The sequence below is a fragment of the Marinobacter changyiensis genome (genome assembly GCF_009193265.1).
Taxonomy (GTDB): Bacteria; Pseudomonadota; Gammaproteobacteria; order Pseudomonadales; family Oleiphilaceae; genus Marinobacter; species Marinobacter changyiensis.
In genome coordinates this window covers 344,095-401,138 of record NZ_VZZZ01000006.1, presented here as the reverse complement: position 1 = coordinate 401,138, position 57,044 = coordinate 344,095, and the positions used below count along the sequence as shown (strand labels likewise).

Below are 57,044 nucleotides of genomic sequence, written 5' to 3'. Positions count from 1 at the left end.
CATAAACGCTGCACTCACAAGGTTGCTTCGTGATTGAATTTGATCAGGTTCAGAAATCCTTCCAGGTCGGAGGCCGGGCGATCCCCGCATTACATCCGACCAGTATGGCCATCGAGGCCGGTGAAGTTTTCGGTATTGTCGGCCATTCCGGGGCGGGCAAATCGACGCTGGTCCGTTTGATCAATCTGTTGGAACGCCCCACCGGGGGGCGGGTGCTGATTGATGGCGAGGATGTGACCGGCTACGATGCCAACGAACTTCGGGCATTCCGTCGCAAGGTCGGTATGATCTTCCAGCACTTTAACCTGCTGTCTTCCAAGACCGTGTCGGACAACATCGCATTCCCCATGCGGCTGGCCGGAATTTACTCTCGCAGTGAGATCAGCACGCGGGTGGAAGAGCTGCTGGTGCGGGTAGGCCTGGCAGACCAGGCCCGCAAGTACCCCTCGCAATTATCCGGCGGTCAGAAGCAACGGGTCGGTATTGCCCGCGCCCTTGCCTGTCGCCCGACCATTCTGCTCTGTGACGAGGCCACCAGTGCTCTGGACCCCCAGACCACCCAATCGGTGTTGCGTCTTCTGGGGGATATTAACCGCGAGCTGGGTCTGACCATTGTATTGATTACCCACGAGATGGATGTGGTCCGTCGGGTCTGCGACCGGGTCGCGGTGATGGATGCCGGCAAGGTGGTGGAAATCGGCCCGGTAACCGATGTGTTCCTGCATCCGCAACACCCCACCACGCGGGAGTTCGTGCTGGAGAGTGAGCACATCGACCAGAAAGAGCTGCAGCAGGATCTCGGCCGCGCCCAGGGCCGGATCTTGCGGTTGACCTTTCGCGGTGAAGCGACCTATAAACCTTTGCTGGGCCAGGTTGCCCGTGAGTCGGGTGTCGATTTCAGCATCCTGTCCGGGCGAATTGACCACATCAAAGAGACGCCCTATGGCCAGCTCACCCTGTCATTGGTCGGGGGAGACCTGGATCTCGCCATGCAAACCCTGGAAGCGGCGGATGTTCACGTGGAGGTGGTGCGCTGATGGAACAAATGCTGACCAACGTAGACTGGACTGAAATCGGCTGGGCAAGCTGGGACACCCTGATTATGGTGGGCGTGTCCTTGTTATTCAGCGTGTTGATCGGGTTGCCGGTCGGGGTGTTGCTGTTCCTGACCGGCAAACGCCAGTTGCTGGAGCAGCCGGTGGCTTACGCGGTGCTGTCGTTTGTGGTGAATATCCTGCGGTCGGTCCCGTTTATCATTCTGCTGATCGTGATGATTCCGGTGACGGTGATGATTATCGGTACCTCGTTGGGCGTCGCCGGTGCGATACCGCCTCTGGTGGCCGGTGGCGCACCATTTTTTGCCCGACTCGTGGAGACCTCATTGCGTGAGGTGGACCGGGGGATTATCGAGGCAACCCAGGCCATGGGCGCTTCGGTGCGCCAGGTCATCACCGGTGCCCTGCTGCCGGAGGCGCTGCCCGGCATCATTGCGGGCATAACCGTAACGGCCATCACGCTGGTTTCTTACGCGGCCATGTCCGGGGTTGTCGGCGGGGGCGGTCTCGGCGACTTGGCCATTCGCTTCGGTTATCAACGATTCCAGACCGACGTGATGGTGATTACAGTAGCGCTTCTGGTAATTTTTGTTCAGCTGCTGCAGATGGCAGGTGACCGCCTGGTGCTTTATTTCAGCCGGCGCTGACCGGCACAATCTGACTACCACGCTCCAACATAACTTTTTTAAACACAACGACGAGGTTTGCTATGAAATCGACAAGACTTCTGGCCGCGCTGGCATTGTTTGCCGCGTTTTCTGTTCAGGCCGCTGACAAGCTCAGTATTGCCGCGACAGCGGTTCCCCACGCCGAGATTCTGGAATTCATCAAGCCTGACCTCAAAGAGCAGGGTGTGGACCTGGAGATCAAGGTGTTCACCGATTACGTGCAGCCAAATGTGCAGGTGAGCCAGTTCGGAATGGACGCCAACTTCTTTCAGCATCAGCCGTACCTGACCGAGTTCAATGACGGCCGCGGTACCAGCCTGGTGAGCGTGGTGGGTGTGCACGTTGAGCCATTCGGGGCCTACTCCAGCAAGATCGAATCGCTGGATGACCTGAAGGATGGTGACACTGTTGCAATCCCTAACGATCCGACCAATGGCGGCCGTGCGTTATTGCTGCTGCAAAAAGCCGGGTTGATCAAACTGAAAGACAGCAGCAAGATCACGGCGACACCGCGGGATATCGCCGAGAATCCGAAAAACCTGGAATTTTACGAACTTGAAGCCGCTACCCTGCCGCGCATTCTCGACCAGGTCGAGCTGGCCATGATCAATACCAACTACGCGTTGGAAGCAGGCCTGAACCCGAACGAAGATGCCCTGATCATCGAAGGATCCGATTCACCGTACGTGAACATTCTGGTTTCCCGTGAAGACAACAAGGATTCTGAGGCGATGCAAAAGCTGGCAGCTGCGTTAACGTCTGACGCGGTCAGGGGCTATATCGAGGAAAACTACAAAGGCGCCGTTGTACCGGCGTTCTGAATAGGCAGGTCTGCGTTCTGAACAAGCAGGCAATAAAAAACCGGTCAATTTTCATTGGCCGGTTTTTTTATCAGGCGGGAAAGCTAAGGCTTATTCGCCACCCCAGTTCACTTTCGGATCGGGGGTCATGCGAAGGTACGGTTTCACTGCCTTGTAGCCTTTCGGGAACCGTTGTTTGATTTCATCCTCGTCCTGCAGGGATGGCACAATCACGACATCATCACCCCGTTCCCAGTTGCCCGGTGTGGCCACTTTGTGGTGCTCGGTCAGTTGCAGGGAGTCGATAACCCGCAGGATCTCGTTGAAGTTACGCCCGGTACTGGCCGGATAGGTGATCATCAGCCGAACCTTTTTGTTCGGATCAATCACAAACAGTGAGCGCACGGTCAGACTGTCGTCGGCATTCGGGTGGATCATGTCGTAGAGTTCGGACACCGAGCGGTCCTGGTCTGCAATAATCGGGAAGTTGACGACGCAGTCCTGTGTCTCGTTGATGTCCTTGATCCACTCGTGGTGGGAATCCACGGGATCCACACTCAGGGCAATGGCTTTGACATCGCGCTTGGCAAATTCGTCTTTCAGTTTTGCGGTCAGACCCAGCTCCGTGGTGCAAACCGGGGTGAAGTCGGCCGGATGAGAGAACAGAACCCCCCAGCTATCGCCCAGCCATTCATGGAACCTGATTTTGCCTTCACTGGAATCCTGTTCGAAATCCGGTGCGGTATCGCCTAGACGTAGACTCATATTCGATCCTCCTCTTCGGGAAAGGCTAACCATTGATTAGCCAGCATTGTTTTCAGCAATTCAATCTGACTAAAGAATTAAATAGTGCCCGGTGGGCCAAAAACCAAGGGCTTTACCGGCTTTTAATACAACATTTTGCGCTAAGTTTATGTCGCTCTGTGGCCCGGCCGCTGGAAAAATGACCCCTTAAGAGTGATTGGAAACCCGGTTAAATCCGTTAAGCTGGAAAAACAGTCAACAGTTATGGCAGATAATGAGCAAGATATCGAGCGTACCGCTGGAGCAGTGTATAGAGGCTAACGGTCTTTCCTTATGTGTCGAGAGCCGGGGCAATCCGGAAGGCGAGCCGGTGATCTTTGTGATGGGGCTCGCTGCTCAGCTGACCCTGTGGCCGGAGGCGCTGCTGGAGGCCTATGTGGCCGCCGGTTACCAGGTAATCCGGTTTGATAACCGGGACATAGGTTTGTCGACCCATTTGAAGGACCGCCTTACCGGGCATCCTGTGTCGGTGATGGCGCGCCATCGGTTCGGGCTTGAGGTAGCCGCACCTTACTCGCTACGGGATATGGCGGCTGATGTGGTTGGCCTGATGGACGCCATGGGACTTGCCAGGGCACATCTTGTGGGGGTGTCTATGGGGGGCATGATCAGCCAGATCGTGGCGGCTCAATGGCCAGAGCGGGTGCGCAGTCTGACCCTGATAATGACGTCCACCAACAGCCCCCGGTTACCGTTACCGCAACCGAAGCTGATCTGGAAACTGGCTGGGGTTGGTGTCAAAGGCCATGACGAAACCGCTGTAGTGGCCCGCTCGCTGGAATTCTGGAGAGCTATTCAAAGCCCCGGTTTTCCGCCCCGTGAAGACGATGTAAGAGCGCGGATTACACGGGATTTTCGTCGCAGCTATCACCCGGCCGGCATTCTCCGGCAGACCCGCGCCATAATGGCAGCTGGTAGCCTGTCTTCCATGACCCGCCGCATTCGCGTGCCGACGCTGATTATCCATGGCAAAGCCGACCCTCTGGTGCGGCCGGTGGCGGCAGAGCAGCTGAAATATCTCTTACCTCATGCCCGCCTGGAAATGGTTGAGGGTATGGGGCACGATTTGCCGGAACCCCTGCTGCAGGATTTTGCGGGCATGAGTCTGGAGGTTATCAGTAACGGTTAAGTCAGGCTCAAATCAGCATTGCGGGTTTTGTATTTCCAGTTTCCGTCCCCATTGCCTATTGTTATAGAGAGTGTTGTCTGACAGGAGGAGGTTAACCATGCGCTCGATCAAGGTCGGTGATGTGATGTGGAACCATATAGAGCCGATTCGCTGTGGCACACCCTTGACCAGGGTGGTGAAGGCTCTTCTGGAAAATCATGTAACGGGTTTGCCGGTGGTTGACGCCCAGCGGCAGGTTCTGGGGTTTGTGTCGGAGCAGGATTGTATCCATGCCTTGCTGGTGAGTAATTACCATTGTGAGGGCGAACCGGTTGTTGACGATGTGATGTTCAACGAGCCGATAACGATCAGCGCGGACATGGCGCTGGTGGATGTGGCACAGAATCTGGGCCATGGCAAACCAAAGGTTTACCCGGTGACTGACCATGGTCGTCTGATTGGCATTGTGACCCGTAGCGCTATTCTTGCGGAATTGGCCCGCGTCGGTTGTGGTATTACCCTGCCGAAGTTTGCCAGAGCCGAATAGCAACCCGCGACCGAACCACAACTTTTGGGGTTTTTATGGAATTACTATCCACCAACATAAGCTTTAACGGCGAGCACCGCCGTTACCGTCACTCCTCGTCTGTGCTGGGTTGTGATATGGAATTTGCGGTCTATCTGCCACCGCAAGCGGTTGCTGCTGACTCGGGTAAAATGCCGGGGAAAGTACCGGTGTTGTACTGGTTGTCCGGGTTGACCTGCAATGACCAGAATTTCATGCAGAAGGCCGGGGCTCATCGCCGCGCAGCCGAGCTCGGGATGGCAATTGTGTGCCCGGATACCAGCCCGAGGGGTACCGACCTGCCCGGAGAGCACGATAGCTACGACTTCGGCAGCGGCGCCGGGTTTTATATCAACGCCACCCAGGAGCCCTGGGCAAAGCATTACCGCATGTACGATTATGTCGTCAGCGAGTTGCCAGCGTTGGTGGAACAGGCATTACCGGTATCGGACCAGCGGGTGATCAGCGGTCACTCCATGGGTGGTCATGGTGCGCTGGTGTGTGCACTGAAAAATCCGGGCCGTTATCGCTCGGTGTCGGCGTTTGCTCCGATATGTAATCCGACGGCATGTCCCTGGGGTGAAAAGGCATTCTCGGGTTATCTCGGGGCTAACCGGGAGGAGTGGGCGGAATGGGATGCGACGTTGCTGATCCCGGATGCTCCGGAGCGACTGAAGCTGTTGATTGATCAAGGCACGGCGGATGAATTCTTGCCGGAGCAGCTCAATCCGGAAGCGTTGGCTGATGCCTGTGAGCGGGTCCACCACCCGATCCGGTTGCGGATGCACCGGGGTTATGATCACAGCTACTTTTTTATTGCCTCGTTTATTGATGATCATCTGGATCATCACGCAGAAGCGTTGGGTTTGCTTTAGCGCTCAACCTTCACAGGTCAGCGCCTCGAAGTCCCGCCGCAGCTCTGCCAGTTCGGTGGTCAGGTGGCTGCGCTGTTGGGGCTTTGACTGAGTGACCAGATTACTCATCAGGCTGGCGAGAGCGGGACGGCTCTGGGTAATCATGGCCTCATAGCGCTCGCCGCGAACTTCGGCACTGTCACGGATCAGCCGTTCCATGGCAGAACCGAATGTTTCGCTTTGACGCTCCTGTAATACGGCTAGCAGTGCCTGCTGCCATCGTGCCCGGCCTTCAAGCCAGATGTCGGTCTGGTCACCCCGGGCCCGGTTCCAGGCTGCAATGGTGGCCTTCTGCTCTTCGTTCAGGGAGCCCAGCCAACGCTCTGCGCGCTCGAGAATTCGCTGTTCCCGCTGCTGCAGCGCGACAGCCGGGTCAGGATCAAGAAACTCTGCTTCCTTTTCAGCCTGATTGGCGGCCATGTTGCGGGATAATTCATCAATCTGCTCGTCGGACAGCGTCGCGAGCAGTGCCGTGGCGATGGGGACGGCCTCGACCAGCATGCGGTCCAGCGCCAGCAACAGTTCGGATTGTCTGCGGGCTACATCCTGAGCCTCAAGGGGCGGGTTGCTGATATCCGCTTCCAGGCTACCCAGCCAGTCGGCGTAACGGGGTAACTCGGCGCTGCAATGCCACTGCCGATAGGTATCAATCGACTGGCTGAGCTCGGCCTTCTGGCTGTCGGTCAGGGTTATAAAGTCTTCCACCCACCAGACGATGCCCCAGTCCGCATAGCGATACGCCATGCGGGTCGAGCTGCAGGCCGACGTCAGCAAAGCCAAGACAGTTATCAGGATAATGGTGACATGACTGCGGCGCACTGAGACTCTCCTTCGAGACTGGCAGGATTACGGGTGCTGTTATTCCGGCTTGCAAACGTCACAGGCGTAGCGCTTATCATAGCGGTGGTCCGCCCAACGCTCGTAAACCGTGGTCGCAATGGAGAACAGGCCTGGCCACAACAACGGCCGAAACAGGAAGCCGTAACGGGTGTGAGACCAGGCGCGAACAGTCGCCCGAAGCCCGACGATCCAGGTGCCGTCCTTGCCTCGCAGATGCAGACGGCGCAATAACAGTTCACGGCTCGGCAAGGCGGCTGCAAGTTCCACGTGTTCATGGATATCAGCAAAGCCCAGACCGCCATCCTGCAGTCGTCTGAGGGTAGTAATCTCACGACTGCAAAGGGGGCACCGACCATCGTAAAACAGAGTATCCACAATACCGCTCCAGGAACCAGGGTACGGTAATTACGTAGCGCAATCGCTTCCGGCTCAGTGGGTGGGGCGCTCAAGTGCTGGTAGCGGCAATCTCAGAAAACGAAAGGAAGTTGCCCTCAGTTGAACTCCCAGAGCAGACCGAAATCCATCGAGGGCAAAACATCCACGTCTTCCACCATACGGATGCTGAACTCCAGCAAGCTGCAGTCACGCTTGAAGGCACCCTCGTAGAGTCCCCTTTTCGGGCCGATGATGGCTTGAGCTGTGGGCCCGGAGTGGCGGGCAGGCCGGTGAGTGACGACGGCCACCTCCGTGTTGGCGAGCCGTACCAGGCAGCCCGGGGGATAAGATGTGAGGGCGTTAAGCAAGGCTGAAGTGATCCGGGGCCGGGGACTGCCCATAGCTGCGCTACGAATAGCCTTCATGGCCTCGGTGACCGTCAGCCGGTCACGATAGGCGCGCCGGGTGATCATGGCAGTATAACGCTCTGCGAGGGCAAGAATCTGGGCCTCCGGCAACGTGTTCTCGCTGGTCAAGCCAACCGGATAGCCGGTGCCATCGTGATGTTCATGGTGTTGCTCGATGATGGTCAGTAGCTGTCGGTTCCTGATTCCGGCTTCCCGCAGCGCTTTTGCGCTCAGTAACGGATGCTTGTGGATCACTTGGCGCTGCTGGTCGGTCAGGCGTCGGGCGGAGCGGTTGAGTTTATCGAGAAACGGTAGCAGCGCCAGATTCGCTGTCAGGGCAGCACCCAGCAGCACCAGCACCCGTTTTTCTTCAAGACCCATGGCCCGGGCGATGAAATGGCAGATAATGGCGTAGAACAGGGTTTGTTCATAGGCCGTCGGTTCGACAGCGTATAGATGGACCAGAGCCAGGCTTGGGTCCGGGGCGCTGAGACACATTTCGTCAATCAGTCGTGCCAGGGCTGTCAGCCGTTGGGGCGCGTCGCTTTCCCGGTCAGAAATGGCCGTGAGGGTGGTTTCCAGTGCCTGCAACAGGCCGGGGTATTCGTCAAAAGGGTTGTAGACCCGGGTTTCCTCGACCTGTTCCGGTTCGGCCACCACGGGTTTGCGCGGGTAAAACATGGCTCGCTCGAACAATTGCTCAAGCTGGGATTCGCTATGGATTACATGGCCCTGGCGCAACAGCACATTGCCTGTAACGTCGTATACGGTCCATGGCAGAGGCTTGCCAACAACCAGCGCTCCGGGAGCAACTCGGACAAGATCAGACACGCTTATGAATTCACCTGTGTTCGTTAATACCATACCCTGGAGCACGGAATGTGGTCGGAACTTTCCTGGTCAATACGCAAAAGTTTAAATCATAAAGGTTTTGATGTCTTTAATGCGGTGCTTAAACAGCGGGCAGCGAAGGTATGACAATTGTCATCTTTGGTAATATTTAGGCACCCGCTACCGGTTTGATTGAAAATTTGCTCTATTATGGTTGTCACGCACCAGGCCGGTGCCTGTATTTCTCTGCCGCTCGGTTGGATCCTTTCCGGCCAGGCAATTGCCATGATCGTGCCCTGGTTCGACCAATATGCTTTACCGATTGCGTAATAATTTCAGGCTGTCGATTATTACCATGCTGGGCGTGTGTGCCATTATCGGCATCACACCGTTTGCTATTTTCCGGTTCGCGCAGGGTGATACCGTGGCGGGCACGGTGGATACGGTCATCATGCTCGGCATCGCCACCAGTATGGTGTACGCCTGGATTACGGGTGATACCCGCCGCAGCGGGTTCTGCATAGCTGTTGTCGCCTGCGCCGGTGGTGCGACGATCGCGTTTCTGCTGGGCACCATCGGTCTGTTCTGGCTTTATCCGCCATTTATTACCAGCTTCTTCCTGACCTCGCCGCGTCTGGCGGTCATCATAAATCTGGTCACCCTGCTGATTTTGATGGTGTTCAATATTGGCTTTCAGTCCCATGAGTACATGCTGTCGTTTGTCACCACGGCCATTGTCGTCAGTTCCTGCGCCTATATTTTCGCGTTGCGCAATGAGACCCAGCGCTTGCGCCTGGAACAACTGGCCTTGCTGGATCCGCTGACGGGCATCAAAAACCGTCGGGCGATGGAGCAGGAACTCAATGCCGCAGTGGCATTCCACCAGCGCAGTGGCTTGTCCTATGCGCTTGTGATACTGGATCTTGATCACTTCAAACGAGTGAACGACGACCACGGCCATGCGGTCGGCGACGAAGTGTTGCTCGATTGTGCGCAGATTATCCTGAAACATACCCGCAAGACGGACCAGTTGTTCCGGTTCGGTGGGGAGGAGTTTGTGGTGCTTTTGCCGGGTGTGGGCGACTACGGCATGCGGACGGTGATGCGCAATATTCATCAGATCCTGCGCCGGGACCTGAAAAGCCCTGGTGGGCCAGTCACTGCCTCCTATGGCGTCGCGTTACTGCAGGATGACGATACTCGTGATACCTGGTTTGAACGAGCCGATGAGGCGCTTTATCAGGCCAAGGGCAATGGCCGTGATCAGGTGGTGGTTGCCGGGGAGTCGGGTTCTTCGGTCTGATCAGGCTGGTTTGGGCGCGTAGCCGAATAGCCGGATGCCGAGTAAAATGCTGGCCGACGCCAGTCCGCCCGTGAGCCCGATCCAGAAGCCCGCAGCGCCCATGGCTGGCACGATCATGTCGGTGAACGTGAGTGCGTAGCCCAGCGGTAACCCCAGGCCCCAGAACGAAAACAGCATGATGATCATGGGTACCCGGGTGTCCTTGTAGCCGCGCAAAGCGCTGATGCAGGTTACCTGGATCACATCGGCAATCTGGAACAGAGCCGCAAATACCAATAGCGAGATGCTCACGTCCTGCACCGCCGGGTCGTTGGTGTAAAGCTGCGCAATGGGCGAGGCCAGCAGGAACAGCAACAGCGCAAACACTAGCGCCACCGAAGCCGCCAGAATCAGAGAACTGCGGGAGAGCAGGCGGGCGGTATCGGGCGCGCGCGCACCGATCAGAAAACTGACCCGCAAGGTAAGCGCCATGCCGATGCTCAGAGGTACCATGAACAACAACGACACCACATTCAGCGCGATCTGGTGACCGGCCACAATCACCGGCCCCAGTGGTGCCAGGAACAGCGCAATCACTGAGAACATGCTGGCTTCCACGAAAATAGTGAAGCCAATGGGTACTCCGAGCTTGAGGATAAGGCTGATTTCCTGCCAGTGGGGTTTGACCCAGTCTGTGATCAGGTTGTAATGCCGATAGGTTCTGCTGCGGCTCAGATAGACCAGCAGCGCCACCATCGCGACCCCGTTTGAGATTGACGTGGCCCAGCCGCATCCGATGCCCCCCATGGCGGGCAAGCCGAATTTACCGTAGATGAAGATATAGTTCAGGGGCAGGTTGATCAGGGTGCCCAGTACCGAAAACGCCATGATCACCTTGGTATGTCCCAGCCCGTCCGTCAGGCCCCGCAATGCCGCCATCAGCAACATCGCCGGTATACCCCAGGCAAAGGCGCTGAGATAGCCCTGGGTGACAAATGCTGTATGACTATCCATGCGCAGAGTGTCAAGCACAGGTCGCACATTAACGAGTAACAGGATCATCAGCACCGATGCCCCGGCCGCAATGTAAATGCCCTGCCAGGTGTCGGGCATGATACGGCTGAACAGACCACCGCCCCGATGGCCGGAAATGATCGGTTGCAATGCGCTCAGCGTTCCCATGAACAGGAGAAACAACGGCATCCACAGACTGCTGCCGATACCCACAGCAGCAAGGTCCTCGGCGCTGGCGTGGCCGGCCATCACGGTATCGATAACGCCGTTGGCCATCTGGGCGATCTGTGCAATCAGAATCGGCCCGCCCAGCAAGGCCAGGGTTTTCCATTCTGTCAGTGTGCGCTGGATCAGCGGCTGGCGAATTTCGGGAATGGGCTGGTGCAATTCTTCCACGGGTAGAGCCTGCATCGGAGGTGTATGTCTGGGTGCGGATAATACCCTAGTTACATAATACAACTGAATGTCGGGTGGTTATTGGACTACTCTTGACGCCGCGCCTGAACAGCGGTGGCGTACTCACTATGGCGTCTCCCAATACCCTGAAACGAACTCCAGAATGTTATTCATCGATGGCTGTAGCCAAAGGGCCTTCGGTTCGCCGTGTCAAAGCTTTAACCTGCAGTGTTTTCTTGGAGTAATTAATGCGTAAAAACCTTCCAGTGACCCAGCGCGAAGTTTCCATGCGCAAGGGTGGCCGACTGATTACCACCACCAACCAGAAAGGTATGATCACCTACTGCAACGATGAGTTTGCGGAGATTGCCGGGTTCAGCCGCGAGGAGCTTATAGGCCAGGCCCATAACATCATTCGGCATCCGGACATGCCGCCGGTGGTTTTCAAGGGTATGTGGGACACCATCAGTGCCGGCAAGCCCTGGATGGGTGTGGTCAAAAATCGCTGCAAGAACGGCGACCATTACTGGGTCAGTGCCTACGTCACCCCGGTAAAGGAAAACGGAACGGTAGTGGGTTACGAGTCTGTTCGCACGGCGCCGACCCGCGAACAAACAGCCCGGGCAGAAACGCTCTACAGCAAGCTCTCAAGTGATAAAGGCACCGCTGGCAGCGGCACTATCGTGGCAGGTATTAAAACCGGCTGGCCTGCGGTGTTGTCGCTTGTGCTAAGTATGGTAGCTCTGAGTTTCGGTGCCACCCTGGCCGGTTTCGGGCTGGTAATTCTTGGCCATTTACTGGGCTTTGGCCTGGTATTCGGGGGTGTTGGCCAGCGGCTGCGCAATGTGATCAACCTGCGCCCCGATGCCTTCAAGGACGCGACGGCGGCCCGTACCTACACCAATGAGCGAGGGCTCTATGCCCAGCTGGCGATGGTACTGGTGAGTGAGGAAGCGCGGCTGAGAACAGCTCTGGCGCGTATCGAAGACCGGGCTGAAGTGATGTCCACGACCTCCGCTGAAAGCCACAAGATGATCAGTGAGGGCGCCAGCTATATTGACCGGCAGCGTGCAGAAACCGATCAGACTGCTTCGGCGATCACCGAAATGACGGCCTCCATTCAGGAAGTGTCCGAAAGTGTAAATCAGAACGCCCGGGAGGCCGAAGAGGCCAACCAGCACGCCGCTGCGGGTGCTGGTCTGAGTGCGGATGCGCTCAGATCCATTGAGCAATTGGTGGAGCGGGTCAGCAGCATCGGTACGCAAATTGAAAAACTGGGCGAATCCACGGAAAGTATCGGTGAGGCAACGCGTCTGATTTCCGATATCGCGGATCAGACCAATCTGCTGGCTCTGAATGCGGCAATCGAAGCTGCCCGGGCCGGCGAACAGGGCCGCGGCTTTGCGGTGGTAGCGGATGAAGTCCGCTCGCTGGCCGCCAGAACCCGGGATTCCACCCTGCGGATTCACAGCGTTATTGAAGATTTCCGTAAACAGGTAGACGCCGCTGTTACGTCTACTCGTGAGGGCGCGGCAGTGGCCGGCGCCGGGCTGGATAAAGTACGTTCCGCTGAGCGGTCACTGAATGAAATTGTCGAATCCATCGGCCGGATTACGGACCGCTTCATCCAGATGTCGGCGGCTGTTGAGCAGCAGAGCCATGTCTCCGACGAAATCAACCGTCAGGTTGTCAGCATCGCCAGCCTTGCGGATACCAGTACTGAAAAGGCGAACAATGCCCGCAGACTGAGCGATGAAGTCAGCTCCGTTTCCGGTGGCCTGCATGAACTGGTGTCACGTTTCATAAGCCGTTAAAACTCCGCCGCTTCCGGGCCATCCGTGGGCGGCGTATTGCCCCACTCGTCTACCTGCTCTGCACTACTTTCATCGGTAATCCCGAGATCATTTCGTGATCTTTCCGCGATAAATTCTTTAGTAGTGCGTTAAGTCTCCGTAAGCCTGGGCGTTCATGATTATCAACAGAGTCCGGGGCACCTGCCTCGGGCCGATAACGAACGCCGGGAGAGATTTATGAAAACACTGACTCGAATGTTCCTTGCCGCTGTGATCACGTCCGCTGCTATGAGTGCTGGCCTGGCGCATGCTGACGACATGAAAGATGACAGTATGAAGTACGGGGATATGAAGAAAGATGGCATGATGAAAGACGATGGTAAGGTAGATGAAGACATGAAAAAAGACGACAGGATGCACGAGGACATGAAGGAAGACGGCCACATGGAAAAAGACGGCATGAAAGATGACATGTCAGATGATGGTATGAAAAAAGACACTATGATGAAAGATAGTATGGATGAATCGTAGCTAGGGGATTTATGACGCGGACCGTATTGATTGTTGAGGATAACCCCGGTATTGCCCAGCTGGTGCGCATGCATGTGGAAGATCTGGGCTGTAAAACCGTGGTCTGCGACCGGGGTGATACCGGCCTGTCACGGTTTCGGGAAGGGGGTATTGATCTGGTGGTGCTGGATCTGATGCTCCCGGGACTGGATGGCCTGGCTGTGTGTCGGGAAATCCGCGCTCAGCCAGGTTACATTCCGGTACTGATGCTGACCGCCAAAAGCTCGGAACTGGATCGGGTATTGGGCCTGGAGATGGGCGCCGATGACTATCTGACCAAACCGTTCAGCGTTGCGGAACTTTCAGCGCGGGTGAAGGCATTGTTCCGGCGGGTGGATGCGATGACATCACGACCGGCCCCGGATACCCCGGATCAGGCAATCCTGTGTGAGGGTCTGGCGATTGACCCGGTACGTCGCCGGGTTCACTTCCACGATGTTGAAATAGATCTGACCGCCCGGGAGTTTGACCTGCTGTGGCACTTTGCCAGGCACCCGGGCCGGGTCTTCAGCCGCATGCAGTTGCTGGACACCGTCTGGGGCTACAATCACGACGGCTACGAGCACACTGTAAACACCCACATTAACCGCTTGCGTGGCAAGATCGAGCAGGACCCAGCCCACCCCCGGTTTATCCAGACGGTGTGGGGCGTCGGCTACCGCTTCCGGGACTGAATCCATGATCAGAACCCTTTATACCCGGCTGGCCCTGGGACTTTTTGTGCTGCTGGTGGCCGTTGGTCTGCTGTACTCCGTGATCAGTCTGTATTCCCTGCGAGAGTATAACGCCTCACTGAACCAGGAACTGAACCGTGACCTCGCCAGAAACCTGGTGCAGGACCGCAATCTGATCAACGAAGGCCGGCTTGATGAAGCCGCCCTGAAGGAGTTGTTCTCCCTCTACATGGCGATCAACCCCAGCATCGAGATTTACCTGCTCGACCGTGAGGGTCGTATCCTGTCCTACTCCGCTGATCCGGAAAAAATCAAGCGTAACCAGGTGTCGCTGGCACCGATCCAGCGGCTGCTGTCGGACATGACTGCCTATCCGGTGTTGGGGGATGACCCCCGCAGTCATGACCGGCAAAAGGTGTTTTCCGTCACGCCCATTCCCTCGGCAGACGAGCCGGAGGGCTATCTGTATGTGGTGTTGCGGGGCGAGGAATACGATATGGCCGAGACCATGGCCAGAAGCGGACATTTTATTGAAATGAGCGCCTGGGCGGTCGTGATCAGCCTCGCTTTCGGTATGGTCGCGGGTCTGGCGGTGTTCCGGCTGCTGACCCGACGGTTAACCCGGTTAACCAGTCTGGTGGAGCAGTTCGAGCATACCGGCATGAGTCGCCAGCCCCCGAAAACCTGGCAGCAGCAGCGGCCGAAGGTGCAGGACGAAGTGGATTATCTCGGGGTCACCTTTGACCACATGGCTCAGCGCATCGCCAGCCAGATCGAAGAACTCCAGGACAAGGACGCACTGCGGCGCCGGTTGGTGGCCCAGGTATCCCATGATCTGCGAACACCTCTGGCCTCCATGCAGGGCTATGTGGAGAGCCTGCGCATGAAACGGAACATACTTTCCGAGGCCGAACAGGAACGCTTCCTCGATATCGCCCTGGAAGAAGGCCGTCGCCTCAGCCGCCTGGTGGATGAGCTATTCGAGCTGGCGGCTCTGGAGGCCCGGGAGAAACAGCCGCAACCGGAGCCTTTCGCAGCCGCCGAGCTGATTTACGACGCCTCCCATAAACACGTGCCGGAGGCGGCGCGGAAAAATGTTGTACTCGAGGTCTCCGGCTCACCGTCATTACCCCTGGTGTACGGCGACCTGGGGATGACAGAGCGCGTGCTGGACAACCTGATCAGCAACGCCATCTCCTACAGCCCGACGGGTGAGTCGGTTGAGCTGACGCTGGAAGTAGAAGGGGACTGGCTCACAGTGAGCGTCAGCGACGCAGGTCCGGGCATTCCCGAGCAGGACATGCCGCACATATTCGAGGCTTTCTATCGCGGTGATGTCCGCAACACCAACGGGCACGCCGGGCTGGGGCTGGCCATTGCACGACGCATCATGGAAATGCAGGGCGGAGTGATCAGCGTATTCAACAATCCGTTGCGCGGCGCCACGTTCGTAATCCGCCTGCCCGTGCACCAGGAAAATTGATCTGCCTCCGACTGATCCCAAAGGCGTTATAAACTCGTAACAACTCGCAGATTAACGTGTGAACTTTTGCCAGCACACTGGGAACTGTCCGTACACCCTGATTGTCTCTTCAATCGGGGAGTCGTATTTCGCAAACGAGGTGATGAACATGAATCGTCAAATATTTTACGCAGCATTGGTGCTGATTGTCGGGCTTATTGGCTTCAAGGCCAGTGCGACCGGCGATGTGGCTCCCCAGGATTCCCGGTACGCACCGGCGGATCCTTCCCTTTCGGTGGCCACTTTTGCCGGTGGCTGCTTCTGGTGTGTCGAGGCTGGCTTTGAAAAGATTCCCGGTGTGGTGGAGGCGGTCTCGGGCTACAGCGGTGGCGATGAGAAAAATCCGACTTATCAGCAGGTCTCTGGTGGTATGACCGGGCACACGGAAGCGGTGCAGGTTTATTATGACTCCGACGTCATTACTTATGAGGGCTTGTTGCAGGGGCTTTGGCGCATGATGAACCCGACTGACGTCAACGGCCAGTTCGTGGACCGTGGCAAGCAGTATCGGCCGGGTATTTTCTATCACAACGCCGAGCAGAAACGCCTTGCGGAGAAGTCTATCCAGGCATTGGAGGAAAGCGGCCGTTATGACAACCCGGTGTTGATTGAAGTAACGCCGTTCAAGTCATTCTACGTTGCCGAGGAATACCATCAGGATTACTACAAGAAAAACCCGATACGGTACAAGGTGTACACCTTCAATTCCGGCCGTTACCAGTTTATTGACGACGTCTGGGGTGAAGATCGGGAAATCGACTACGCCGATTACCGCCCCAAAGCTGATGCTGGCAAAGCGATGGCTGAGCCTGCAGCCGCTGACCAGCAGGCATATCAGAAGCCAAGCGACGAAGAACTCCGTAAGCGGCTGACCGATATCCAGTACAAGGTCACCCAGGAAGACGCCACCGAGCGCCCGTTCGATAATGAGTATTGGGATGAAAAGCGTCCCGGTATCTATGTGGATGTGGTGTCCGGAGAGCCTTTGTTTCTGTCTACCGACAAATACAGATCGGGTACCGGATGGCCGAGCTTCATCCGGCCCATCAGTCCCGAAGTCGTGGTTGAGAAAGCCGACCGCTCCTGGTTCGGAGTTCGTACCGAGATCCGCAGCGCGCTGGCGGATTCGCACTTAGGCCATGTTTTTACCGACGGCCCGGAGCCGACAGGGTTGCGTTACTGCATGAATTCGGCCGCGCTGAAATTCATTCCGAAATCTGACATGGCCGATGCTGGCTATGGCCAGTACGTTGATCAGGTTAAAGAGCCTATCAGTTAATCAAGGGCGGTAAACCCCACATGGCAGGCGCCTTGCGGGGTTTACCGGCTTCAGAAGAACAGCTCTGGCAGGTAGGTGGCGATCTGGGGGAAGATCATGATCAATGCCAGGCCGATGATTTCCACAATGACGAACGGGATGATCGACATGTAGATGTCCTTCATGGTGATACTCGGCGGCACCACCCCTTTCAGGTAGAACAGGTTGAAACCGAACGGCGGTGTCATGTAGCCGATTTCCATGTTGATGACAAACAGGATGCCGAACCAGATCGGGTCAAACCCGAGGGATTCCACAATCGGCATGAACACCGGCAGGGTGATCAGCATGATGCCGACCGGGTCCAGCACCATGGCCAGCAGGAAGGTGATCAGCATCATCGAGAGAATGATGCCCCAGGGGCCACCGGGGATCATCTGCACAAAGCCTTCGATCAGCTGCTGGGCACCCATACTTTGGTAGGCGGCGCTGAACGCGTGAGCCGCGAACAGAATCCACATGATCATGCCGGTCAGCTTGAAGGTGCGGATTGCCGCGTCGTTGATCAGCGCCCAGCTGAATTTTCGATACACCAGCGCTGAAATCAGGGATCCCAGCACACCCACAGCAGCGGCTTCGGTTGGGGTGGTAAGACCGCCGATAATGGAACCCAGCACCATCACCACAATCAGAATGGGCAGGATTACGGCCCGCAGGGCCCGGAATTTTTCCGGCCACGAGGCGCGCTCCTCTATTGGCAGGGCCGGTGCCAGATGGGGCTGGAAGTAACAGCGGATGATGATGTACGCAATGGTGAGAACCATCAGCAGAATGCCTGGCAGTACCCCGGCGGCGAACATCTGGCCGACGGATACACCGGTGATCAGGGCGTACAGGATCATGAGGATGCTGGGCGGAATCAGGATGCCCCAGCCACCGCCGGTGTTGATGCAGCCCAGGGCCATATTCTTATCGTACCCCCGTTCCAGCATGGAGGGCAGCGCGATGGTACCCATGGCAACGACGGCCGCGCCGCTGATGCCGCACATGGCGGCGAAGATTGCACAGATAAACAGCGTGCCGATGGCCAGGCCGCCACGGACGCCGCCCCACCACATGTACATCATGCGGTAGAGGTCATTGGCGACGCCGGTTCGCTCCAGAATCATCGCCATAAAGACGAACAGGGGTATGGCCACCAGCGTAAAACTGCCCATGGTGCCCCAGATCTGGGACGCTACCATGTAGAAGGAGTCAAAACCCCAGGTGAAATACAGGAATACAACGGACACGCCGCCAAGCACAAACGCCAGCGGCAGGCCAAGAATCAGGAAGAATAACAGGGACCCGAAAAACAGTAACGTCAGGATTTCTATACTCACAGCGGATCTCCTGCAGATTGTCCGGCGTCGGGGTTGTAATAGCTCAGGTTGAACGCGATGGCGATGTCCTGCAGCAGTTTGACCAAACCTTGCAGTACCAGCAGGCCGGCGCCCAGGGGAATGGTGGCTTTTATCGGCCAGATCGGCGGATTCCAGGCCGAGTAGGTAGTCTCGAGATTACCAATGGATTCCTGTGCCATATCAATGCCGAAATACAGCAACGCAAGGGTGAAAATGAAGAATACGATAGAGGTCACAATATCCAGTCCGGCCTGGGTACGTCGGCCGAAGTGGGAGTAAAGCAGGTCAACATTGACGTGGCCCCGGTGCGCCAGGATGTAACCACCAGAAAGAATCGCATAGACACCGAACAGCATCTGGGTGAGCTCATTGGTCCATACGGTGGGAGCATTCAGCAAATAGCGGAAGCCGACTTCCAGCAGCAAAAGCACAAACATGACAGCGACGAGCCAGGCGACCCATCGCCCGATAAAGTTGTTCAGACGGGTGACGCCGTTCATGAATGCGGTGAGCGCATGCATGGCAACCTCCGGTTAATAAACTGTGGCAGACAAAAAACCGGGCCGCCTCTGGCGAGGCGTACCCGGCGTATTGGGGTGCTGGCTTACAGGTATCCGAGATCCGTCAGGTAGCTCTTCAGCATGTCCAGGGCTTTCTGGGCATTTTCGCTGCGCTTGCCTTCTTCATCCCACATGCTCTGTGCGGTTTTAACCAGGCGCTCCTGGACATCATCGGGCAAGGTGTTGATCTGGACACCATCTTCGGCAATCGCCTTGGCCAGGGTAATGCGCTCTTTGTACAGGTACTCGTTAGTGCGCACCCAGAACTGCTCATCCAGCGCCTGCTTGACGATCAGCTGCATATCTTCCGGCAGCTTATCCAGCGCTTTCTGGCTGACGATAATGGCGTCAGTGCCCGCGATGTTCAGGCCCGGCTGCACGTGGTACTTGGCCACTTCATAGAGACCCATGCTGGAAGCGCCCTGGGCTGCGCCCCAGTGCGCGCCATCCACAACACCGGAGTCCAGCGCGGTATAGAGTTCACCGCCGGGAATATAGGATGCGGCCGCACCGGCCTCTGTCAGGAACTTCTGCAGCGTGCCGGATGAGCGAATCTTCAGGCGGGTAAAGTCTTCCCAGCTATTGATCGGGTTCTTGACCACCATCTCGGTCGGGTAGACCTTGTCGGTCGCCCAATACACGCCATGCTCCGCGGCTTCGTCCCGCAGCATCTGCTCGAAACCGAGGTTCTGGTGGAAATAGGCCGCTTCCCAGACATTCCGGAACGCAAACGGCAGGCCGGAGGCAATACCCGCCAGGCTTATCTTGTCCTGGGCGTAGGCCGGGGAGATGGTGCCCATCTCGAGAATGCCACGGCTGACGGCGTTAAACGTTTCCTGAGGCTTGAACAGGGCGCCGGATTCGTAAAGCGTAAGCTTGAGTCTGCCATCGGTACGCTCCTCAAGTATGTTTTTCAGGCGTACAAGGCTGTCCTCATAGGAGCTGCTGGAACCGGGCCAGTGGGACTGCACCTTCCAGGTGAAGGACTCCTGTGCCACAGCCGGGCTGGCAACCAGTGCGGCTGAAACACCGAGCGTAATGGCGGACGCGTAAACGGCGAGTTTTTTGCGATAGTGAGTAAGCATTTTCATTAAGTTACCTCTTGTTGTTGTCTCTGTTGGAGCTGGTGTGTTGTTGCCGGTTTTCTCTTTAGTGTTTCGCACTGCGGTATTATGGACTGCAAGGCGAATCAAGATTTTCTGAATTTATCACATGATTGGTCTTTTGCAATAGCTTAGTAGACGTCTACTGTTTCAGGTAGTCGGCCCGTAGTTCCCGTTTCAATACCTTGCCAATGGTGTTGCGGGGCAAATCGTCCCGGAATTCAACCGCTGACAGTCGCTGGGCTTTGCCAAGACGAAGGTTGGCCCATGCCAGAATATCGGCAGCCGACGCCCCGGCACCGGGGGTTTTCACCACCAGGCCCAGTGGCGTTTCGCCCCAGTAGTCGCTGGGAATGCCGATCACGGCGGCATCGCTGACTTCAGGATGTGCCAACAGAATCTTTTCCAGGTCTACCGCGTAAATGTTGAACCCACCGGAAATAATCATGTCCTTGCGACGATCGAGAATATAAAGGAAGCCGTCTTCGTCGAGCCGTCCCATGTCACCGCTTTTATAGAACACCTCGCCGTCGGGGCTGGTCCACAGCATTTCACGGGTTTGCTCATCGCGATTGCAATAGCCCCGCATCATGGCACCGGCACGGCCGGCAATCTCGCCAATCTCCCCGACCGGCAAGGCCTGGCCCTGTTCATCGAGAATGCGCACTTCCGCGCCTTCGGTGGGCTTGCCCACGGACTCCCATTTGTCAGGGTGGCGGGCGCAATCGAGACTGGTGGAAATGCCGCCTTCGGTCAGGCCATACACTTCCAGAAGATTGCCCGGCCAGCGCTCCAGGGCCTCGCGAATCACCCTGGCCCGCAACGGGGCGCTGGTGGACAGCTTGAGCCGGAAGGCAGACAGATCAAAGCGGTCAAATTCCGGCTCCGCCAGTATGCGCTGGTACTGCACCGGTACCAGCATGGCGTGGGTGACTTTGCGGGCCTCGGCCAGTTCCAGAAATTGATGGGCATTGAATTTCGCCATCAGCACCAGGGTGCCACCGTTAAACAGGGTGGGCAGCATCGACACCAGTGTGGTGTTGGAGTACAGCGGCGTGGAAACCAGGTTGATGGCGTCACCATCCAGCCCGTTACTGGTCATCCGGCGGATTTGCCGGGACCGGAACCGGTAATCGTGGAGTATGCCCTTGGGGGTGCCGGTAGTGCCTGAGCTGTAAATGATGTTGAAGGCGTCATCCAGACCGACCTCTGCGGGGTTCGGCTCCGGGGATGCGTCCTGCAGCCAGTCATCCAGGCTGATGCCGCTGTCATCGGGGCGAAAGTCCAGGCCGATGCGATTATCCGGGGGAATGTGGTCGAGACGATCGCGGACCTCGCCGTAAAGCCCGGCATTGCGGCGGGAAACAAACAGGAAACGGGTGTCACAGTCATTGATCATCAGCGCCAGGGACTCCCCGCTGGCCATGCCGGACAGTGGCACCATACAACCGCCTGCGATGAGGGTGCCAAGATAGAGGGCAACGAAATCGGCGCTGTTTTCTGACAGTCCGGCGACGGTGTCTCCGGTGGTCAGGCCCTGGGCCCGCAATTGGTTGGCAATGGCGTTGGCCCGGGCGAGAAATCCAGCCCAGGTGATTTCCTGGTCGCTGTCTATGAGGGCGATTTTATCAGGCTGGGTGCGGGCATACTCCTGTACCTTCCAGCCAATGGCGTCGAGCGTTTCTGTCTTGTTTATCGGAGCGTAGACAGGCATCTTCCGCACATAATCTTTCATTTCGTAGCCTTTGATGATTGTTGTGTTCTGACTAGTGAAATTAATTTCCGAATATATTGACTCAAAACCGAGAGGCATGACAAATTAAATAGAGGATGAGAAACACGCCAAGTATAAGAAAGGATCATTCCATGATGCGTTTTAGCGAACGGGTAGCCCTGGTTACCGGTGCTGGCAGCGGCATTGGTCAGGCCACCGCAGTACGGCTCTCCCGTGAAGGGGCTGATCTGGTGCTGGTTGACCAGTCGGAAGTCGGGCTGGCAGAAACCCGGGGTATGCTGTCGGAAGACTCCCGGGTGTTGAGTCGTGTGATGGATGTGTCAGACGAGGCTCAGGTCAAGAAACTGATAGGGGACACCATCAAAACCTTTGGCCGTATTGATGTGCTCTGCAACAACGCCGGTATCGCTGGCCACCATCCACCAATTACCGAGCAGGACGAGGCCGAGTGGCAACGTATTCTGGACGTTAACCTGATAGGTCCCATGCTGTTTATCAAACACACTGCGCCCCACATGCAGGCCCGCCGTCAGGGCGCCATCGTCAATACCGCCTCGGTGGCGGGTATCCGCTCTGGTGCCGGTGGCAACGCGTACAGTGCCTCCAAAGCCGGTGTCATCAATCTCACCATGACAGCAGCCTGTGACCTGGGCGGTGACAACATTCGGGTAAACGCGGTGTGTCCGGGCTTGGTAGAAACCGGCATGACCCAGCCGGTTTTCAACTATGCCCGCACCCATGAAAAAGCCCACAAGCTGGGTTCCCGCTGCGAACTGCGACGCTACGGCGTGCCGGCAGAGATTGCAGCCGCTATTCTGTTTCTCGCCAGTGACGATGCCAGCTACATTACCGGGCAGGCGTTGCCGGTCGACGGCGGCAATACCGCATCACTGAACCTGCCGGGGATGAAGGTTTAATGACCGAAACAAAGAGCCATTCTGCCATTACGGCAGCCGAGGAGCTGGGGGGCTTCCACCAGTTGCTCGGTTACCGACATGTATCCTGGGATGAGAATCACGCGGTTATCGAGCTGACACTGCAGCCCAAGCACATCAATCTGGGGGGTGTGATTCATGGCGGGGTGCTGACCTCGCTGCTGGATATTGTGCTGGCCAACGCGGGCACGTATTGCCCCTACCCGGGCCGCATGCGAAAAGCCATCACCCTGTCACTGACCACCACGTTCACCGGGCAATGCTCCAGCGGCACCATTCGGGTGACGGGCGAGCGCCGTGCTGGCGGGCAGAGGATTTTCAACAGTACCGGTGAGGCCCGGGATGAAGCCGGAAATCTGCTGGCCATCGCCGAGGGCACCTTCCGGCTCAGAACCGGCAGCGAAAAGCCCGAGGGCGTGCCAATCTGACCGGCTGGCTCGGATCAGACAGCTCTGATCGGATAGCCCAGAACAATCACAAGTTACACAGAACAAACACAAGAGGCACCAACCATGTTTGAACTTTCAGACAAAGCCAAACAGTTGCAACAGCAGCTCATCGAGTTTATGGATGCGCACGTGTATCCCAACGAACACCTGCACCATGAGCAGATTGCGACGGCTGAAAACCGCTGGGCACCGACAGCCATTCTGGAAGAGCTGAAAGCCAAAGCCAAATCGGCAGGACTGTGGAACCTGTTCCTGCCTGAAAGCGAGTTTGGCGCCGGGCTGAGCAATTTTGAATATGCCCATCTGTGCGAAATCATGGGTCGCTCCCATATGGCGCCGGAAGTCTTCAACTGCTCGGCACCGGATACCGGCAACATGGAAGTGCTTGCCCGTTACGGCACGCCGGAGCATCAGGAGCAATGGCTCAAACCATTGCTGAATGGCGAGATCCGGTCCTGCTTTGCGATGACCGAACCGGATGTTGCCTCCTCCGATGCCACCAACATTGCCTGCGAGATTCGTCGTGACGGTGACGAGTATGTGATCAATGGCCGCAAATGGTGGTCGTCCGGTGCCATGACCACCACCTGCAAGATTGCCATTGTGATGGGCAAGACCGACCCCTCGGCCGCCCGCCATGCCCAGCAATCCATGATTCTGGTGCCGTTTGACTCGCCGGGCGTGACGATCGTGCGGCCGTTGACGGTGTTTGGCTACGATCACGCGCCCCACGGCCACGCCGAAGTTGTCTACGACAACGTGCGGGTGCCGGCGTCAAATATCCTGTTGGGTGAAGGCCGCGGCTTCGAGATTGCCCAGGGACGCCTTGGCCCTGGCCGTATTCACCACTGCATGCGCACCATCGGGGTGGCCGAGCGCGCCCTGGAAGCCATGTGCCAGCGGGTCAACGAGCGCGAAGCCTTTGGCAAGCAGCTGGTGCGGTTTGATTCCATCCGCAAGGACATTGCCCGCTCCCGCCTGGAGATCGAACAGACCCGCCTGCTGACCCTGAAAGCGGCCCACATGATGGACACGGTCGGCAACAAGGTGGCGCGCCAGGAAATTGCCATGATCAAGGTTGCGGCCCCCAATATGGCACTGGCGGTGCTGGACCGTGCGATTCAGGCCCACGGCGCCATGGGTGTTTGCCAGGATACTTTCCTCGCAGCCTCCTGGGCGCACATCCGCACCCTCCGTCTCGCGGACGGCCCGGATGAGGTGCATCTGGACAGTATCGCGAAAATCGAACTGCGGGATTACCCTAAAGCCCAGCCGGCCAGCCACTGAAACGGAGCCTGAACCATGACCAACCCCTTATTTGATATGACCGGCAAGGTCGCGCTCATTACCGGCTCCACCAAAGGCATCGGCCGCTCCATCGCTGAAGAAATGGCCCGTTGCGGCGCCCGGGTAGTAATTTCCAGCCGCAAGGCCGAGGTCTGTGACCAGGTGGCCGGAGAGTTGAAAGATCAGGGCTTCGAGGCCATTGCCATTCCCTGTCACGTGGGCAAGAAAGACGACTTGCAGAATCTGGTGGATAAAACCCTCGCCGCCTGGGGCCAAATTGACGTGCTGGTCTGCAACGCAGCCACCAACCCGGTCTACGGGCCTACCCAGGAGATGACCGATGAGGCCTGGGACAAGATCATGAATACCAACGTCAAAGGCTCCTTCTGGCTCACCCAGATGGTGCTGCCGGGCATGGCAGAGCGGGGCGATGGAGCGGTGGTCATGCTGTCCAGCATTGCCGGGCTGCGGGGTAATACCGTAATTGGCACCTACGGTGTGTCCAAGGCAGCGGAAGCCGCGCTCGCCCGCAACCTGGCGGTGGAGTGGGGGCCGAAAGGTATCCGGGTTAATGCCATTGCTCCGGGTCTGATCAAGACGGACTTCGCGAAAGCCTTACTGGAAGACCCGGTGCGGGTAAAACGCGCGGAAGAGAAAACACCTCTGCGCCGCATTGGCGATCCGGTTGATATCGCCGGCCTGGCGGTGTTCCTGTCAACCCCTGCCAGCGCCTATATTACCGGCCAGGTTATTGTGGCAGACGGGGGCGAGACCGCCTGTTAAACGGGCTGGCATCGAGAATCATATGGTTGAGGGCACGATGACGGACAGCAAGAAAACAACGGATCCCGAGTTGGTTGACGTGTTGCCAGCGCACCGATTTGATGAGGCCAAACTATTGACCTGGTTGCAGGCTAACATGCCGGACATTGGCGACCGGCTTGAGATCAGACAGTTTCAGGGCGGGCAATCCAACCCGACCTATCTGCTGGAAGCCGACAGCGGTCGTTATGTGCTGCGCAAGAAACCGCCGGGCAAAGTGCTGCCCTCGGCCCACATGGTCGAGCGCGAGTACAAGGTGATACGGGCACTGTCCGAACACACCGACGTGCCGGTGCCCCGGACCCGGGTGCTGTGTGAAGACAGTGGCATCATCGGCACGCCGTTTTATGTGATGGACTTTATGCCGGGCAGAGTGGTCAGTCATCCGGCCCTGAGGGATATCGACTTTTCCGAGCGCACCCCGGTGCACCAGGCTGCCATGGACACTCTGGCGGCCCTGCACAGTGTGGACGTCAACGCCATCGGGCTGGGAGATTTCGGTCGTCCGGACGGCTACGTGGCGCGGCAGGTGGCGCGCTGGAGCAAACAGTATCAAGCCTCCCGGACGGGAGAAATGCCCGCCATGGACAAGCTCATGGCCTGGCTGCCGGAAAACCTGCCAGGCCATGACGAATGCGCCATTGCCCACGGTGATTACCGGCTGGGCAACCTGATGCTGGCTCAGGACAAGCCGGAAATCGTTGCCATTCTGGACTGGGAGCTCTCCACCCTGGGCCACCCCATTGCAGATCTTGCCTACTACTGCCTGCCTTACCATCTGCCCAGGGACCTGGTCGGCATGCGTGGTCTGGTGGGGGAGGACCTGACAGCGCTGGGCATTCCTGATGAACAGGCCACCATTGAGCGCTACTGTCAGCAGTCCGGCCGGTCTGGTATCAATGACTGGCACGTGTTCCTCGCGTTCTCGCTGTTCCGGCTGGCGGCGATTCTCCAGGGCGTCTATGCCCGGGCATTGCAGGGTAATGCCAGCAACGCCAACGCCCTGCAGGTGGGCGAGCGGGCTCATGTGCTGGCCGAAGCCGGCTGGCGCATCGCCCAACAGGGCAAACAGGGAATCGAATCATGAACGATGCCATGGTAAAGCGGATACTGATCACCAACGACGACGGCATCGCCGCGCCCGGCCTGGAAGTGCTGACCGATATCGCCCATGGGCTGGCGGAAGAGGTCTGGGTGGTGGCGCCGGAACACGACCGCAGCGGGGCCGGCCAGAGTATCTCCCTGCACACGCCACTGCGGGTCTATCAGCATGCCAACCGGCGCTATGCGGTGTCCGGCACGCCCGCGGACTGCGTGCTGTTTGCGCTGGCGGAATGGTTCGGGGAAACCCCACCGGATCTGGTGCTCTCCGGCGTCAATTGCGGTGCCAATATCAGCGATTCGGTGCAGTATTCCGGCACCGTCGGCGCGGTACTGACGGCGGAACACATGGGCATTCCGGCGATTGCCCTGAGCCAGGCCTATCTCAACCGTGACGGTATCAGCTGGGCGCCAGTCAGCGTCTGGGGGGAGCGGGTCATCCGCGCGCTCTGGCAAGCCGACCAGCCCTGCTGCTGGAACGTGAATTTCCCGGCCTGTGAGGCCGAAGACATCAGTGAAATGCGCTGGGCCCGGCAATCCACCGGCTCTATTCAGCGCACCCAGCTGCTGGCGGGCCAGGACGGGCGTAACCTGCCGTACTGGTGGCTGGGGTTCGAGCGCAGTTCCCGTCACATCGTGGCGCCGGATTCGGACGTGGCCGTGCTGCGGGATAATGCTATTGCGGTAAGCCCGTTGCGCAGCGCGGCGGGCCTGCCCGGCGGCGTGACGATGGTGGTGCTGTAGGTCTTTTTTACACGAATGCGATTCACACAAGTGCGATCCACAACAGTGCTGTTCAGAAAAGTGCTATCGGGAGAATAACAAGCATGTTCACACGACATTACGGGGTCTGGCCGAAAGAGCTGCCAAAGACCATGACATTGCCTCAGACCAGTGTGTTTACCAACCTAGCGATCTCTGCCCTGCGGTATCCTGATCATACCGCCATCATCTATTACGACAGCAAGATCAGTTACCGGGAGTTGTTGAGTGAGGTTGAGGCCCTGGCGGGTTACCTGCAAGCGCAGGGAGTCCACAAAGGTGACCGGGTGATGTTGTACATGCAGAACTCGCCCCAGTACGTGGTGGCTTACTACGCCATCCTGCGGGCGGACGCCGTGGTGATTCCGGTTAACCCGATGAACCGCACCGCCGAGCTGGAACACTATGTCGCCGATACCGGAGCCCGGGTGTGTCTGGCCGGGCAAGAGCTGACCCGATTTATCGCCCCGCTGATTGGGCCGTCCAATCTCGAGCAGGTGGTGGTGGCGACTTACGGCACCTATGTGAAAGCGCCTACAGACCTGGATTTACCACCGGAGGTGACTGCCCCGGCGGAGCCATCGGGAATTTCCGGTTTCATCGCCTGGGAAGACGCTCTGAACTCTGGTGGCCAGCCATCGGAGCACACGGCGGGCCCGGATGATCTGGCGGTGATCCCCTACAGCTCCGGCACCACCGGTGCTCCGAAAGGCTGCATGCACACCCACCGGGGCGTCATGGCAACGGCCGTTCACCGGTCATTCTGGAATACCAGCACGGCCGATTCGGTGCAGCTTGCCACCTTGCCATTTTTCCATGTCACCGGCATGCAGGGCTCGATGAACAGCCCCATCTACTGCGGCTCCACCAGCGTTATCATGACGCGCTGGAACCGCACCACCGCGGCCCGGCTGATCGAGCGCTACAAAATCACTGCCTGGACCAACATCGTCACCATGGCGGTGGACTTTCTCTCCAACCCGGACATCGACCAGTACGACCTCAGCAGCCTGAACACCATCGGTGGTGGCGGGGCTGCGATGCCGGCATCCATTGCCCGCAAGCTGAAGGACATGACCGGTCTGGATTACATTGAGGGCTATGGCCTGTCTGAAACCATGGCAGCCACCCACATTAACCCGCCAAACCGTCCCAAGCCCCAGTGTCTGGGTATTCCGGTGTTTGATGTGGATTCCCGTATCGTGGACCTGGAAACCCTGGAGGAAAAAGCAGTCGGCGAAGTGGGCGAAATCGTCAGTCGGGGCCCGCAAATAACAGTCGGTTACTGGAACCGGCCGGCGGAAACCGAGGCTGCGTTCATAACTCTGGATGGCGAGCGCTTCTTCCGTACCGGTGATCTGGCCTATTACGATGAAGAGGGCTACTTCTTCATGGTGGATCGGGTCAAGCGGATGATCAATGCCTCCGGTTTCAAAGTCTGGCCCTCCGAGGTAGAGAGCCTGATGTACCGCCACCCGGCCATTCACGAGTGTTGCATTATTTCATCACCGCACCCCAAGCGGGGGGAAACGGTAAAGGCCTGTATCGTGCTAAGGGACGATGCCCAGGACATCACCACTGCCGACATTGTGGCCTGGTGTAAAGAGGAAATGGCAGCCTACAAGGTTCCTGAAATTATCCAGTTTGTCACCGAACTACCGAAGTCCCCGACCGGCAAGTTGATGTGGAAAGCGTTGCAGGATCAGGAGTGGAAGTCAGAGGGCTAACAAGGATCTTTGGGTCCGCAGAGCGGAACTGGGTTTTGTCATATGATTGTTCCGATCCACCCTGTACTCTTTGCTCTGATCGCTCCTGTACGCTCTGGAGTCAGCAAAACTGAAACAGTAGTTCCGAGCCCCGACAACAACAATTTTACGGGAGACTGGTTTGAACCTTTTCTTACAGCAAATCATGAACGGCCTGACCCTGGGCAGCATTTACGGCCTGGTTGCCCTGGGGTTAACGCTGGTTTACGGCATCCTGCATATTCCTAACTTCGCCCATGGTGCGCTCTACATGGTGGGCGCCTTCATGTCGTACTTCCTGATGGTGGACGTGGGTGTCCACTACTGGTTTGCCATGGCAGGCTCCGCGGCGATTGTCGCTGTGCTGGCCATCATCTGCGAGCGCCTGGTATTCCACCCGCTCCGGCATTCGCCCCCCATTCACGACAAGATCGCCGCCATCGGTATCCTGCTGTTTCTGGAAGCCGTGGTGCAGATGTTCTGGGGAGCGGATTTTCGCCGCATGTCGTCGCCGTTTACCGGCATCCTGAATTTCGACGGGCTGATCATCCCCGAGCAGCGGCTGCTGATCATCATCGGGGCGCTCACGCTGGTGGCGGGTTTGCAGATTTTCCTGCGCAAAACCATGACCGGTGCCACCATCATCGCCATGGCCCAGAACCGGGAGGGCGCCTTTCTGGTGGGTATTGATGCCAACCGCGTGGCGATGATGACCTTTGGTATTTCCGGCGCCCTGGCCGCCATCGCCGCCACGCTTTACGCCCCGATCAATCTGGTCTACCCGGCCATGGGCCACCTGGTGATCATGAAAGCCTTCGTGATCATCATCCTCGGTGGCATGGGCAGCATCCCCGGCGCCATCGTGGGGGGCATGATCATCGGCTTTGCCGAAGCCTTCGGGGGTTTCTACATTTCTACCGCCTATAAAGACATTATCGCCTTCGGCTTGCTGGTGGTTATTCTGTCCATCCGTCCCCAGGGGCTGTTTGCGAAGGGGGCGCACTGACCATGCTGTTAAAAATTGCTGCGTTGTTGATGAAACCCGGCGCCAAGATGGCCATGCTTGCCTTTGCCCTGGTATTCCCGTTTCTCGCCGCGAACGAGTACCAGGTCTATGTGATGGCAACCGCGTTTATCTGGGCCATTGCGGTCTACGGTCTTAACATCATTACCGGTTACTGTGGTCAGTTGAACCTGGCCCACGGCGGCTTTTTTGCCATTGGTGCCTACACCCTCGGGCTGCTTACGGCGGATTACGGCTGGAGTTTCTGGCCGGCATTCGTGGGTGCCCTGGTGATGACAGCGGTGCTCGGCTTCCTGGTGGGCGTGGTGTCCCTGCGTCTCAAGGAGCATTACTTCGCCATTTTTACTCTCTGTGTCGGGTTCATCATTTACCTGCTACTGGACAAGTGGGAAGAGCTCACCCACGGTGCCATCGGCGTGCGGGATATCGCCGCGCCCTACGGCTTCGGCCTGGTGGATTTCACCGACACCACCCCGTTCTATTATCTGGTGCTGGGGTTCCTGGTGCTGGCCATGTGGTTCATCAGTCGGCTGTCGAAATCCTTGCTCGGCCGTACGTTTATTGCCATCCGAAACGGCGATGAACTGGCCGAGTCCCTGGGTATCAACCTGATGCGAAACAAAGTACTGGCGTTTGTGCTTTCGACCACCTACGCCGGTCTGGCCGGTGCGCTCTATGCCGGTATGGTGCGCTTCATCGGCCCGGAAGAAGCCAACATCAACCACACCTTTGACATGATCACCTACCTGCTTGTGGGCGGTATCGGTACGCTTTCAGGGCCGTTGCTGGGGACTCTGGGTCTGGTCTGGATCACCCAGTCGCTGCAGTTCCTGGAAGAGTACCGGATGATCATCTTCGGACCGCTGCTGGTGGTGCTGGTGATTTTCTTCCCCCGGGGTATCGTCGGCTCATTCCTGACCTGGATTCACCGTAAATCCCAGGCCCTTGTGCCTGAGGGTAAACGGAAAGACAGCAAGGTCACCCCCACCAAGGAGGCCGAGAACAATGCTTAAAGTCGACAACCTGACCAAGATGTTCGGTGGCCTGGCGGCTGTCAGTAATGTGTCGGTGGAGTTTGAGGCCAACAAGGTCAACGCCATCATCGGTCCCAACGGGGCGGGCAAGAGTACGTTTTTCAATCTCATCGCCGGGGCTCATAAGCCCACCTCCGGTACCATTTTGTTGGATGGCAAAGATGTCACCAACCTTCCCTGTGACCAGATTGCACGGCTGGGCGTTGGCCGCACCTTTCAGACCACCAATCTGTTTGAACAGGCGACGGTGCTGGATAACCTGATTGTTGGCCACCGCTTGCGCACCCGCTCCGGCCTGTGGGACGTACTGGTCAATTCCAGGCGGCTGCAAGCGGAAGAACGGGCCTGTCGGGAAAAAGCTCGGGAGGCACTTGATTTCGTTGGCCTGTCCCACGTAGAAAACCGCTTTATTGCCGACATCACCCAGGAGGAACGCAAGCGCGTGGCTTTTGCTCTTGCGTTGGCTACGGACCCGAAAATTCTGTTACTCGATGAGCCCGCCGCCGGGGTCAATCCGGAAGAAACCGAAGGCCTGGCAGACCTGATGCGCAAGATGATCAACCACGGCCTGACCGTATGTCTGATTGAACACAAGATGGGCATGATCATGGGCATAGCCGACAAGATTATGGTGCTCGACCATGGCGAAAAAATTGCCGAAGGCACACCGGAGCAGGTCAGCAATGACGCGGCCGTGATCGAGGCCTACCTGGGGGGTGATGAAGATGCTGCAGCTTAAACACATTGATGTCAGCTATGGCAGCTTCAAAGCCCTTAACAATATCTCGATGACCGTCAATTCCGGCGAGCTGGTGGTGCTGCTCGGGGCCAACGGTGCCGGCAAAACCTCACTGTTCAACATGATCAGCGGCCTGGTTCGGCCAACGGCTGGCGAGTGTGAATTTGAAGGTCGGCGCCTGGATGGTCTCAAACCCAGCGCAGTGGTCGCCGCTGGCGTTGTGCAATGTGCCGAGGGTCGCAAGTTGTTTCCACAGATGAGTGTGGCGCAGAACCTGATGCTGGGCGCCTATGTGCACCGGCGTGACAAGCAGGGCAACCGCCGGCACCTGCAGGAAATGTACGAATTGTTCCCCATCCTTGAGGAGAAGAAAGACCAGCCGGCCGGCTCCCTGTCGGGCGGACAACAGCAAATGGTGGCGATCGGGCGGGCCATGATGGGCCGGCCGCGCCTGCTGATGCTGGACGAGCCTTCGCTGGGCCTGGCGCCGCTGGTGGTACGACAGATGTTTGCAACCATCAGCCAGATTAACCGCCTTGGCACGACCGTGCTGCTGGCGGAACAGAATGCTTTTGCGGCGCTGAAAATCGCCCACCGCGCCTACGTAATGGAAAACGGGCAACTGGTGATGGAAGGGGACCGGGAAACCATGCTGGGTAATGAAGAGGTGCGCAAAGCCTACATCGGTGCCTGACCCCAAGCCGGGACCAACAGGCACACCGCAAGTCGCAAACCGATTTATAACATGTAAAGGATCTGGGAAAACATTATGACCATGATAAAAAAACTGGGCCGTGCCATTGCAGTCACCACTTTGGGGCTGGGGTTATACGCAACTGCCGTTGCGGATGAAGTGAATATTGGCTTCACCGGTCCGCTGAGCGGCGGCGCCGCGCTTTACGGAGAAAATACGCTGTCCGGTTTGCGCATGGCCGCAGACGAGATTAATGACGCTGGCGGGTTTGCAGTGGGCGGCGAGCAACACACTGTCAACATTGTGGCACTGGATGATCGCTACTCCCCGGCCCAGGCCGCCACCAACGCCAAGCGTCTGAAGCAGCAGTCCGGCGTGGCGGCGGTGTTCGTGCCTCATTCCGGCGGTGTATTCGCGCTGCAGGATTTCAACGAGAAAGATGATTTCCTCGTCATGGCCTACACCAGCGTGCCCGCGGTCACCGAGCAGGGTAACGAGCTGACCCTGCGGATTCCGCCCACCTTTGACGGCTATGTGCGCGCCTTCACGGCTTACGCCCAGGAACACGTGGGCACCACACTCGGAATGGGGGGCGCTACCCACGAGTACGCCAAAATCTGGGCCGACATGATGGAGAAAGAATGGACCGGCAAAGGCGGTGAGATCGTGGTGAGCAACCCCATGGACTACAACAAGTCGGCCGATTTCTACACGGGCGTCAGTCGCATCATCGCCTCCAATCCTGAGGTGATGTTTGTCGGCGGCGCCTCCGAACCTACCGGGCTGGTGGTGCGACAGGCTCGTCAGCTGGGCTTTCAGGGCGGTTTCATGCTGATGGATCAGGCCAAACTGGATGAGGTGGCAGAGGTTGCTGGCGGCTTTGAAATGATGGAAGGAGCGATCGGTGTGGTGCCACTATCCGTTTACGATACCGACTCCGCCCGCAACTTTATCGAGCGCTACGAAGCAGCCTACGACAAGACACCCGGTTCTGAAGCCGCCTACAACTACCTCGCCTTGCATGCCCTGGTGGCCGCTATGGAACAGGCCGATTCACTGGAACCGAAAGCCATCCGCGGGGCTATCAGTGACGCCATCCGTGATATGGACAGCGCCAAGAACCCGATGGCTGTGAAGGAAATCACCGCCAGCGGCGGCTTTGTCACCGAGACCACCCTGGCGGTGGTGGAAGATGGCAAGATCGTGCAGAAAGACATCAAAAAGTAACGCCCGGGCGGAATTCACGCCCGAATGTACATTACCAGGCATTCCGCCACGCAGGCGGGTTTGTCCTCGCCTTTGATCTCAATGGTGGTGAGGTAGCTCGCGAGTACGCGCTGCGAGTCCACGGCGCTGACGTCCTGCAGTTCCACCCGGCTGCGGATATCTGAGCCGGACCTGACGGCGGCAGGAAAACGCAACTTGTTGAAACCGTAGTTGATGCTGGCAGCCTTTCCGGTCACATCAATTACCGTGGCGTTCAGCCGGGGGATCAGGGATGCCGTCAGGAAGCCGTGGGCCACAGTGCTCTTCCACGGCGACTCGGCGGCTGCCCGCTCCACGTCCAGATGAATCCACTGGTGATCGCCGGTGGCATCAGCGAATGCCTGAATCATTTCCTGACTGACGTGGGTCCATTCGCTATGGCCAATGAGTTCGCCGATATGGGCGGACAGGTCATCGAGGGCAATCTTGAGCATGGAATTCTCCTGGTAACGTTTTAATTCCGGGCCATAAAAAAGGGCAGCCGTTCAAGGCTACCCTGAATTTCTGCCAATTAGGATTGGCATCTGACCTCTCGCATACGGAGTACGAGAGCGAGCGGGTAGGGCTTTTCAAAACACGCTGTAAATACATCCATGTACGCTCGGGCTCCGCCATCCATGGCTCCGCACGGTTTTGAAGAGCCCTACCCACTCGCTCACGCTCGGGCTTGAGGTTTAGCCTGCTTGCAGCATAGACGCAAACTGCTCCAGATGATGATCATCGTCACCCAGCTGGTGGTTGATCATGATCAGGCGCTTGGCGTAGTGAGCGAAGCTGTATTCCCAGGTCATACCGATGCCGCCGTGCATCTGGATGCCACTTTCAGCAATGAACTGCCCGGCCCGGCCGGTGACGTTTTTGGCGGCGGCCAGAATGCGCCGGCGTTCGTCGCTCTGCTCACTGTCAGCAACGCTCGCTGCCAGGATCGCCATGGAACGGACCTGTTCAAGGTCCGAGGCCATGTCCACCATCCGATGCTGCAATACCTGGAACTGTCCGATAGGCACGCCGAACTGTTTGCGCGCCTTGAGATAGTCCAGGGTCATGGCAATGGCTTCTTCCATCACGCCAATGGCTTCTGCACACAGGGCGGCTACCGCACGACCGGCCTGGTATTCGATAACTTCGCCAGCTTGACCTTCTTCGCCCAGCAGGGTGTCGGCGGGCACCTTGACGTTCTCAAGCGTGATGTCACAGCCTTTGAAACCGTCGTTGGTCGGATACGTGCGGCGTTCGATACCGGCGGTGGCCGGGTCTATGGCAAACAGGCTCAGGCCACTGGTGTCCCGGTCATCGCCACTGGTGCGGGCGGAAACGATCAGCAGGTCGGCACAGTGGCCGCCGATGACGACCGCTTTGCGACCGTTCAGGGTGTAGCCGTCCCCGGATTTCTCGGCGCGGGTCTGCACGTCACTGAGGTTGTAGAAGCTTTGGGGCTCCTGCAGGCCAACCGCCACTTTCAGTTCGCCGCTGGCAACGCCCGGCAGCCACTTTTCTTGTTGGCTGCTGTTGCCGGCCTGGGAGATCAGGCCGCCACCGAGGATCACCGATTGCAGGTAAGGCTCCAGGCACAGACCGCGGCCAAGCTCGGTCATGACCGATTGCAGTTCCACGCCGGTGCCGTCAAAACCGCCCAGTTCTTCGGCAAAAGGCACCGCTGTCAGGCCCAGCTCACTGAGTTGCTGCCAGAATTCGGCGCTGTAGCCCAGGTCTGTTTTACTGTACTCCAGGCGTTTTTCAAAACTGTATTCACCGCGCACCAGACGAGCCACGGTGTCCTGCAGCATTTGCTGCTCTTCCGTTAAATTGAAATCCATGGTCGCCTCCTTAAAGCCCGAGAATCATTTTGCTGACGATGTTCTTCTGGATCTCGTTAGACCCGCCGAAGATCGACAGCTTGCGGTTGTTGAAGTACTGGGGCGTCATGGGGGCGGCGTCCGGATCGGAGAGGAATTCACCGTCGTAATCCAGGTCCAGCTCTTCCTCTACAAACGGCAGCGCATAGGGGCCTATAGCCCGGCGGGCGAGGTCGTTAATCGATTGCCGGATCTCGGTACCCCGTACTTTAAGCATTGAGCTCTCGGCACCGGGCATACCGCCACCCTCCACTGCGGCAATGATGCGCAGGTTGCTGATGCTGGCAGCCATCAGGTCAATATCGACCTTGGCGATACGCTGGCTGAAGGTCGGGTCTTCCAACAACGGTTTGCCATTTTTAAGGCGTCGGCTGGCAAGTCGTTTCAGGTGGGCAAGGGCTGCCTTGGACAAGCCGATACCGGCCAGGCCGGTGCGCTCGTAGGTCAGCAGGTATTTGGCGTAAGTCCAGCCTTTGTCCTGCTCACCGACCAGGTTTTCCACTGGCACCTTGACGTTCTCGAAGAATACTTCGTTAACTTCGTGTTCGCCGTCCAGGGTAATAATCGGGCGCACGGTAATACCCGGTGCGTCCATATCGATCAACAGAAAGGAAATGCCCTCCTGCTTCTTGACTTCGGTATTGGTCCTTACCAGACAGAAAATCATGTTGGCGTGCTGGCCCAGAGTGGTCCAGGTTTTCTGACCGTTGACAATATAGTGGTCGCCCTCGCGCACTGCGCGAGTATTCACCGAAGCCAGATCGGAACCGGCGCCGGGCTCGGAGTAGCCCTGACACCACCAGTCTTCGCCGGTGAGAATGCGGGGCAGGTAGTGTTGCTTTTGCTCTTCATTGCCGAACTTGATGATTACCGGCGCCACCATGTTCACTCCGAAAGGAATGGAGCGGGGTACACCGTAACGGCAGGACTCTTCATCCCATATATGCTTTTGTACCGGGCTCCATTCAACGCCGCCGTATTCTTTCGGCCAATGGGTGGCATACCAGCCCTGGGTATTCAGGATGCCCTGCCAGCGCAGGTGGTCTTCCTTGGATAAGTGTCGGAAACCCTTCACCTTGGCGGCGATGTCAGCCGGCAGTTTCTGATCCAGAAAAGCCCGGACCTCGTCCCGGAAAGCGAGTTCTTCCGGCGTGTAGTTTAAGTTCATTTGATAACCTCTCGGTTCGTTCTAGCGAAAACATATACCGCATAGCAGAATAGGGTAAGAATGAATGATCCGACCTTTGCTGTCAATTCCCTGCAATTCGAGAAAACCAGTTACCTATACGCCATTTGGCAGAATTTAGTTTTGTAGGCTTGTTGTGGGATCGGACATTGTTTATATTCGCAAGACAAAAATGAGTATTGCATCGCGGAACTATAAAATACTTCGGTACCGCAGTGCGAAACGGAAGTCTGGTTGTTTCTCCAAAAGAGCAAGTTTTTAGGAGACAACGCCACAGGTTGACTATACTGATTCTGCTTTGATCAAACGTTTTGATCCGGCCGTTATCCTGCATGCCGCTAACGGTGACAGGTTTCGTGACCGGATATCCACACAGGACCAAGTACGATGCATAAAATTAACAAAAGTCTGCTCGTCGGTGTATTAAGTGTTGCACCACTATTCGCCCACAGTGCCGAGAATGTCGAACTGCCCAGTACCCTTGCCATGACGGCGTATGGGACCGGATCAGCGGGCTACACCCAGATGGTGTCTATCGGCAATCTGTTACAAAATGAATATGGCACCTCGGTACGTATTCTGCCAGGTGAAAACGATGTTTCCCGCATGACCCCGTTGCGGATGGGTCGAGTGCCACTCTGCGCCTGCGGTATTGCCAGCTACTACGGCTCGGAAGGTGTATTGCTGTTCGCAGATCCCGATTGGGGCCCGCAGCCCATTCGTCTGATCAGCACATCCACTGCCAGTTTTGGCCTGGGTGTTGCGGTCGCCGGTGATATCAACGTAAAAACGCCGGCAGACCTGAAAGGCAAGCGGGTTGCTTACATTCGTGGTGATGATGCCCTGAATATCGGCACCGAAGCCTTCCTGGCTTTTGGAGGCCTGACCTGGGATGACGTTGAACGGGTGGAATTCCCGGGTTATGGCCGCTCGTTTGAAGGCATTGTGGCGAACCAGGCCGATGCTGCGTTTACCATGAGCGTGGCGCCGCCAGCGCAGCAGCTGGCCGCAAGCCCAAGGGGCATCGTATGGCCGGAACTGGACCCCGATGATAAAGAAGGCTGGGAGCGCCTCAAGACCGTAGCGCCGTATTTTCAGCCCCACGCAGCCACGGCTGTCGCCGGCGAGAATTATGGCAAGGACAGCCCCTGGATCGGCGCCAGCTATCCGTACCCGATTCTGGTCGGTAATAAGAGCCTGGACGACAAAACCGCCAGCAGTCTGATCCGCGTGCTGATCGAGGACCATGACAAGTATAAGGACGCGGCGCCCGGTAACGCTGGTTACTCGCTTGAGAATCAGAACATGCAGTGGGTAATTCCTTATCACGATGCGGTCGTTGAGTATTACAAGGAAATCGGACACTGGACCGACGACATGCAGGCGCACCAGGATCAGCTGGTCAAGCGCCAGGAGCTTCTGCAAACCACCTGGAAAAGCTTCATGGACTCCAATCCGCCAGAAGACGCGGACGCATTCCGTAGCGGCTGGATGGAGGCCCGGGCCAAAGCACTGGAAGCAGAAGGCATGAAGCCGGTTTTCCGTTAAGACCTGAGCCATTGCGCCGGGGTTCGTTGCCGAGCAGGCAGTGGTACTCCGGCGTTTTTTTTTACCTATTAACGCATCGGAGCCTCTGACCACATGAGCTTGCCTCAGGAACAACCCGTTAATCCGGGTGAAATATCCGGTATCCGCCAGTTGGATGGATTCTGGCTCTGGGTGCCCCGGGTGGCGACCCTGGCACTGACACTGCTGGCGATCGATTACCTGTTTAACCTTGGCCTGTTCACCGTTGTCACAGCGGTGGAAAGCCAGTTCTTCTATACTGTGGTAGCGCTGATGCTGCCACTGGTTTTCGTGCTTTGGCCGGCTTTTGCCAAGGCTTCCCGCTCCACTGTGCCCTGGTACGACATACTGCTGTTTCTGTTCGCTGTTTCGGTGTGCGGCTTCTTCGTGTTTAACGCGGAACAGATTCTGGACAGTGGCTGGGAGTACGACGCGCCGGATTATGCCATCGTGATGAGCTTCCTGTTGTGGGGCGTGATCCTTGAGGCAGCGCGGCGGGCCGGAGGTTGGCCGATCGGTATCATTGTGGGGTTTGCGAGCCTGTATCCGATCTTTGCGGATGTGATGCCGGGGCCGATTCAAGGGTTTCCATCGTCACCTGCCCAGACTGCGATCTATCACGCCATGAGTCGTGAAAGTGTCATGGGCATTCCGTTGCAGGCCTTTGCCAACCTGGTTATCGGCTTTTTGTTGTTCGGTGTGGCCTTGCAGCAGACCGGTGGCGGCAAGTTCTTTATCAATCTGGCGTTTGCCCTGTTGGGCCATGTCCGGGGTGGCCCGGCCAAGGTCGCAGTGTTTTCCAGCGGCCTGATGGGGTCCATGAGCGGCAGCGTGATCACCAACGTGCTTACCACCGGTGTGTTGTCTATCCCCGCCATGCGCCGGGTGGGCTTCGGACGGTCCTATGCCGCCGGTGTTGAAGCCTGTGCATCAACCGGTGGCGTGCTGATGCCGCCGGTCATGGGTGCGACGGCATTTATCATGGCCAGCTTTCTGAATATTCCTTACGGTACCATTGCGCTGGCGGCGGTGGTTCCGTCATTCCTGTACTTCATGGGTCTGTTTATCCAGATTGATGCTTATGCTGCCCGCCACGAACTTGAAGGCTTGCCGGCGGATGAGTTGCCGTCCCTGCGCCAGACCCTGAAAGAAGGCTGGTACTTCATTTTCGTCTTCGTACTGCTGATCTGGCTGCTGTTCTTCCTGCGGCGGGAGGCGATTGCGCCATTCTATGCCACCGCCTTGCTGCTGGTGATCAACCAGGTGTTGCCTTACCAGCGCTGGGGCTGGAAGGAAGTGAAAGACTTCTTTTCCAGCGCCGGCAAGCTGTTCGCTGAGCTCATTGCGATACTGGCGGGCGTCGGTTTGCTGGTGGGGGCACTGTCGGTTACCGGCATGTCAGGCACCATTGCCAACGACCTGATTTTCCTGGCCGGTGGCAACACTCTGGTGCTGCTGTTTATGGGGGCGGCGACCAGTTTCATACTGGGTATCGGTATGACCGTCACCGCGGCCTATATCTTCCTGGCGGTGGCTCTGGCGCCGGCATTGATCAACGGTGGCGGTATGGATCCGCTGGCGGTCCACCTGTTCATTCTGTACTGGGGTATGCTGAGTTTCATCACGCCGCCGGTGGCATTGGGGGCCTTTGCCGCCGCTTCAGTGGCGGGAGCGAGAGCAATGGAGACCGGCTTTCAGGCCATGAAGCTGGGCAGCGTGATTTACTTCATTCCGTTCCTGTTCGTATTGAACCCGGCGCTGATCCTCCAGGGTTCCTGGGATGAAATTCTGGTGGTGTTGTCCCAGGCCATTGTGGGTGTTGCGTTGATTGCCGGTGGCATGCAGGGTTACCTGCTGGGCATTGGTAACATGTCGCTTTACCGGGTGCTCCAGTGGCCGATACGCCTGGCACTGATTGCTGGCGGTATGCTGTTGGCGATTCCCGGCGGTGGGCCGGTGCCCCTCACCAATCTGGAGTTGACGATGATCAGCGCGGTGCTGATTGTGCCAGCCCTGGCGCTGGTGTGGTGGTCTAACCGGAGTGAGAAACAGGCTGCGATGTAAACGCAGCCGTTACATTGAGCAGACATAAAAAAGGCAGGGCCGCGAGGCCCTGCCTTTTCTGTTCCAGTCTTAACGTCAGTGTTAACCGAACGCAGGAATACCGGTCTGACCACGGCCCAGGATCAGGGCGTGGATATCGTGGGTGCCTTCGTAGGTATTGACTGCTTCCAGGTTCATCACGTGGCGGATGACATGGTATTCGTCAGAAATACCGTTACCGCCGTGCATGTCCCGGGCCACCCGTGCGATGTCCAGTGATTTGCCGCAGTTATTGCGCTTCATCAGAGAAATTGCATCCGGAGAGGCTTCACCCGCGTCCATCAGACGACCAAGCTGCAATGCACCCTGCAGACCAAGGGCAATCTCGGTCTGCATATCTACCAGCTTCTTCTGGATCAGCTGGTTGGCCGCCAGTGGCTTGCCGAACTGCTTGCGCTCGAGGGTGTAGTTGCGGGCCGCATGCCAGCAGAACTCCGCCGCGCCCAGTGAGCCCCAGCTGATGCCGTAGCGGGCTTTGTTGAGGCAACTGAACGGACCTTTAAGGCCTTCGACTTCCAGTTTGTTTTCATCCGGGCAAAACACCTCGTCCATAAAGATGGAGCCGGTCTCGGAGGCACGAAGGGAGAATTTGCCCTCGATTTTCGGCGCGTCCAGACCTTTGGCGCCACGCTCCAGTACAAAGCCGGTGACTTTACCGTCAAGCTTTCCCCAGATCACGAAAACGTCTGCAATCGGTGAGTTGGTGATCCAGGTCTTGGAGCCGCTGACCAGATAGCCGCCGTCGACCTTCTTGGCACGGGTTTCCATGCCGCCGGGGTCCGAACCGTGATTGGGTTCGGTCAGGCCGAAACAGCCCACCAGTTCACCGGAAGCCAGTTTCGGCAGTACACGCTTTTTCAGCGCTTCCTGGCCAAACGAGTAAATCGGATGCATAACCAGTGAGGACTGAACGCTCAACGCTGAACGGTAAGCAGAATCCACGCGCTCCACTTCCCGGGCAATCAGGCCATAGCACACATGGTTCAGGCCCGGGCCGCCGTATTCTTCCGGCAGAGTGGCGCCGAGCATGCCCAGCTCGCCCATGTCGGTGAAGATGGACCGGTCGAATTTCTCGTGCCGGTTGGCCTCGATGATGCCGGGCATCAAGCGTTGGTCACAGAAGCCACGAATGCTGTCCCGAACCTGACGCTCGGTTTCATCCAGTTGCTTGTCAAATTGCAGCAGGTCATCCCAGGGTGCGGAAGCCATTGGTTATCTCCTGTATCTAAATGGGGCGAACGGCGTCGCCGATGTCTTGTAATGGGGTTTTCTGACCGGCAACAACCGGCCGTGGTTCAGTCTGTGACCCGCTCAACTCCAGCGGTAATACCTTGACTGACGCACATGTTAATCAGCGCCTGTCTTATCAAAAATGGCAATGCTGTTTCGTTAGGCGAAATACAGTTTTGTATTAATAAGTATTCTAGATTAATCCGGGTGCTACCTAAATGCAAGCCACCTTGCGGGTCATCGGTGATCAGAGCTGGCTCGCAAGTTATGTCTGTTTTCGCCCGGTAATAGCGATGCTCATAGCCACCGGGTGTTACCACCATTGAGCCGGTTTGCGCGGCTCAGTAGCCGCGCTCAACGTCCACGATGCCGCTGATCGGCTTGCCTTCGGAGTGGTCGCGAATCTTGCCGGTAATCTGCCTCAGGGTATCGTCCCGTAGGGTGCGGGCAGATATATGGGGGGTAATGGTGATGTTGCCCCGGGCCCAGAAGGGGTGATCCTCCGGTAGCGGTTCCTGGTTGAACACATCCAGCACCGCACGGATAACCTGGCCTTCGTCCATGGCGGTGAGCAGGTCCTCTTCGACCAGATGTTCACCTCGCCCAACGTTGATGAGGACCGCTTCGGGTCTGAGATCGCTCAGGGTTTGCCGGTTGATGATGCCCCAGGTGGCCTCGGTCAGGGGTAAGGTGTTGATCAGTACCCGGGTCTTGCCGAGGAACGTGGCGAAGTGGTCTTCGCCGGACCAGGTGGTGACACCGTCAATCTCATGCTCGCCCCGTGCCCAGCCGTGCACGGTGTAATCCAGGCTGACGAGGGTGCGGGCCACGCGTTTGCCAATATGGCCAAGCCCCATGATACCAATCGGCCATTCGCTGCGTTTGATGGGGCGGTGAATTTGCCAGCGGCCCTCGGCGTTCTGCGCCCGGTAGACAGCCATGGTGCGGGTGATGTCAACGAGCTGGTGCATGACGTATTCCGCCATTTGCACGGCCATCCCGGCGTCTTCCAGCCTCACGACGGTGATATCGGCAGGCAGGTTCGGAACCTTCAGCAAACCGTCAATACCTGCTCCGAGGTTGAACACGGCCTTGAGGTTCTTTTCGCGCTCAAACAACTGCGCGGGTGGTTTCCATACAATGGCGTAGTCAGCATCGCAGGCCGGCGCGTCTGCATCCCATACGTGGATCTCGGCATCGGGTAGCAGGGCCTGAGTGGGCACGGTCCAGCGTTCGGGCTTGGGATCGCCTGCTACAAACAATATCTTCATGCTCGGTGTCCTGTTTTTCGTGGAATTTTGAGCTAAATGTTCCGCAAGGCAAAATAGGTTACCAAAAAAAACTATCAAACCTCGGTGGTGATGTCATTATTTCGGCACTACTATTAAACATAAAGGAAGACCGTTTCAAATTTGGCACGACTTTTGTCTGTTGTCAGTGGTACTTGAAGCGATCACAGATTAAAATGCATCCACAAAACATTCATCGCAGCTAAACCAGGGCCGTGGCAACACGCAGGGCGTTGGAGGATACCCGACCACTATGACTGATCAATTGATAGAAAACCCGGAGCTGATGATTGCTTCCGGCGAAGCCAGGCCTGTCAAGCCCGAGAAAGACCGGAAGTTTGTCGAGGCGTTGTCCCGGGGCCTGGATGTGTTGCGTGCTTTCAGTCAGGGGTCAGTGATTCTGGGCAACCAGGATATTGCACGGCTTACCAACCTGCCAAAGCCTACCGTATCGCGGATGACCTATACGCTGACCCAGCTTGGTTACCTGAGCTACAATCCGGTCCTTGAAAAGTACCAGCTCAGCTCCGGTGTGCTGGCGTTGGGCTACGCCTATGTATCCAACCTCAAGGTGCGCCAGCTCGCGAAGCCTTACATGGACCAGTTTGCCCGCCGCACCAACATGTCTGTGGGCCTGACCTGCCGTGACCGTCTGCACATGATCTATGTGGAAAACCGTCTGCCACCGGAAGCCTCCCTGTTGCGGATGGAAATCGGTCTCAAGCTACCAATGGCCACCACCTCTGCCGGCCGCGCCTACTATTGCGCGGTCAGTGAAAAAGCCCGCAAGGTACTGGCGGATTCCATGGCCGAGAAATACGGCCCGGAGGCGTGGGCAGAAAAGCGGGAGGGCCTGGAGCATGCAATGGAAGACTTCAAGCAGTATGGCTTCTGCCTGTCTATGGGAGAGTGGGACCGCAACATCAATTCCGCTGGCGTGCCGGTGAGGTTGCAGGACGGCACTATTATGGCGCTTACCTGCGCGGCACCGTCGTACCTGATTTCCGGTGAGAAACTGCGGGAATCCATCGCCCACCAGCTCGCCATGCTGGGCAGTGATATCGAATCACTGGGGGTGTGAGTCGTTCGCTCAGATTTAACGATTGATTGAAGAAACAAAAAAGGGAGGCTCAGGAGCCTCCCTTTTTTGTTTGCCAATGAATAGTGATCAGGTCAGAGTGTACAGGCTTCCATAAAGTCAGTACGTGCGGGGTCGGAGAAATCGCAGCCATAAGTTGCCGCAGCGACTTTCTCTGCATCAAGTACATTATCGCCATCAGGTCTGATGCCGGTGTTAACCCAGTCGACCAGATCGCTGAACGCGGTGTTGCGCTCCTTGTCAGTAAAGTCGCAATGGCTCGGCGCGCGAATGGCCCGCTGAACGAGCAATCGGTCACTGCCATTAGCAACTGCCCGACGCTGATAGACCTGCTCATGCACAAAAGGCACATACAGGTCGCCCAGGCCATGCAGCGTCAACACCGGCACATTGAACTGTCCGTTAACCTCGGGAAAGTATCGCAGCCCTTCAGCCCTGGGTGCATTGGCTGCCGGGTCACCCTCGACCCGCAGAATGGTATTGTTGAATGTGGTCTCCTCCGCAGAGCGAAGCGGGTCCTTATCCAGTTGATAAAACGTACCAATATTGCCCATCAGATCCTTCTCCAGAATGCCATTGACGGTGCCGTCCCGCCCCCCGGTTCCCATCACCACATTGTAAAACCCACCCCGGAAGCCGGCCTCAAACACCGGTCGGTCACCGCCGCTCAGGACCCTGACGGCAGCTTCGAGTTTAAGGCCTTCTGCTGTCGGGTCGCCCTGCTGCGCAAACGACGGCACCGTGTTCCAGAGCACTGCATCAATAGCGGCCTGGTCAAAGTCAGCTGGAAAGCTGTCGGGCCCCAGATCTGCAACGTGTTGCGCGGCAAATGTGACATCCAGCAGATAATCGTACTCATGGGTACCGCCAACCACCCCACACAACGGCAGCGCGCCGTCATAGAAAACCTGGTTGCGGGCTGACGAAAGCGTTTCCTGCTCCACGGCCGCGGCCGCCACATGACCGCCCATGGACTCCCCAACGATTAACGTTTTGTGGGGCGCGAACAATGTGCGTCCGTTTTCGGCGGCAATCGTCGTGAATTTCAGCGCCAGTTCGTTGGTGTCCTCGATACCTGCTTGGACATCGTAATAGTTCTTGCTGTAGCTAGAGGCCGCCCAGGCGTAGTTATTGGCGATGAGCCAATCGCGCATCGGGGGGTTGCTGACCGTCAGCTCTTCGCCGGTGCCACGGTAACCGTGAGCCCACATGACCAAAACCCCGTTCCAGTTGTCCGGAACTTCGACGCGGTAGCCCGCACCGTTGTCCATTACGCCGTGCCAGGCATCGGTAGTAGTGCCGTCTGCCGATTTAAAAGGCAATGTTGCCGGGTCAACGGCAAAGCTACGGGCATCCTGCACACGCGTCGGGGTCGCTTCCGGGGTAGTACCAGAGTCGTTGTTGTTGCTATTGCTGTCACTGCCGCACGCAGCAAGTAAAAGGCTGGAGGTCAATATCAGAGTAGGCGAAAGAAATTTTCGAAAAACCATTTTTTATTATCCTTAATGGCAATCAGGCAGGGCAAACCTGCCCCAGTTCATTGTTTTTGTGGTTTCATGTTTTGCTTGGCAAAACTCCGTGCTGCCAAACCTGAAAAATTAAGGCACTGGATCGCCATTACGTCAAATTTTTTGTTTAACCGGTGTATCCTGTTTCGCAACTCCGAATAGAGTTGAAAGCCGCCAAATGGTCGTAGTACATTGTTTGCCTGTTCCGCTTGATAAAACTTAATTTCGAAAGTTGATCAACAAACGAATTCCAACAACACACCCCAGTTGAAGTCGACGTACGCGGGCTGTTTTGAGTACGCTTTGCCTGCAGTGACCTGTCATCTGTTTATCCGGGAGGAGAGTTATGTCCGAAGTCGTAAGCTATAACCGCGAAGGTGCCATAGGCGTGATCACCGTCAATTACCCACCGGTGAATGCGCTGGGCCATGCCGTGCGCACCGGTTTGCTGGAAGCTCTGAAACAGGGCCAGACCGATAGCGACGCCAAAGCACTCCTGCTGGTTTGTGACGGTCGCACCTTTGTTGCCGGTGCGGATATCCGCGAGTTTGGCAAACCCATGCAGGAGCCGGCCCTGGGCACGGTGATCGATACGTTCGAAGACAGCGACAAACCCGTTGTGGCCGCCATCCATGGCACCGCTCTCGGTGGCGGGCTGGAATTGGCGCTGGGCTGCCACTATCGCATCGCCCTCGCCAGCGCCAAGGTCGGGCTACCGGAAGTGAAGCTTGGGCTGCTGCCCGGCGCGGGCGGCACCCAGCGACTGCCCCGGCTGACCGGTGCCAGGAAAGCGCTGGAGATGATAACCACCGGCGAATTTGTCAAGGCCGAAGCGGCCCTGGAAGCGGGCATCATCGATGCCGTCGCTCAAGGGGACAACATCCGTACTGTAGGGCTGGAATACGCCGCCAAGCTGGTCGACGAAGACAAGCCCGTACGCCGTGTTCGTGATATTAACGACAAGATCACCGCCGATCGAGGCTCCGAGGTCTTCAAAGAATTCCGTAAAGGCCTGGCGAGCAAGGCCCGTGGCCTGTTTTCCCCGTTCAAATGTGTTGATGCCGTGGAAGCCGCGTTCACGCTGCCTTTTGAGGAAGGCAAGAAGCGTGAGCGGGAGCTGTTTATGGAGTGTATGGAGTCGCCTCAGCGCGACGGCCTGGTGCATGCGTTTTTTGCCGAGCGTGAGGTATCGAAAGTCCCCGGCTTGGCCAAGGATACCCCGGTACGCGACGTAGCCAGTGTTGGCATTATCGGTGCCGGCACCATGGGCGGCGGCATCGCCATGAACTTCGCCAACGCGGGCATCCCGGTCACCATTGTTGATGTCAAGCAGGAGGCACTGGACAAAGGCCTCGGCGTTATCCGCAAAAACTACGAGAACTCCGCCAAGAAGGGCCGTATCACCCCGGCCCAGGTGGAAGAGCGCATGGCGCTGATCACGACCAGCCTGTCCTATGATGCCTTCAAGGATGTGGATCTGGTGATCGAGGCGGTGTTCGAGAATATGGACATCAAGAAGCAGATATTCAGCCAGCTTGATAAGGTCTGCAAACCCGGCGCCATTCTGGCATCCAACACCTCGACCCTCGACATCGACGAGATAGCCTCAGCCACCAGCCGACCGGAGGACGTGGTGGGCATGCATTTCTTCAGCCCCGCTAACGTGATGAAACTGCTCGAGAACGTTCGTGGCAGCAAAACCTCCGATGAGGTCAAAGCCACGGTGATGGCCGTTGCCAAGAAGATCGGCAAAGTTGGCGTGATGGTCGGCAACTGCTATGGCTTTGTGGGCAATCGCATGCTTCATCGCCGTGGTGCCGAAGCCACCGCCCTGGTCAATGAAGGAGCCTCGCCACAGCAGGTGGATAAGGTACTGACCGACCTGGGCTTTCCCATGGGACAGTTCGCCATGTCGGACCTGGCCGGTATCGATGTCGGTTACAGTATTCGCAAAGAGCGTCGCAAGGCCGGTGAGGACATCCCCGCCAACTGGATGGACACGCTGGCGGAAGAAGGCCGCCTGGGTCAGAAGACCATGGCCGGCGTCTACAAATACGAGGAAGGCAACCGCAAGCCGGTGGTCGACCCGAAAGTAGACGAACTCATTGCCGGTTTCCGCAAGGAGCAGGGCATTGAGCCCCGGGATATCACCGACCAGGAGATCCTTGAGCGTTGCATGTACGTGATGGTCAACGAAGGCGCCAAGATTCTGGAAGAAGGCATCGCTGCCCGCGCACTGGATATCGACATCGTCTGGATCTACGGCTACGGCTTCCCCGCCTATCGCGGTGGCCCCATGTTCTGGGCCGACCAGGTCGGCGTTAAAACCATCTACGACACCGTCAAACGGTTCCACGACACCGTCGGCGGTGACCAGTGGAAGCCCTCGGCACTGCTGGCGAAGCTCGCCGGTGAAGACAAGAAATTCGGCGATCTTTAAAGGAGACTTTGATTATGTCTGACGCAGTTATTGTATCCACAGCCCGTACCGGCCTCGGCAAATCCTACCGGGGCGCCCTGAACAATACCCACAGTGTGGACCTGGCCGGACACGTGATCCGGCATGCCGTTGAGCGCGCCGGCATTGACCCCGCCATCGTTGAAGATGTCATTCTCGGTGCCAGCTTCCAGGAAGGCGCCCAGGGCCGCAATATGGCCCGCCTGGCTGCCATTCGGGCCGGCTTGCCGGTCACCACTGCCGGTATGTCGATCAACCGGTTCTGCAGCTCCGGCCTGCAAGCCATCTCTCTGGCGGCCCAGCGGGTGTTGTCCGAAAAGGTGCCCGCCATGGTCGCCGGTGGCGTTGAGTCCATCAGCCTGGTGCAGAACGAAAAGATGAACGCGTTCCACGCCACCAATGACTGGCTGATGAAGAACAAGCCGGAACTCTACCTTTCCATGATCGAGACCGCTGACATTGTCGCAAAGCGCTACGGCGTCAGCCGCGAGGCTCAGGACGAGTATGCCCTGATCAGCCAGCAACGCACCGCTGCGGCCCAGGAAGCTGGCTACTTCGACGATGAAATTGTTCCCTTTGACGCAGTGATGAAGGTCAAGGATAAGGAAACCGGCGAAGTCAGCGAAAAGAACGTCACCCTGACCAAAGACGAGTGCAACCGCCCTAACACCACCCTGGAAGGGTTGGCCGGTTTGCAGCCGGTTCGCGGCCCGGAGCAGTTCGTCACCGCAGGTAACGCCAGCCAGTTATCCGATGGTGCCTCCGTGTGCCTGGTGATGGACAGCACCTATGCCGAGAAAAACAACATCGAGCCCATGGGCATCTTCCGCGGCTTTGCAGTCGCCGGTTGCGAGCCCGACGAAATGGGCATCGGCCCGGTGTACGCCATCCCGCGCCTGCTGGAGCGAAACGGCCTGACCATGGACGATATCGACCTGTGGGAACTTAACGAAGCCTTCGCCTCCCAGGTGGTGTACTGCCGCGACAAACTCGGTATTCCCATGGACAAGCTCAACGTCAACGGCGGCTCGATCTCCATCGGTCACCCCTACGGTGTCACCGGCTCCCGCCTTACCGGCCACGCCCTGATCGAAGGCAAACGCCGGGGTGCGAAATACGTCGTGGTCACCATGTGCATCGGTGGCGGACAGGGCGCAGCCGGGTTGTTTGAAGTCGTTTAATCGGGAGTCTTTCAGGTAACAGGAGCGCCGCATGCAGCAGAAAATCATCAACCCCCAAGATCTCGCGTTCCAGCTCTACGAGCTCCACGAGGTGGAGACGACCCTGCGGTTTGACCGCTATGCTGACCACAGCCGCGACACCCTGCAAGCGGCGCTCGATCTGGCCCTGAAGGTAGCCACCGAAGAATTCGCCCCCCATGCCAGACTGGTGGACGAAGAAGAACCCCGATTTGAAAACGGCCGGGTAACCATGCGCCCGGAAGTGAAAAAAGCTCTCGATGTTCTGCGGGACACCGGCCTGATGGCCGCCAGCCAGGACTACGAACGGGGTGGCATGCAACTGCCGGCAGCCGTGGCCCAGATGTGTGTTGGCCTGCTCAAGGGCGCCAACGTGGGAACCCAGGGCTACGCTGGCCTCACCATCGCCGCCGCCAATCTGATCGTTGCCCAGGGCTCGGACCATCAGCAGCAAAAGTACGCCGAACCGATGATGGCCGGTCGCTTCTTCGGCACCATGTGCCTCACCGAACCCCATGCAGGGTCATCCCTCGGTGACCTGCGCACCCGGGCAGAGCCCCGGGAAGACGGCAGCTACCGGCTGTTCGGCAACAAAATCTACATCTCCGGCGGCGACCATGAACTCAGCGAGAACATCATCCATATGGTGCTCGCCCGATTGCCCGACGCCCCGGCAGGGGTCAAAGGCATCTCCCTGTTCATCGTCCCGAAGGTACTTGTAGAAGACGACGGCAGCCTCGGCGAACGCAATGACGTCGCCCTGGCCGGCCTGATCCACAAAATGGGCTACCGCGGCACCACCTCGACCATGCTCAACTTTGGCGAGAAAGAGGGCGCCGTCGGTTACCTCGTAGGGGAGCCGAACAACGGTCTCGCCGCCATGTTCCATATGATGAACGAAGCCCGTATCGGCGTCGGTCTGGGCTCGGTGATGCTCGGCTATACCGGCTACCTGCACGCCCTGGACTACGCCCGCGAACGCAAACAGGGCCGCCCGATAGGAGAAAAAGACCCCAACAGCCCGCAGGTTCCCCTGATCCGGCACGCCGACATCCGCCGCATGCTGCTGACCCAGAAAGCCTACGTTGAAGGGGGCCTGGCCCTGTGCCTGCAAGGCGCGGTGCTGGTGGACGAGAAAAAACACGGAGAAACCGAGGCGCAACGAACACTCGCCGCCGGCCTGCTGGATTTGCTGACACCCATTATCAAATCCTGGCCCTCCCAGTTCTGCCTGGAAGCCAACAGCCTCGCGATCCAGATCTATGGCGGCTATGGCTATACCCGCGAGTATCCGGTCGAGCAGTTCTACCGCGACAACCGCCTGAACCCGATTCACGAAGGTACCCACGGGATCCAGGGCATCGACCTGCTGGGACGCAAAGTCTCCATGGCTGGCGGCATGTACTACCTGGAGCTGATGAAGCGCATCGACGCCACTATTGACGAAGCCCGGGCTAATGAACGTCTGGCATCCTGCGCAAGCCAGTTGAGTCTGGCTGTCAACGCCATGGCTGCCGCCACCGATGCTATTAACAGCGAAAAACTGGCGGGTAACCTGGAAAAGGCCTTGGCTAATGCGTCCCTGTATCTGGAGGCCTTCGGCCACACCGTCGTCGGCTGGCTCTGGCTACGCCAGGCGCTCAAAGCCATTGCTGGGCTGGATGGAAATGGCGGGCAGACAGCGGATTTTTACGAAGGTAAAGTGAAAGCCTGCGAATTTTTTGCCCGGTATGAACTACCAAAGGTGGTTAGTCTCAGTGAGTTGTTAAAGGCGCTGGATACCACTCCATTGGAAATGGCCGACGCTGAGTTTTAGTCACTTAAGCCAGTATTCATTGAATAGATTCGGCTTTAATGGAAGCCGAATTCTAAAGCATGAGTGTGAGGATGAAAGCAGGTCTCCGAAAACCTTGCATTGCCAAGGATGGCAATGCCGAGCCCCCATGGATGGGTCTACGGTGTGTTTTCGGAGACCTGCTTTCATCCTTGCACGGCACCCGATCAGACGGTTTATAAAAACAGGGGAGTAAAAACAAATGGACAGAAAAGCAAAAGCCGTAATTTGCCGGGAATGGGGCCAGCCCGTCCAGGTAGAAACCATCAACGTGCAAGGCCCCAAACGAGGCGAAATCACTATAAAAATTGCCGCCTGCGGTGTCTGCCACAGTGACTACTCTGCCACCACCGGCAAAATCCAGTACCCGCCCCCGCTGGTGCTGGGTCACGAAGCCGCCGGTGTCATTATCGAAGTCGGCGAGGGCGTAACCGATTTTCAGGAAGGCGACCATGTGGTCAGCTCCTTCATCTCCATGTGCGGCAAATGTCGCCAATGCGTCCGGGGCCGCCCCGTACTCTGCGAAAATGCCCGCAAGGCCATGTTTACGCTGCCCGACGGCACCGTGCGCACCACCGACTCGGCGGGCAACGACCTGAATGTCTTTGGCGCCTGCGGCGTGATGGCGGAATACGCCACCTTGCACGTCGACAACGCCGTCAAAATTGAACAGGGCGTACCCTTGCAGAACGCGGCACTGGTCGGTTGTGCGGTCATGACCGGCGTTGGTGCCGTGTTCAACACCGCAAAGCTCGAGCCGGGCTCCCGGGCGGCAGTCTTCGGTGTCGGGGGCGTTGGCCTTAACGCTATCCAGGGCTGTCAGACCGCCGGTGCGGAAATGATTGTGGCGGTGGATACCAGCGATTCAAAACTGGCCACAGCCCGGGAATTCGGCGCCACCCACACCATCAACATCAATGAAGTGGAAGACGTTGCCAAAGCCGTGAAGAAACTCACCGGTGGCGTGGACTACGCCTTTGAATGTGTCGGCGCCGGGACGGTGGTCGCCCAGGCCTACAAGTGTCTGGGTCGTGGCGGTACCGCTGTGGTGGTAGGCGTCGCCGACACCAAGGACCAGACCAGTTTTGGCACCTTTTCCATGCCCGCCGATGAACGCACCATAAAAGGCAGTTGGCTGGGTTCGGCCCGCCCGCAATACGATTTTCCGAGAATCATCGCCCTGTATAAAGCGGGCAAACTCAAACTGGATGAACTGGTCACCCGCACGTATACCATCGAAGAAGCGCCCCAGGCCTTTGACGATATGATAGCCGGCAAGAATGCCCGCGGCGTGATTGTGTTCGATTGAAGGAGCAAACCATGAAGAATCTGAACAAGAACTACATCAACGGTGAATGGATCGAGTGGCGCGGCGACACCATCGACGTCAACGAAGCGGCCACTGGCGACGTTATCGCCAAAGTTCCCGCCTCCGGTCGCGCGGTCATGGAACAGGCCATCGAAGCCGCCCATAACGCGTTTGAGGGCTGGTCCGAGAGCACTCTGGGCCAGCGTATAAAGGTAATTGAACAGCTGCATGCCGGTCTCAAAGAGCGTGCTTCGGAAATCGCCGAAACCGTCAGCCGGGAAGTGGGCATGCCCATCAAACTGGCCACCGGTATCCAGGCCGGATTGCCCGCGACCGTTACCGGCAGCTACCTGAAAATGCTGCCGGACTTCCCGTTCACCGAGCAGGTGGGCAATTCCGAAGTGCAGAAAACCCCGGTGGGCGTGGTGGGGTGCATTACCCCCTGGAACTACCCGCTGCATCAGGTCATCCTCAAAGTGGTGCCGGCTCTGGCTGCCGGATGCACCATCGTGCTCAAACCCAGTGAAATCGCACCCATGAGCGCCTACATCCTGGCGGACATTCTGGACGGCACGGACTTGCCCAAGGGGGTGTTCAACATGGTGTGTGGCCTGGGGCAGGAGGTCGGCGACAGCCTGATCAAACACCCGGACGTGCGCATGGTGTCCTTCACTGGCTCCACCCGCACCGGCAGCCTGATCGCCCATGCCGCAGCAGACGATTTCAAACGCTTTGCACTGGAAATGGGGGGCAAATCTGCCTCGATCATCCTGCCGGATGCGGATCTCAAGGCCGCTGTAAAAGGCACGGTGAACAACTGCCTGCTCAACTCCGGCCAGACCTGCACCGCGCTCACCCGCATGCTGGTTCCTGCAGACCAGCACGACGAAGCCTGCGAACTTGCTGCCGAAGCGGTCGCCAAAATGACTCCGGGCAACCCGCTGGAAGAAACGACCCGTCTCGGGCCTTTGGCCTCAGCCCAGCAACGGGACAAGGTGATCGATTACATCAAACTGGGTATTGATGAAGGCGCGACCCTGGTCACCGGCGGCCCGGAAGCGCCGGAGGGTCTGGACGCAGGCTACTTCGTCAAAGCCACTGTCTTTGGCAACGTCAAGCCTGACAGCCGCATCGCCCAGGAGGAAATCTTCGGGCCGGTGCTCTGTATCATCCCTTACCGGGATGAACAAGACGCCATCCGAATTGCCAATAGTACGGACTTCGGACTCTCCGGCGCAGTCTGGTCTGGCGACCAGGACAAAGCCAAAGCCGTCGCCGGCAAGATGCGCACCGGCCAGGTATTTGTCAACGGCGGGGCATTTAACCCACTGGCACCGTTTGGTGGTTTCGGGCACTCCGGCATTGGTCGGGAGTTCGGCAAGTGGGGGCTGGAAGAGTTTCTGGAAGTGCGCTCTCTGCAACTTTAACCGAGGTAGACACACAGCATGAGTATATGGACCGTTACGCCCACGTTGGAAGACATGCGGGCACATTGCCGCGAAACTGCCGTTGAACACCTGGGCATCGAGTTTCTGGAGGTGGGTGACGATTACATCAAGGCCCGCATGCCAGTGGATAACCGCACGGTCCAGCCTGCCCGTATTCTCCATGGCGGCGCCTCGGTAGTCCTGGCGGAAACCCTCGGCAGCGTGGCTGCCAATCACTGCCTGCGCAAGGACGGCCAGGTGGGGGTCGGCCTGGAAATCAACGCCAACCACATCCGCTCAGTCACCACCGGCTGGGTTTACGGAACCTCCAGACCGCTGCACATCGGTGGTTCGACCCAGGTCTGGGAAATCCGGATCGAGACCGAAGACAGCAAGCTGGTGTGCATCTCGCGGATCACCATGGCGATAATTGACGCGCGCTGATGAGATTGAAGACATGAAAGCCCGCTTTATGCGGGCTTTTTGATATGGTTTTTACAGAGGGCACCCTCAGCCTGACAAACCCAGACTCTCATTATCCTTCTCGATACAACGATCCAGCAACGTCAGGTACTCGGCTTTGGCCTTGAGCTTGGTTTGCCGATGAGCCCTCATGTTCAGCTTCCGGAACTGTTGGGCAAGCTCGTTGGCACGGGCCATCAGGTGTTCCGGTGCAACAACCTCGTCCAGAAAGCCTGCTTCCACGGCGCCTTCGGGGCTGTATATTTCGGCGTTGATCACCGAACGGTAGAAATGCGCCGGTGCCAACCGGTGACGCGCTATTTCAATACCTGCATGGTGCATGGTCATACCGATGGCCACTTCGTTGAGGCCCAACTTGAAGCTGCCCTCGATGCCAATGCGGTGGTCCACGGACAGCAGGATAAACGCACCCTTGGCAATGGCATGACCACTGCAGGCGCCAATCACCGGTAACGGAAATGCCGCCAGGCGACGAGTCAGTCTGGAGCCGGTGGACACCAGGGCTGATGCCTCCTTCGGGCCTTTCTGCATTTCTTTCAGATCATAACCGCCGGAAAAAATGCCCGGCTGGCCGGTCAGAATAACAACCGCCTTATCCTCTTCAGCGCGATCGAGCGCCTGATTCAGCGCGTCAAACACCTCGTGATTCAGCGCATTTGCCTTGCCGTTACTGATAACAATCGTCGCGATGCCATCACTGAGTTGATAATTTACCAGATCCGTCACTGGCCTATCCTCTTGCTGGTTGTCGTAATGTCGGGGTGAACTGTGCCAGCTTCTTCGGGCCGCCTCAATGATTTCATATTTGCTACCTGATCCAGTAGCCTGGGGTGTTCGTCTAACTGGTTAACTCGTTCAATGAGGTTCGCGTTCAGACATAAAGGAGAATTGTCATGGGACAGATTATTGCCGGACGCTTTGACGTCCACGAAAACGCCGAATTGGTGCACCAGGCTCTTCAGGATGCTGGCTTCGAAGCCGCTTCGCTATCGATTTTCTTTGTAAACCCCCACGGTCAGCACGGAACCCACCCCATCGGGGGAGATGAGAGTGCTTCGCCCGGCGCTGAAAATGCCGGTAAGGGCGCGGGCGCGGGCGCTGGTGTCGGGGCCGCAGCAGGTGCGGCCGCAGGTTCGGCCGCAGGTCCGCTCGGCGCTGTTATCGGAGGCGGCGTGGGGGCTTACACAGGATCACTGGCAGGTGCTTTGCAATCTACAGATGAGTCCTCAGAAGTTAATAAAGCCGCCACCGATGCCAATGAGCCCGACAACCAATTCACGGAACGCAAATCCGGTGTTCATCTTGCAGTAGATGTAAGCAATGGTGACGCAAAAAAAGCGATTGAAGTCCTTCGGACCTATAAAGCCGAAGATATTGAGCAGGCAGAAGGCACGCTACGGGATGGAAAGTGGGTGGATTTCGACCCGACCCGAGCCGTGCGACTGGTTTAATTAACTGGGCAGGAATATGCAAACTCTTGTTGTCAAACGGACCATCGCAGCGCCAATCGATCAGGTATTTGAGCTATTAAGTGACCATGCCGGTTATTCAGCATTCGCCGGCATCAAAGACGCCAGACTGCTCAAGGAAGGTCAGCAGGAACGTAATGGCGACGGGGCAGTGCGGCGTATCGATCTGGGCGCTGTGTGGTTTGAAGAAGAAATCAGCAATTTCCAGCGCCCAATAGCCATGGACTACAAAATTCTCCGTTCACGTCCACCGATTGATCACGAGAGTGGCCGAATCCGCCTGGAAGAAACTCCCGAAGGCACTGCCGTTACCTGGACTTCTGTGTTCCGCGTCAGTATTCCTCTGATCGGCCTGGTGCTCACCCCCATAGCGGCCAAAGCTGGCCAAAAAGCTTTCAGCTCAATGCTGAAGGCGATAGAGAAGAAGCTCACGTGAGCTTCCTCGCCCCAGTGAATATCACCATTCAGAGCGAATACTGATGTGCCAGGAATCGCTGTAAACATGCCCTGGATGCCGTTGTTCCCCTCCCTGTCTGACTGAAAAACTTACCACCTATACGGTAAAAAAGGCCACAAGCTCCCTGCCTGTAGCCCGGCCTTCATATACTCCATCGCAGGTTTGCCTGAAACAAGAATGTGGCCCAGAGCTCCAGACTATTGATGACAAGCCTTGGGAGACTGGAGCATTCAAAAGTTTGTCATTTCTCCAAAGCTGGCCTGTTCTTCGCTTATTTATCTAGAACACCAACTAACAGGAGATGGGATCATGAGAGATGAGGATATTCTTACCGCCTGTATCGCCGCCTGTGACCGCTGCGCAGCTGCATGCGATCATTGCTCGGTGGCCTGTCTGCAGGAGGATAACGTGGCCCATATGGCCAAGTGTATCCAGTTAGATATGGATTGCGCCGCGTCATGCAGATTCACCGCAGGAGCGCTGGCAAGGAAGAGCGAATTCTCCTCCACGATTGCGCGTATGTGTGCAGAAATCTGCAGAGCGTGTGGGCAAGAGTGCGGACAGCATGATCACAAGCATTGCCAGGAGTGTGCCCGCGCTTGCGAGGAGTGCGCGCACATATGTGAGGAGCTGGCGGCTTGAAGCCTATGCCAGACAAACGGGCGCCGAAAGGAAAACCCGGGAAAGACCGATTGGATGTAATCATTCACGGAGAAAAACCCTCCTGAGGGAGATCAATGGGTTCATGAACTCAAGTTTGACGGTTACCGACTGCTGGCAAAATTCAGCGACGGCAAGGTTACTCTGCTTACGCGCAACGCCAAAGACAGGACTCGTCTTTTTCCCGCGATTCGTGATGCTTTGGAGAAGCTGCCTGTCCGAAACGCTGTTATCGACGGTGAGCTTGTAGGTCCCCAACTGGACGGGTCCACGGATCACGTCCAGAGGCAGGGTGCGGATTTTTTCAGGGAAGTATGCCAGTTGGGTCTGGAGGGCGTGGTGTCCAAGCGGAGTGATGCCCATTATCAGAACGGCC

The 57,044-nt window shown here is 57.5% G+C and carries 53 protein-coding genes (1 of these 53 running past the window's edge); 37 read left to right on the top strand and 16 right to left on the bottom strand.

From position 1 onward, the window contains the following. Positions 1-29: 29 nt before the first annotated feature. The 3 genes from F6Y09_RS17630 to F6Y09_RS17620 all read left to right on the top strand — a co-directional run bounded on the left by F6Y09_RS17630 (position 30) and on the right by F6Y09_RS17620 (position 2,544). Positions 30-1,037 (top strand): methionine ABC transporter ATP-binding protein, encoded by a 1,008-nt coding sequence (locus F6Y09_RS17630; protein ID WP_152208247.1) that lies wholly within the window; start codon positions 30-32, stop codon positions 1,035-1,037. Beyond that, positions 1,037-1,702, top strand: coding sequence for a methionine ABC transporter permease (locus F6Y09_RS17625; protein ID WP_152208246.1), 666 nt, complete (start codon positions 1,037-1,039; stop codon positions 1,700-1,702). Before F6Y09_RS17630 ends, F6Y09_RS17625 begins: the two co-directional genes overlap by 1 nt. Before the next feature lie 62 nt (positions 1,703-1,764). Next, complete coding sequence (locus F6Y09_RS17620) at positions 1,765-2,544, top strand: MetQ/NlpA family ABC transporter substrate-binding protein (RefSeq protein WP_152208245.1); 780 nt, start codon at positions 1,765-1,767, stop codon at positions 2,542-2,544. A gap of 90 nt (positions 2,545-2,634) precedes the next feature. On the opposite strand, the gene F6Y09_RS17615 is transcribed toward F6Y09_RS17620, so the two are convergent. Further along, positions 2,635-3,288, bottom strand: a complete 654-nt coding sequence (locus F6Y09_RS17615; protein WP_152208244.1) for a peroxiredoxin — start codon at positions 3,286-3,288, stop codon at positions 2,635-2,637. 253 nt (positions 3,289-3,541) lie between these two features. Here F6Y09_RS17615 and F6Y09_RS17610 point away from each other — a divergent pair, with 253 nt between their 5' ends. The 3 genes from F6Y09_RS17610 (at position 3,542) to fghA (ending at position 5,875) form a co-directional block, all read left to right on the top strand. Further along, a complete protein-coding gene (locus F6Y09_RS17610) occupies positions 3,542-4,456 on the top strand; it encodes an alpha/beta fold hydrolase (RefSeq protein ID WP_152208243.1) in 915 nt (304 codons plus the stop codon). Positions 4,457-4,553: 97 nt separating this feature from the next. Continuing rightward, a complete protein-coding gene (locus F6Y09_RS17605; protein ID WP_152208242.1) occupies positions 4,554-4,982 on the top strand; it encodes a CBS domain-containing protein in 429 nt (142 codons plus the stop codon). A 35-nt stretch (positions 4,983-5,017) separates the two neighbouring features. Next, complete coding sequence (gene fghA, locus F6Y09_RS17600) at positions 5,018-5,875, top strand: S-formylglutathione hydrolase (protein ID WP_152208241.1); 858 nt, start codon at positions 5,018-5,020, stop codon at positions 5,873-5,875. A 3-nt stretch (positions 5,876-5,878) separates the two neighbouring features. Here the strand turns inward: fghA and F6Y09_RS17595 are convergent, their stop codons facing one another. The 3 genes from F6Y09_RS17595 to F6Y09_RS17585 all read right to left on the bottom strand — a co-directional run bounded on the left by F6Y09_RS17595 (position 5,879) and on the right by F6Y09_RS17585 (position 8,367). Further along, positions 5,879-6,733 carry a DUF6279 family lipoprotein gene (locus F6Y09_RS17595; RefSeq protein ID WP_152208240.1) on the bottom strand — a complete coding sequence of 285 codons (855 nt, stop codon included), beginning with the start codon at positions 6,731-6,733 and terminating at the stop codon, positions 5,879-5,881. Positions 6,734-6,772: 39 nt separating this feature from the next. Then, positions 6,773-7,129, bottom strand: coding sequence for a thiol-disulfide oxidoreductase DCC family protein (locus tag F6Y09_RS17590; protein ID WP_246180583.1), 357 nt, complete (start codon positions 7,127-7,129; stop codon positions 6,773-6,775). 116 nt (positions 7,130-7,245) lie between these two features. Continuing rightward, positions 7,246-8,367, bottom strand: a complete 1,122-nt coding sequence (locus F6Y09_RS17585) for an HD-GYP domain-containing protein (protein ID WP_152208238.1) — start codon at positions 8,365-8,367, stop codon at positions 7,246-7,248. 310 nt (positions 8,368-8,677) lie between these two features. On the opposite strand from F6Y09_RS17585, the gene F6Y09_RS17580 reads away from it, so the two are divergent. Further along, the gene (locus F6Y09_RS17580; protein ID WP_152208237.1) at positions 8,678-9,670 is read left to right on the top strand and encodes a GGDEF domain-containing protein; all 993 of its coding nucleotides are present in this window, start codon (positions 8,678-8,680) and stop codon (positions 9,668-9,670) included. Here the strand turns inward: F6Y09_RS17580 and F6Y09_RS17575 are convergent, their stop codons facing one another. Then, positions 9,671-11,059, bottom strand: coding sequence for an MATE family efflux transporter (locus tag F6Y09_RS17575; RefSeq protein WP_152208314.1), 1,389 nt, complete (start codon positions 11,057-11,059; stop codon positions 9,671-9,673). It lies immediately after the preceding gene. 248 nt (positions 11,060-11,307) lie between these two features. Here F6Y09_RS17575 and F6Y09_RS17570 point away from each other — a divergent pair, with 248 nt between their 5' ends. The 5 genes from F6Y09_RS17570 to msrB all read left to right on the top strand — a co-directional run bounded on the left by F6Y09_RS17570 (position 11,308) and on the right by msrB (position 16,897). Beyond that, positions 11,308-12,873: a methyl-accepting chemotaxis protein gene (locus tag F6Y09_RS17570; RefSeq protein WP_152208236.1), complete on the top strand. Its 1,566-nt coding sequence runs from the start codon at positions 11,308-11,310 to the stop codon at positions 12,871-12,873. Between the two features lie 216 nt (positions 12,874-13,089). Continuing rightward, positions 13,090-13,383 (top strand): hypothetical protein, encoded by a 294-nt coding sequence (locus F6Y09_RS17565; protein WP_152208235.1) that lies wholly within the window; start codon positions 13,090-13,092, stop codon positions 13,381-13,383. Positions 13,384-13,394: 11 nt separating this feature from the next. Continuing rightward, the gene (locus F6Y09_RS17560; protein WP_152208234.1) at positions 13,395-14,096 is read left to right on the top strand and encodes a response regulator transcription factor; all 702 of its coding nucleotides are present in this window, start codon (positions 13,395-13,397) and stop codon (positions 14,094-14,096) included. 4 nt (positions 14,097-14,100) lie between these two features. Next, positions 14,101-15,579, top strand: coding sequence for a sensor histidine kinase (locus tag F6Y09_RS17555; RefSeq protein WP_152208233.1), 1,479 nt, complete (start codon positions 14,101-14,103; stop codon positions 15,577-15,579). A gap of 148 nt (positions 15,580-15,727) precedes the next feature. After that, entirely contained in the window at positions 15,728-16,897 is a 1,170-nt protein-coding gene (msrB, locus tag F6Y09_RS17550) for a peptide-methionine (R)-S-oxide reductase MsrB (RefSeq protein ID WP_152208232.1), read from the top strand. A gap of 50 nt (positions 16,898-16,947) precedes the next feature. On the opposite strand, the gene F6Y09_RS17545 is transcribed toward msrB, so the two are convergent. The 4 genes from F6Y09_RS17545 to F6Y09_RS17530 form a co-directional block, all read right to left on the bottom strand. Beyond that, positions 16,948-18,258, bottom strand: coding sequence for a TRAP transporter large permease (locus F6Y09_RS17545; protein WP_152208231.1), 1,311 nt, complete (start codon positions 18,256-18,258; stop codon positions 16,948-16,950). Further along, a complete protein-coding gene (locus F6Y09_RS17540) occupies positions 18,255-18,800 on the bottom strand; it encodes a TRAP transporter small permease subunit (RefSeq protein WP_152208230.1) in 546 nt (181 codons plus the stop codon). Before F6Y09_RS17540 ends, F6Y09_RS17545 begins: the two co-directional genes overlap by 4 nt. A gap of 83 nt (positions 18,801-18,883) precedes the next feature. Further along, positions 18,884-19,930 (bottom strand): TRAP transporter substrate-binding protein DctP, encoded by a 1,047-nt coding sequence (gene dctP / locus F6Y09_RS17535; protein WP_152208229.1) that lies wholly within the window; start codon positions 19,928-19,930, stop codon positions 18,884-18,886. A gap of 154 nt (positions 19,931-20,084) precedes the next feature. Beyond that, positions 20,085-21,677, bottom strand: coding sequence for a class I adenylate-forming enzyme family protein (locus tag F6Y09_RS17530; protein ID WP_152208228.1), 1,593 nt, complete (start codon positions 21,675-21,677; stop codon positions 20,085-20,087). Positions 21,678-21,808: 131 nt separating this feature from the next. Between F6Y09_RS17530 and F6Y09_RS17525 the strand changes: the two genes are divergently transcribed. From F6Y09_RS17525 to F6Y09_RS17470, 12 genes are all read left to right on the top strand, one after another. Then, on the top strand, positions 21,809-22,594 hold the full coding sequence (locus F6Y09_RS17525; RefSeq protein ID WP_152208227.1) for an SDR family NAD(P)-dependent oxidoreductase: 786 nt from the start codon (positions 21,809-21,811) through the stop codon (positions 22,592-22,594). Next, positions 22,594-23,040, top strand: coding sequence for a PaaI family thioesterase (locus F6Y09_RS17520; protein WP_152208226.1), 447 nt, complete (start codon positions 22,594-22,596; stop codon positions 23,038-23,040). The genes F6Y09_RS17525 and F6Y09_RS17520 overlap by 1 nt, the downstream gene beginning before the upstream one ends. Before the next feature lie 84 nt (positions 23,041-23,124). Further along, positions 23,125-24,348 carry an acyl-CoA dehydrogenase family protein gene (locus F6Y09_RS17515; RefSeq protein ID WP_152208225.1) on the top strand — a complete coding sequence of 408 codons (1,224 nt, stop codon included), beginning with the start codon at positions 23,125-23,127 and terminating at the stop codon, positions 24,346-24,348. A gap of 15 nt (positions 24,349-24,363) precedes the next feature. Beyond that, positions 24,364-25,131, top strand: coding sequence for an SDR family NAD(P)-dependent oxidoreductase (locus tag F6Y09_RS17510; RefSeq protein WP_152208224.1), 768 nt, complete (start codon positions 24,364-24,366; stop codon positions 25,129-25,131). Between the two features lie 22 nt (positions 25,132-25,153). Next, a complete protein-coding gene (locus tag F6Y09_RS17505; protein ID WP_152208223.1) occupies positions 25,154-26,257 on the top strand; it encodes a phosphotransferase in 1,104 nt (367 codons plus the stop codon). Then, positions 26,254-27,015 carry a 5'/3'-nucleotidase SurE gene (gene surE, locus F6Y09_RS17500; protein WP_152208222.1) on the top strand — a complete coding sequence of 254 codons (762 nt, stop codon included), beginning with the start codon at positions 26,254-26,256 and terminating at the stop codon, positions 27,013-27,015. Before F6Y09_RS17505 ends, surE begins: the two co-directional genes overlap by 4 nt. 83 nt (positions 27,016-27,098) lie before the next feature. After that, the gene (locus F6Y09_RS17495; protein ID WP_152208221.1) at positions 27,099-28,760 is read left to right on the top strand and encodes a long-chain fatty acid--CoA ligase; all 1,662 of its coding nucleotides are present in this window, start codon (positions 27,099-27,101) and stop codon (positions 28,758-28,760) included. 160 nt (positions 28,761-28,920) lie between these two features. Further along, entirely contained in the window at positions 28,921-29,784 is an 864-nt protein-coding gene (locus tag F6Y09_RS17490) for a branched-chain amino acid ABC transporter permease (protein ID WP_152208220.1), read from the top strand. A 2-nt stretch (positions 29,785-29,786) separates the two neighbouring features. Further along, positions 29,787-30,815 carry a branched-chain amino acid ABC transporter permease gene (locus F6Y09_RS17485; RefSeq protein ID WP_152208219.1) on the top strand — a complete coding sequence of 343 codons (1,029 nt, stop codon included), beginning with the start codon at positions 29,787-29,789 and terminating at the stop codon, positions 30,813-30,815. After that, the gene (locus F6Y09_RS17480) at positions 30,808-31,575 is read left to right on the top strand and encodes an ABC transporter ATP-binding protein (RefSeq protein ID WP_152208218.1); all 768 of its coding nucleotides are present in this window, start codon (positions 30,808-30,810) and stop codon (positions 31,573-31,575) included. The genes F6Y09_RS17485 and F6Y09_RS17480 overlap by 8 nt, the downstream gene beginning before the upstream one ends. Continuing rightward, positions 31,562-32,269: an ABC transporter ATP-binding protein gene (locus F6Y09_RS17475; RefSeq protein WP_152208217.1), complete on the top strand. Its 708-nt coding sequence runs from the start codon at positions 31,562-31,564 to the stop codon at positions 32,267-32,269. Before F6Y09_RS17480 ends, F6Y09_RS17475 begins: the two co-directional genes overlap by 14 nt. Before the next feature lie 75 nt (positions 32,270-32,344). Next, positions 32,345-33,496 (top strand): ABC transporter substrate-binding protein, encoded by a 1,152-nt coding sequence (locus F6Y09_RS17470; protein WP_152208216.1) that lies wholly within the window; start codon positions 32,345-32,347, stop codon positions 33,494-33,496. Positions 33,497-33,510: 14 nt separating this feature from the next. Here the strand turns inward: F6Y09_RS17470 and F6Y09_RS17465 are convergent, their stop codons facing one another. From F6Y09_RS17465 to F6Y09_RS17455, 3 genes are all read right to left on the bottom strand, one after another. After that, positions 33,511-33,969 (bottom strand): MaoC family dehydratase, encoded by a 459-nt coding sequence (locus F6Y09_RS17465; RefSeq protein WP_152208215.1) that lies wholly within the window; start codon positions 33,967-33,969, stop codon positions 33,511-33,513. Positions 33,970-34,209: 240 nt separating this feature from the next. Continuing rightward, positions 34,210-35,352, bottom strand: a complete 1,143-nt coding sequence (locus F6Y09_RS17460; protein ID WP_152208214.1) for an acyl-CoA dehydrogenase family protein — start codon at positions 35,350-35,352, stop codon at positions 34,210-34,212. 10 nt (positions 35,353-35,362) lie between these two features. Next, positions 35,363-36,559 (bottom strand): acyl-CoA dehydrogenase family protein, encoded by a 1,197-nt coding sequence (locus F6Y09_RS17455; protein WP_152208213.1) that lies wholly within the window; start codon positions 36,557-36,559, stop codon positions 35,363-35,365. 405 nt (positions 36,560-36,964) lie between these two features. Between F6Y09_RS17455 and F6Y09_RS17450 the strand changes: the two genes are divergently transcribed. Together F6Y09_RS17450 and F6Y09_RS17445 are read left to right on the top strand one after the other, a co-directional pair. Continuing rightward, positions 36,965-38,125, top strand: coding sequence for a TAXI family TRAP transporter solute-binding subunit (locus F6Y09_RS17450; protein ID WP_152208212.1), 1,161 nt, complete (start codon positions 36,965-36,967; stop codon positions 38,123-38,125). Positions 38,126-38,218: 93 nt separating this feature from the next. Next, on the top strand, positions 38,219-40,207 hold the full coding sequence (locus F6Y09_RS17445; RefSeq protein ID WP_152208211.1) for a TRAP transporter permease: 1,989 nt from the start codon (positions 38,219-38,221) through the stop codon (positions 40,205-40,207). An 81-nt stretch (positions 40,208-40,288) separates the two neighbouring features. Here F6Y09_RS17445 and F6Y09_RS17440 read toward each other — a convergent pair whose 3' ends face one another. Both F6Y09_RS17440 and F6Y09_RS17435 read right to left on the bottom strand, forming a co-directional pair. Continuing rightward, positions 40,289-41,455, bottom strand: coding sequence for an acyl-CoA dehydrogenase (locus tag F6Y09_RS17440; protein WP_152208210.1), 1,167 nt, complete (start codon positions 41,453-41,455; stop codon positions 40,289-40,291). Between the two features lie 362 nt (positions 41,456-41,817). After that, positions 41,818-42,747 carry a 2-hydroxyacid dehydrogenase gene (locus F6Y09_RS17435; protein ID WP_152208209.1) on the bottom strand — a complete coding sequence of 310 codons (930 nt, stop codon included), beginning with the start codon at positions 42,745-42,747 and terminating at the stop codon, positions 41,818-41,820. 304 nt (positions 42,748-43,051) lie between these two features. Between F6Y09_RS17435 and F6Y09_RS17430 the strand changes: the two genes are divergently transcribed. Then, positions 43,052-43,846: an IclR family transcriptional regulator gene (locus F6Y09_RS17430; RefSeq protein ID WP_246180594.1), complete on the top strand. Its 795-nt coding sequence runs from the start codon at positions 43,052-43,054 to the stop codon at positions 43,844-43,846. 92 nt (positions 43,847-43,938) lie between these two features. Here the strand turns inward: F6Y09_RS17430 and F6Y09_RS17425 are convergent, their stop codons facing one another. Beyond that, positions 43,939-45,354, bottom strand: a complete 1,416-nt coding sequence (locus F6Y09_RS17425) for an alpha/beta hydrolase (protein WP_152208207.1) — start codon at positions 45,352-45,354, stop codon at positions 43,939-43,941. 364 nt (positions 45,355-45,718) lie between these two features. Here F6Y09_RS17425 and F6Y09_RS17420 point away from each other — a divergent pair, with 364 nt between their 5' ends. The 6 genes from F6Y09_RS17420 to F6Y09_RS17395 all read left to right on the top strand — a co-directional run bounded on the left by F6Y09_RS17420 (position 45,719) and on the right by F6Y09_RS17395 (position 54,043). Next, complete coding sequence (locus tag F6Y09_RS17420; RefSeq protein WP_152208206.1) at positions 45,719-47,812, top strand: 3-hydroxyacyl-CoA dehydrogenase NAD-binding domain-containing protein; 2,094 nt, start codon at positions 45,719-45,721, stop codon at positions 47,810-47,812. Between the two features lie 14 nt (positions 47,813-47,826). Continuing rightward, on the top strand, positions 47,827-49,011 hold the full coding sequence (locus F6Y09_RS17415) for an acetyl-CoA C-acyltransferase (RefSeq protein ID WP_152208205.1): 1,185 nt from the start codon (positions 47,827-47,829) through the stop codon (positions 49,009-49,011). Positions 49,012-49,042: 31 nt separating this feature from the next. Next, positions 49,043-50,845: an acyl-CoA dehydrogenase gene (locus F6Y09_RS17410; protein ID WP_152208204.1), complete on the top strand. Its 1,803-nt coding sequence runs from the start codon at positions 49,043-49,045 to the stop codon at positions 50,843-50,845. Positions 50,846-51,065: 220 nt separating this feature from the next. After that, positions 51,066-52,172, top strand: a complete 1,107-nt coding sequence (locus tag F6Y09_RS17405; RefSeq protein WP_152208203.1) for a zinc-binding dehydrogenase — start codon at positions 51,066-51,068, stop codon at positions 52,170-52,172. Positions 52,173-52,183: 11 nt separating this feature from the next. Further along, entirely contained in the window at positions 52,184-53,599 is a 1,416-nt protein-coding gene (locus F6Y09_RS17400) for an aldehyde dehydrogenase family protein (RefSeq protein WP_152208202.1), read from the top strand. Positions 53,600-53,617: 18 nt separating this feature from the next. Then, positions 53,618-54,043, top strand: coding sequence for a hotdog fold thioesterase (locus F6Y09_RS17395; protein WP_152208201.1), 426 nt, complete (start codon positions 53,618-53,620; stop codon positions 54,041-54,043). Positions 54,044-54,109: 66 nt separating this feature from the next. On the opposite strand, the gene F6Y09_RS17390 is transcribed toward F6Y09_RS17395, so the two are convergent. Further along, the gene (locus F6Y09_RS17390; RefSeq protein ID WP_152208200.1) at positions 54,110-54,808 is read right to left on the bottom strand and encodes a crotonase/enoyl-CoA hydratase family protein; all 699 of its coding nucleotides are present in this window, start codon (positions 54,806-54,808) and stop codon (positions 54,110-54,112) included. Positions 54,809-54,975: 167 nt separating this feature from the next. Between F6Y09_RS17390 and F6Y09_RS20205 the strand changes: the two genes are divergently transcribed. The 4 genes from F6Y09_RS20205 to F6Y09_RS20900 all read left to right on the top strand — a co-directional run. After that, on the top strand, positions 54,976-55,533 hold the full coding sequence (locus F6Y09_RS20205) for a hypothetical protein (RefSeq protein ID WP_179959457.1): 558 nt from the start codon (positions 54,976-54,978) through the stop codon (positions 55,531-55,533). A 16-nt stretch (positions 55,534-55,549) separates the two neighbouring features. Beyond that, entirely contained in the window at positions 55,550-55,987 is a 438-nt protein-coding gene (locus F6Y09_RS17380) for an SRPBCC family protein (RefSeq protein WP_152208199.1), read from the top strand. Between the two features lie 330 nt (positions 55,988-56,317). Further along, on the top strand, positions 56,318-56,650 hold the full coding sequence (locus tag F6Y09_RS17375; protein WP_152208198.1) for a four-helix bundle copper-binding protein: 333 nt from the start codon (positions 56,318-56,320) through the stop codon (positions 56,648-56,650). A 129-nt stretch (positions 56,651-56,779) separates the two neighbouring features. Beyond that, positions 56,780-57,044: the 5' portion of an ATP-dependent DNA ligase gene (locus F6Y09_RS20900; protein WP_425481861.1), read on the top strand. It continues 197 nt past the right edge of the window; the window shows 265 of its 462 coding nt (coding positions 1-265); its start codon is at positions 56,780-56,782; the stop codon falls past the right edge of the window.

Excerpts from the sequence above, each read along its gene's own strand:
- F6Y09_RS17405 (WP_152208203.1), top strand. The coding sequence starts at position 51,066 with ATGGACAGAAAAGCAAAAGCCGTAATTTGCCGGGAATGGGGCCAGCCC.
- F6Y09_RS17460 (WP_152208214.1), bottom strand. The coding sequence starts at position 35,352 with ATGGATTTCAATTTAACGGAAGAGCAGCAAATGCTGCAGGACACCGTG.
- F6Y09_RS17565 (WP_152208235.1), top strand. The coding sequence starts at position 13,090 with ATGAAAACACTGACTCGAATGTTCCTTGCCGCTGTGATCACGTCCGCT.
- F6Y09_RS17555 (WP_152208233.1), top strand. The coding sequence starts at position 14,101 with ATGATCAGAACCCTTTATACCCGGCTGGCCCTGGGACTTTTTGTGCTG.
- F6Y09_RS17530 (WP_152208228.1), bottom strand. The coding sequence starts at position 21,677 with ATGAAAGATTATGTGCGGAAGATGCCTGTCTACGCTCCGATAAACAAG.
- F6Y09_RS17395 (WP_152208201.1), top strand. The coding sequence starts at position 53,618 with ATGAGTATATGGACCGTTACGCCCACGTTGGAAGACATGCGGGCACAT.
- F6Y09_RS17605 (WP_152208242.1), top strand. The coding sequence starts at position 4,554 with ATGCGCTCGATCAAGGTCGGTGATGTGATGTGGAACCATATAGAGCCG.
- F6Y09_RS20205 (WP_179959457.1), top strand. The coding sequence starts at position 54,976 with ATGGGACAGATTATTGCCGGACGCTTTGACGTCCACGAAAACGCCGAA.
- F6Y09_RS17435 (WP_152208209.1), bottom strand. The coding sequence starts at position 42,747 with ATGAAGATATTGTTTGTAGCAGGCGATCCCAAGCCCGAACGCTGGACC.
- F6Y09_RS17625 (WP_152208246.1), top strand. The coding sequence starts at position 1,037 with ATGGAACAAATGCTGACCAACGTAGACTGGACTGAAATCGGCTGGGCA.
- surE (WP_152208222.1), top strand. The coding sequence starts at position 26,254 with ATGAACGATGCCATGGTAAAGCGGATACTGATCACCAACGACGACGGC.
- F6Y09_RS17505 (WP_152208223.1), top strand. The coding sequence starts at position 25,154 with ATGGTTGAGGGCACGATGACGGACAGCAAGAAAACAACGGATCCCGAG.
- F6Y09_RS17445 (WP_152208211.1), top strand. The coding sequence starts at position 38,219 with ATGAGCTTGCCTCAGGAACAACCCGTTAATCCGGGTGAAATATCCGGT.
- dctP (WP_152208229.1), bottom strand. The coding sequence starts at position 19,930 with ATGAAAATGCTTACTCACTATCGCAAAAAACTCGCCGTTTACGCGTCC.
- F6Y09_RS17450 (WP_152208212.1), top strand. The coding sequence starts at position 36,965 with ATGCATAAAATTAACAAAAGTCTGCTCGTCGGTGTATTAAGTGTTGCA.
- F6Y09_RS17420 (WP_152208206.1), top strand. The coding sequence starts at position 45,719 with ATGTCCGAAGTCGTAAGCTATAACCGCGAAGGTGCCATAGGCGTGATC.
- fghA (WP_152208241.1), top strand. The coding sequence starts at position 5,018 with ATGGAATTACTATCCACCAACATAAGCTTTAACGGCGAGCACCGCCGT.
- F6Y09_RS17380 (WP_152208199.1), top strand. The coding sequence starts at position 55,550 with ATGCAAACTCTTGTTGTCAAACGGACCATCGCAGCGCCAATCGATCAG.
- F6Y09_RS17620 (WP_152208245.1), top strand. The coding sequence starts at position 1,765 with ATGAAATCGACAAGACTTCTGGCCGCGCTGGCATTGTTTGCCGCGTTT.
- F6Y09_RS17430 (WP_246180594.1), top strand. The coding sequence starts at position 43,052 with ATGATTGCTTCCGGCGAAGCCAGGCCTGTCAAGCCCGAGAAAGACCGG.
- F6Y09_RS17400 (WP_152208202.1), top strand. The coding sequence starts at position 52,184 with ATGAAGAATCTGAACAAGAACTACATCAACGGTGAATGGATCGAGTGG.
- F6Y09_RS17470 (WP_152208216.1), top strand. The coding sequence starts at position 32,345 with ATGACCATGATAAAAAAACTGGGCCGTGCCATTGCAGTCACCACTTTG.
- F6Y09_RS17440 (WP_152208210.1), bottom strand. The coding sequence starts at position 41,455 with ATGGCTTCCGCACCCTGGGATGACCTGCTGCAATTTGACAAGCAACTG.
- F6Y09_RS17425 (WP_152208207.1), bottom strand. The coding sequence starts at position 45,354 with ATGGTTTTTCGAAAATTTCTTTCGCCTACTCTGATATTGACCTCCAGC.
- F6Y09_RS17375 (WP_152208198.1), top strand. The coding sequence starts at position 56,318 with ATGAGAGATGAGGATATTCTTACCGCCTGTATCGCCGCCTGTGACCGC.
- F6Y09_RS17525 (WP_152208227.1), top strand. The coding sequence starts at position 21,809 with ATGATGCGTTTTAGCGAACGGGTAGCCCTGGTTACCGGTGCTGGCAGC.
- msrB (WP_152208232.1), top strand. The coding sequence starts at position 15,728 with ATGAATCGTCAAATATTTTACGCAGCATTGGTGCTGATTGTCGGGCTT.
- F6Y09_RS17570 (WP_152208236.1), top strand. The coding sequence starts at position 11,308 with ATGCGTAAAAACCTTCCAGTGACCCAGCGCGAAGTTTCCATGCGCAAG.
- F6Y09_RS17485 (WP_152208219.1), top strand. The coding sequence starts at position 29,787 with ATGCTGTTAAAAATTGCTGCGTTGTTGATGAAACCCGGCGCCAAGATG.
- F6Y09_RS17495 (WP_152208221.1), top strand. The coding sequence starts at position 27,099 with ATGTTCACACGACATTACGGGGTCTGGCCGAAAGAGCTGCCAAAGACC.
- F6Y09_RS17540 (WP_152208230.1), bottom strand. The coding sequence starts at position 18,800 with ATGCATGCGCTCACCGCATTCATGAACGGCGTCACCCGTCTGAACAAC.
- F6Y09_RS17480 (WP_152208218.1), top strand. The coding sequence starts at position 30,808 with ATGCTTAAAGTCGACAACCTGACCAAGATGTTCGGTGGCCTGGCGGCT.
- F6Y09_RS17475 (WP_152208217.1), top strand. The coding sequence starts at position 31,562 with ATGCTGCAGCTTAAACACATTGATGTCAGCTATGGCAGCTTCAAAGCC.
- F6Y09_RS17520 (WP_152208226.1), top strand. The coding sequence starts at position 22,594 with ATGACCGAAACAAAGAGCCATTCTGCCATTACGGCAGCCGAGGAGCTG.
- F6Y09_RS17615 (WP_152208244.1), bottom strand. The coding sequence starts at position 3,288 with ATGAGTCTACGTCTAGGCGATACCGCACCGGATTTCGAACAGGATTCC.
- F6Y09_RS17510 (WP_152208224.1), top strand. The coding sequence starts at position 24,364 with ATGACCAACCCCTTATTTGATATGACCGGCAAGGTCGCGCTCATTACC.
- F6Y09_RS17610 (WP_152208243.1), top strand. The coding sequence starts at position 3,542 with ATGAGCAAGATATCGAGCGTACCGCTGGAGCAGTGTATAGAGGCTAAC.
- F6Y09_RS17515 (WP_152208225.1), top strand. The coding sequence starts at position 23,125 with ATGTTTGAACTTTCAGACAAAGCCAAACAGTTGCAACAGCAGCTCATC.
- F6Y09_RS17410 (WP_152208204.1), top strand. The coding sequence starts at position 49,043 with ATGCAGCAGAAAATCATCAACCCCCAAGATCTCGCGTTCCAGCTCTAC.
- F6Y09_RS17455 (WP_152208213.1), bottom strand. The coding sequence starts at position 36,559 with ATGAACTTAAACTACACGCCGGAAGAACTCGCTTTCCGGGACGAGGTC.
- F6Y09_RS17560 (WP_152208234.1), top strand. The coding sequence starts at position 13,395 with ATGACGCGGACCGTATTGATTGTTGAGGATAACCCCGGTATTGCCCAG.
- F6Y09_RS17580 (WP_152208237.1), top strand. The coding sequence starts at position 8,678 with ATGCTTTACCGATTGCGTAATAATTTCAGGCTGTCGATTATTACCATG.
- F6Y09_RS17415 (WP_152208205.1), top strand. The coding sequence starts at position 47,827 with ATGTCTGACGCAGTTATTGTATCCACAGCCCGTACCGGCCTCGGCAAA.
- F6Y09_RS17465 (WP_152208215.1), bottom strand. The coding sequence starts at position 33,969 with ATGCTCAAGATTGCCCTCGATGACCTGTCCGCCCATATCGGCGAACTC.